The sequence below is a fragment of the Shewanella sp. DW31 genome (genome assembly GCF_015767295.1).
Lineage (GTDB): Bacteria > Pseudomonadota > Gammaproteobacteria > Enterobacterales > Shewanellaceae > Shewanella > Shewanella oncorhynchi.
In genome coordinates, this window is record NZ_JADWMP020000006.1 from 173015 (window position 1) to 218903 (window position 45889).

At 47.1% G+C, this 45889-nt stretch carries 39 protein-coding genes (1 of these 39 only partly in view); 29 read left to right on the forward strand and 10 right to left on the reverse strand.

Going from position 1 to position 45889, the window contains the following annotated elements; genetic code table 11:
- The 5 genes from folE to coaBC all read right to left on the reverse strand — a co-directional run.
- A protein-coding gene (gene folE / locus GWI56_RS07485; protein WP_006079864.1) for a GTP cyclohydrolase I FolE crosses the window boundary here: on the reverse strand, positions 1–123 show its 5' end (the start). Its footprint begins 528 nt before the window's first position; 123 of the gene's 651 nt are visible here — the first part of the coding sequence; its start codon is at positions 121–123; its stop codon lies beyond the left edge, outside the window.
- Between the two features lie 269 nt (positions 124–392).
- Positions 393–2381, reverse strand: coding sequence for a S9 family peptidase (locus tag GWI56_RS07490; RefSeq protein WP_198572569.1), 1989 nt, complete (start codon positions 2379–2381; stop codon positions 393–395).
- Positions 2382–2516: 135 nt separating this feature from the next.
- Positions 2517–3110: a nucleoid occlusion factor SlmA gene (gene slmA, locus GWI56_RS07495; protein WP_113941097.1), complete on the reverse strand. Its 594-nt coding sequence runs from the start codon at positions 3108–3110 to the stop codon at positions 2517–2519.
- Positions 3111–3144: 34 nt separating this feature from the next.
- Positions 3145–3603: a dUTP diphosphatase gene (dut, locus tag GWI56_RS07500; protein ID WP_105251173.1), complete on the reverse strand. Its 459-nt coding sequence runs from the start codon at positions 3601–3603 to the stop codon at positions 3145–3147.
- Positions 3600–4820, reverse strand: a complete 1221-nt coding sequence (gene coaBC, locus GWI56_RS07505) for a bifunctional phosphopantothenoylcysteine decarboxylase/phosphopantothenate--cysteine ligase CoaBC (protein ID WP_198572587.1) — start codon at positions 4818–4820, stop codon at positions 3600–3602. Before coaBC ends, dut begins: the two co-directional genes overlap by 4 nt.
- A 122-nt stretch (positions 4821–4942) precedes the next feature.
- On the opposite strand from coaBC, the gene radC reads away from it, so the two are divergent.
- From radC to GWI56_RS07530, 5 genes are all read left to right on the forward strand, one after another.
- A complete protein-coding gene (gene radC / locus GWI56_RS07510) occupies positions 4943–5620 on the forward strand; it encodes a DNA repair protein RadC (protein WP_113941095.1) in 678 nt (225 codons plus the stop codon).
- A gap of 121 nt (positions 5621–5741) precedes the next feature.
- A complete protein-coding gene (rpmB, locus tag GWI56_RS07515) occupies positions 5742–5978 on the forward strand; it encodes a 50S ribosomal protein L28 (RefSeq protein WP_006079870.1) in 237 nt (78 codons plus the stop codon).
- Positions 5979–5984: 6 nt separating this feature from the next.
- On the forward strand, positions 5985–6158 hold the full coding sequence (rpmG, locus tag GWI56_RS07520) for a 50S ribosomal protein L33 (protein WP_006079871.1): 174 nt from the start codon (positions 5985–5987) through the stop codon (positions 6156–6158).
- Between the two features lie 322 nt (positions 6159–6480).
- On the forward strand, positions 6481–7800 hold the full coding sequence (gene argA, locus GWI56_RS07525; RefSeq protein ID WP_105251176.1) for an amino-acid N-acetyltransferase: 1320 nt from the start codon (positions 6481–6483) through the stop codon (positions 7798–7800).
- Positions 7801–7919: 119 nt separating this feature from the next.
- Positions 7920–8438 (forward strand): PH domain-containing protein, encoded by a 519-nt coding sequence (locus tag GWI56_RS07530; protein WP_198572570.1) that lies wholly within the window; start codon positions 7920–7922, stop codon positions 8436–8438.
- A gap of 49 nt (positions 8439–8487) precedes the next feature.
- Here GWI56_RS07530 and rarD read toward each other — a convergent pair whose 3' ends face one another.
- Together rarD and GWI56_RS07540 are read right to left on the reverse strand one after the other, a co-directional pair.
- The gene (gene rarD, locus GWI56_RS07535; protein WP_198572571.1) at positions 8488–9372 is read right to left on the reverse strand and encodes an EamA family transporter RarD; all 885 of its coding nucleotides are present in this window, start codon (positions 9370–9372) and stop codon (positions 8488–8490) included.
- Between the two features lie 205 nt (positions 9373–9577).
- Positions 9578–10042 (reverse strand): thioesterase family protein, encoded by a 465-nt coding sequence (locus tag GWI56_RS07540; RefSeq protein WP_113941090.1) that lies wholly within the window; start codon positions 10040–10042, stop codon positions 9578–9580.
- A 327-nt stretch (positions 10043–10369) separates the two neighbouring features.
- Here GWI56_RS07540 and recQ point away from each other — a divergent pair, with 327 nt between their 5' ends.
- Positions 10370–12193 carry a DNA helicase RecQ gene (recQ, locus tag GWI56_RS07545; protein WP_198572572.1) on the forward strand — a complete coding sequence of 608 codons (1824 nt, stop codon included), beginning with the start codon at positions 10370–10372 and terminating at the stop codon, positions 12191–12193.
- Here the strand turns inward: recQ and GWI56_RS07550 are convergent.
- Positions 12175–13956 (reverse strand): diguanylate cyclase, encoded by a 1782-nt coding sequence (locus GWI56_RS07550; RefSeq protein ID WP_198572573.1) that lies wholly within the window; start codon positions 13954–13956, stop codon positions 12175–12177. The two genes, recQ and GWI56_RS07550, sit on opposite strands and share 19 nt — an antisense overlap.
- 509 nt (positions 13957–14465) lie before the next feature.
- On the opposite strand from GWI56_RS07550, the gene leuA reads away from it, so the two are divergent.
- The 6 genes from leuA to glpK all read left to right on the forward strand — a co-directional run bounded on the left by leuA (position 14466) and on the right by glpK (position 22811).
- Entirely contained in the window at positions 14466–16034 is a 1569-nt protein-coding gene (gene leuA, locus GWI56_RS07555; protein WP_113941087.1) for a 2-isopropylmalate synthase, read from the forward strand.
- A 70-nt stretch (positions 16035–16104) separates the two neighbouring features.
- Positions 16105–17199, forward strand: a complete 1095-nt coding sequence (leuB, locus tag GWI56_RS07560) for a 3-isopropylmalate dehydrogenase (RefSeq protein WP_198572574.1) — start codon at positions 16105–16107, stop codon at positions 17197–17199.
- 23 nt (positions 17200–17222) lie between these two features.
- The gene (gene leuC, locus GWI56_RS07565) at positions 17223–18623 is read left to right on the forward strand and encodes a 3-isopropylmalate dehydratase large subunit (protein ID WP_198572588.1); all 1401 of its coding nucleotides are present in this window, start codon (positions 17223–17225) and stop codon (positions 18621–18623) included.
- A gap of 27 nt (positions 18624–18650) precedes the next feature.
- Positions 18651–19256: a 3-isopropylmalate dehydratase small subunit gene (gene leuD / locus GWI56_RS07570; RefSeq protein WP_198572575.1), complete on the forward strand. Its 606-nt coding sequence runs from the start codon at positions 18651–18653 to the stop codon at positions 19254–19256.
- A 526-nt stretch (positions 19257–19782) separates the two neighbouring features.
- A complete protein-coding gene (locus GWI56_RS07575; RefSeq protein WP_198572576.1) occupies positions 19783–21132 on the forward strand; it encodes an outer membrane protein transport protein in 1350 nt (449 codons plus the stop codon).
- Between the two features lie 194 nt (positions 21133–21326).
- Positions 21327–22811 (forward strand): glycerol kinase GlpK, encoded by a 1485-nt coding sequence (glpK, locus tag GWI56_RS07580; RefSeq protein WP_198572577.1) that lies wholly within the window; start codon positions 21327–21329, stop codon positions 22809–22811.
- Between the two features lie 171 nt (positions 22812–22982).
- Here the strand turns inward: glpK and GWI56_RS07585 are convergent, their stop codons facing one another.
- Positions 22983–23318: a hypothetical protein gene (locus GWI56_RS07585; RefSeq protein ID WP_105251187.1), complete on the reverse strand. Its 336-nt coding sequence runs from the start codon at positions 23316–23318 to the stop codon at positions 22983–22985.
- A gap of 663 nt (positions 23319–23981) precedes the next feature.
- Here GWI56_RS07585 and mraZ point away from each other — a divergent pair.
- The 15 genes from mraZ (at position 23982) to lpxC (ending at position 41072) form a co-directional block, all read left to right on the forward strand.
- Positions 23982–24440, forward strand: a complete 459-nt coding sequence (mraZ, locus tag GWI56_RS07590) for a division/cell wall cluster transcriptional repressor MraZ (RefSeq protein ID WP_105251188.1) — start codon at positions 23982–23984, stop codon at positions 24438–24440.
- A 31-nt stretch (positions 24441–24471) separates the two neighbouring features.
- Positions 24472–25413 carry a 16S rRNA (cytosine(1402)-N(4))-methyltransferase RsmH gene (gene rsmH / locus GWI56_RS07595; protein WP_105251189.1) on the forward strand — a complete coding sequence of 314 codons (942 nt, stop codon included), beginning with the start codon at positions 24472–24474 and terminating at the stop codon, positions 25411–25413.
- A gap of 10 nt (positions 25414–25423) precedes the next feature.
- Positions 25424–25738: a cell division protein FtsL gene (ftsL, locus tag GWI56_RS07600; protein ID WP_105251190.1), complete on the forward strand. Its 315-nt coding sequence runs from the start codon at positions 25424–25426 to the stop codon at positions 25736–25738.
- 13 nt (positions 25739–25751) lie between these two features.
- The gene (locus tag GWI56_RS07605) at positions 25752–27506 is read left to right on the forward strand and encodes a penicillin-binding transpeptidase domain-containing protein (protein WP_105251191.1); all 1755 of its coding nucleotides are present in this window, start codon (positions 25752–25754) and stop codon (positions 27504–27506) included.
- Positions 27503–29005, forward strand: coding sequence for a UDP-N-acetylmuramoyl-L-alanyl-D-glutamate--2,6-diaminopimelate ligase (murE, locus tag GWI56_RS07610; RefSeq protein WP_198572578.1), 1503 nt, complete (start codon positions 27503–27505; stop codon positions 29003–29005). Before GWI56_RS07605 ends, murE begins: the two co-directional genes overlap by 4 nt.
- Positions 29006–29081: 76 nt before the next feature.
- Entirely contained in the window at positions 29082–30464 is a 1383-nt protein-coding gene (murF, locus tag GWI56_RS07615) for a UDP-N-acetylmuramoyl-tripeptide--D-alanyl-D-alanine ligase (RefSeq protein ID WP_198572579.1), read from the forward strand.
- Positions 30465–31547 carry a phospho-N-acetylmuramoyl-pentapeptide-transferase gene (gene mraY / locus GWI56_RS07620; protein ID WP_006079891.1) on the forward strand — a complete coding sequence of 361 codons (1083 nt, stop codon included), beginning with the start codon at positions 30465–30467 and terminating at the stop codon, positions 31545–31547.
- A 6-nt stretch (positions 31548–31553) separates the two neighbouring features.
- Positions 31554–32873, forward strand: coding sequence for a UDP-N-acetylmuramoyl-L-alanine--D-glutamate ligase (murD, locus tag GWI56_RS07625; protein WP_131525724.1), 1320 nt, complete (start codon positions 31554–31556; stop codon positions 32871–32873).
- Entirely contained in the window at positions 32863–34074 is a 1212-nt protein-coding gene (gene ftsW, locus GWI56_RS07630; protein ID WP_113941076.1) for a cell division protein FtsW, read from the forward strand. Before murD ends, ftsW begins: the two co-directional genes overlap by 11 nt.
- The gene (murG, locus tag GWI56_RS07635; RefSeq protein ID WP_173248714.1) at positions 34074–35162 is read left to right on the forward strand and encodes an undecaprenyldiphospho-muramoylpentapeptide beta-N-acetylglucosaminyltransferase; all 1089 of its coding nucleotides are present in this window, start codon (positions 34074–34076) and stop codon (positions 35160–35162) included. Before ftsW ends, murG begins: the two co-directional genes overlap by 1 nt.
- Before the next feature lie 2 nt (positions 35163–35164).
- Positions 35165–36622, forward strand: coding sequence for a UDP-N-acetylmuramate--L-alanine ligase (murC, locus tag GWI56_RS07640; protein WP_198572580.1), 1458 nt, complete (start codon positions 35165–35167; stop codon positions 36620–36622).
- Positions 36623–36782: 160 nt separating this feature from the next.
- Positions 36783–37532 (forward strand): cell division protein FtsQ/DivIB, encoded by a 750-nt coding sequence (locus GWI56_RS07645; protein WP_168826587.1) that lies wholly within the window; start codon positions 36783–36785, stop codon positions 37530–37532.
- Positions 37513–38748 (forward strand): cell division protein FtsA, encoded by a 1236-nt coding sequence (ftsA, locus tag GWI56_RS07650; RefSeq protein WP_006079897.1) that lies wholly within the window; start codon positions 37513–37515, stop codon positions 38746–38748. The genes GWI56_RS07645 and ftsA overlap by 20 nt, the downstream gene beginning before the upstream one ends.
- 33 nt (positions 38749–38781) lie before the next feature.
- The gene (ftsZ, locus tag GWI56_RS07655; protein WP_198572581.1) at positions 38782–39969 is read left to right on the forward strand and encodes a cell division protein FtsZ; all 1188 of its coding nucleotides are present in this window, start codon (positions 38782–38784) and stop codon (positions 39967–39969) included.
- A gap of 182 nt (positions 39970–40151) precedes the next feature.
- Complete coding sequence (lpxC, locus tag GWI56_RS07660; RefSeq protein WP_198572582.1) at positions 40152–41072, forward strand: UDP-3-O-acyl-N-acetylglucosamine deacetylase; 921 nt, start codon at positions 40152–40154, stop codon at positions 41070–41072.
- A gap of 12 nt (positions 41073–41084) precedes the next feature.
- Here the strand turns inward: lpxC and GWI56_RS07665 are convergent, their stop codons facing one another.
- Positions 41085–41531: a DciA family protein gene (locus GWI56_RS07665; RefSeq protein WP_106648311.1), complete on the reverse strand. Its 447-nt coding sequence runs from the start codon at positions 41529–41531 to the stop codon at positions 41085–41087.
- 27 nt (positions 41532–41558) lie between these two features.
- Between GWI56_RS07665 and GWI56_RS07670 the strand changes: the two genes are divergently transcribed.
- Together GWI56_RS07670 and secA are read left to right on the forward strand one after the other, a co-directional pair.
- A complete protein-coding gene (locus tag GWI56_RS07670) occupies positions 41559–42458 on the forward strand; it encodes a M23 family metallopeptidase (RefSeq protein WP_105251201.1) in 900 nt (299 codons plus the stop codon).
- Positions 42459–42518: 60 nt separating this feature from the next.
- A complete protein-coding gene (gene secA / locus GWI56_RS07675; protein ID WP_113941072.1) occupies positions 42519–45245 on the forward strand; it encodes a preprotein translocase subunit SecA in 2727 nt (908 codons plus the stop codon).
- The last annotated feature ends 644 nt before the right edge of the window (positions 45246–45889 follow it).

The following is a 45889-nucleotide window of genomic DNA, read 5'->3' on the forward strand; positions in this document are numbered from 1 at the left end:
CATATGATGTTCAATCTTGTCTTTACGTTCTTCACTGCTGTAAACGCTTGGGAGCATTGGGGTTTCAAGTCCACGTTCTAATAACGCGGCTTGTACTTTTACTGCTGCTTCACTTAATGCCATCTTATCCTCCACTACGTCGTAGCGGCTATAACAGAAAACCTATGCTGATCATCGTGTAGTACTAGGGCTGTTCAGCATCAGATACAAATTATTGTTATTCTCGCTAGGGCAAGAATAGGGGGAGGAGGATAGCGCGAATTGCAGACAATTCATACCGAAAACGCGCATAGGCCACATGAAAAAGCCGATAGTCCTTATCGGATATCGGCTTTAAATCTGCCACTGCCAATCGAGTTTAGCCTAGCAGTGTCGGCAAGTTTGAGTTAATTCTAAAGTTTCAGATTGGTTTTTAGGAAACTGAGCATTTTTTCATAGTATTTCGCTCTATGCTCATCGTTATAAAAACCGTGGCCTTCATTGTCCATCACCAGTTTTTGGTAAGGATAATGGTGAGCTTTTAGGGCTTTTTCGAGGGATTCGAGTTGCTCAATTGGCGCTCGATCATCTTCACCACCATGCACCAATAGTATGTTTGCTTTGAGTTTATCGACGTTTTCAGAAGGAGACATTGCTTTAAGTACCGCTTTATCTTGGCCAAGCACATCCTTGAGATAGCTAGTACCAGAACGGCTGTTGGCGACATCGCCTTTATTAAACATCAATTCAAGATCATATACGCCAGCTACACCTATGGCGCATTTAAACATATCTGGCGCAAGCACAGCGCTCTGCAAGGCGCTGTAACCACCAAAACTGCCGCCAACGATACAGATGCGCTCCTTATCGGCAAAACCTTGGTCAATGACGTACTGGGTTGCGTCGATAATGTCATGCTGAATATCTGAGCCCCATTTTTGATAGCCAGCGCGTTCAAATTGATCGCCATATCCGCCTGAACCACGGAAGTTGACCTGTAGAACGGCTATGCCTTGGCTTGCTAGATATTGGTTTTGTGGGTCAAAGCCCCACCAGTCACGGATACCGTGTGGACCACCATGTGGATTGACGACTAAGGGTAGGTTTTTAGTTTCTTTACCAAAGGGAAGCGTTAGATATCCATGGAGTTGTTTGCCATCACGGCTGGTGAAACTGATGGGTTTAACATCAGCCATTTGCTCTGGGTTGAGCCATTTTTTAGCGGCGGCTAGATATTCAAGTTTTAGTGTTTTCGTATCAAATATGTAGTAATCGCCAGGGTTTCGATCGTTAAACGCAAGTACGACGAGTTTTGCTGCATCTCGGGTTTCGCTAACAATTCGTACTTGGTGACCGGGGAGAGCACCCAGCAGATCTTTTAGCAATTTAGCGTGCGAATCCTCATTATCGACAAAGGCATAACTTGGGTAACCATTTTCAAACTCGACGGCGTAAAGTTGTTTATTGGTGCCGTTAATCCAAAAGTTGCTAGGGTCAACGTTTTCATCCTGAATGATTTCAGTTTTATCGCCCGTTTCGAGATTAATTTTATAAACCCCTAAGGTTTCACCTTGGGAGCGTCCTGCTGCATAAATTGTATTTTTATCATCGGCAAAGGAGAGTGGTTTAAAATCAGCAAGACCTAGATTTAGTTTATCGGTATTTACCCAGTTACCGTCTTTGCGGTAGAACACTTTAGTAATGTTTTTATTGTCCTCACCGGCAACGAAGCGGACTTCACCTTGATGGTCTGTCATAAAACGGGCTCTGCCGATAGGTGAGCCTGTGATGCGTTTACGTGTGCCATTGAACAAGTCTACGCGATAGACATCTTGTGATAGTTCAAAGTCAAGATTGATCCTATCATTCCATGGAATAGCATTGACTAACATGTAGCGTTCATCATCTGGCAGAGGATCGAGGATAAACGCGCTCGCCCGCATAGGGGTATTTTTCTTGATATTTGAACCTGTTTGTTGCTCGCCACTCTCGAAGCCGAATAAATACGCTTTTCGTGAACCATCGGCATTTACCGCCATCAATTCACCGTAGTAGATAGGTGTGTCTTGCCAGCCTTTTAGGTATTCTTTTGCCAATACCAATCGCTCACTGTTGGCCCATTCATAGTCGCCGACTTGAGCATTATCGGGAAAACGTATCGCATTGAGGAGTTTTTTGGTTTGGGTATCTAAGACTAAGAGAACGTTTTTACCTTCGACACTTGTGATCGCGCTTAAGTATTTACCCGTAGGCGATATTTTTACATCCGAGTACTCATCACCTTTGCTGAATAACTGTGCTTGCGATAACGCATTCGCGTTGGAGCTATTGGCTGCAAAGGTGGATATTGGAAGTATTGGTAAGCAAAGTGTCGCCAATGCGGCTAATCGGAAGAGTTTCATCTGACATCCTTGTAAAATCATTGTGTTTTTTGTTCTTAAAATGTTTTTCGAGGATAAAACAAAAGATGGAGTGAAACAAGGAAGGAATATCGAACATAAAGGACGATAGTTACCGTCCTTTATGTTGAAAAATCATTAGCTTTGTAAAAGTTGGTGCTGGATAAAACGCCACTGTTCATCGAAGTGTGTCGTCGGTTTGAGTTTGAATTCACTTCGTACAAATTGGGCGATGCGGCCTTCGGCAAAGGCTAACAGTAAATTGGCTAATATGGCTTCGTCTAAGTTGAAGCCTTTACCTTCTCGCAGGGTTTTTTCCCGTAAAATTTGCTTTAACTGGGTTTCAATTTTGGCAAATAAGTTACCAATACGGCTTCGCAGGCGTTCATTTTCACCGAGTAGAGCATCACCGTTGAGAACGCGGGAAATTCCTGGGTTACGCTCGGCAAAGATCAGCAGCAGTTGCAGTACCAACTGGCAGCGCTTCATGGTGTCTTTTTCGTCATCCATGATTAAATTGATGCGCGACAATAACGACTCTTCGATAAATTCGATTAAGCCTTCGAACATCCGCGCTTTACTCGGGAAGTGGCGATACAGTGCGGCTTCCGATACACCGACTTCTGAGGCCAGTTTCGCTGTGGTGATCCTTTGTCCTGGGTTGGTTTCTAGCATCTGCGCTAGACATTGCAGAATGTGTTCACGACGATTAATTTTTGGGCTTACAGCCATTGCAGTATCCTTGGCTCAATAACGACTTAGGGGATTATTTAGTGCCTGAATGGCCAAATCCGCCTTCACCACGGTCTGAGCTGTCGAACTCATCAACGAGTTTGAATTGTGCTTGTACCACAGGAACAAACACCAGTTGCGCGAGACGATCGCCCATTTCTAAGGTGAATGGACTGTCACCACGATTCCAACAAGATACCATTAAGGGGCCTTGGTAATCTGAATCTATGAGTCCGACTAGATTCCCCAGTACGATACCGTGTTTATGGCCCAGGCCTGAGCGCGGTAAAATCACCGCTGCAAGTCCTGGGTCGGCCACATGAATGGCAATCCCCGTGGGAATGAGCACTGTTTCACCCGGTGCTATGGTTAAAGCCGTGTCTATCATGGCGCGAAGATCCATGCCTGCACTGCCTGCGGTGGCGTAAGCGGGCAAGGGAAATTCTGAGCCGATACGGGAGTCGAGAATTTTTAATTCAATCGGTGTTTTCATGTATTTGTTTTTTCTTTCACTATCAACGAAAGTAATTGCCGTGCCAACGTGAGTTTGTCAGTAGCAGGCAAATCTTGACTGCCGTGCGGCCAGAAAACACGCAGGGCATTAGCATCGGCATTAAAGCCTAGGCCAGCAATGGAAACGTCGTTTGCGGCGATCATGTTCAAGTTTTTACGTTTGAGCTTATCGCGCGCATAGGCTTCTACATCATGGGTTTCGGCGGCAAATCCCACCACAAAAGGACGGTTAGGTAAGCTCGCAACCGTGGCTAAGATATCAGGATTCCTCACCAGCGCAAGTTGCATTTCTTCGGTCGATTTTTTGATCTTACAGGTAGCAATATCGCTAATGCGGTAGTCTGCAACGGCGGCGCAGCCAATAAAAATATCTTTTTTATCAACGTTATCCATAACAGCATCGAGCATATTTTGCGCCGATTCAACATCAATGCGTACCACGCCTTCAGGAGTATTTAAATTTACGGGGCCTGAGACTAAGGTTACTGCTGCACCCATATCTGCCGCGGCTTTAGCCAGTGCAAAGCCCATTTTTCCAGAACTGTGATTTGAAATGTATCTGACGGGATCAATTGCTTCACGGGTTGGTCCGGCGGTGATCAGCACCGACTGGCCAGCAAGAGGCAGCGCAGAGACTTCTTTTGTTGCAAAAAAATCACTGGCTAGCTCGGCAATTTCTAGCGGTTCGAGCATGCGTCCAGGCCCCACTTCACCACAGGCCTGACTGCCACTGGCGGGTCCCCAAAGTGTAAAATCACGTGATGCTAGGCTAGTTAAATTCGCCTGCGTAGCCAGATTGCGGTACATCTGCTGATTCATTGCTGGACACAGGGCAATTGGCGCCTCAGTGGCAAGACATGTGGTGGTGATTAGCTCATCGGCCATGCCTGCATTAATCCGCGCCAATAGGTTTGCGGTTGCAGGGGCGATGATGACGAGATCTGCCCAACGAGCAAGTTCTATATGACCCATGGCTGCTTCTGCTGCGGGGTCGAGCAAGCTAGATGCCACTGGATGTCCAGACAACGCTTGCAGCGTCAGAGGCGTGATAAATTCCATCGCACTTTGGCTCATCACCACGCGCACATCAAAACCACGCTCTTTCAAGCGACGTACTAAATCAGCACTTTTATAGGCCGCAATACCGCCGCCAATGCCCAGCAGGACGTTTTTATTTGTCAGACTCACAGACATCATCCGAGATAGAAATAATGCTGGCAACAATATCACAAAGTGGTGAATTTTAGTGACTATCCCAGTTCAAAAAATCTCGTCCATACTCAGTAAAGTGAAAATATGTGAGATGACAGGGAGGTCACATGGGGATTAAAGATTGGCCTGAGGGTGAAGGTCCCAGAGATAAACTGTTACAAAAAGGAGCTGCGCATCTCTCGGATGCTGAATTACTGGCAGTATTGCTGCGTAACGGTTTAGCTGGATTAAACGCGGTTGACCTTGCTAGGTCGCTTATTTGCGAGTTTGGCGGCCTCAGAAACCTGCTCTGTGCCCCAAGAAATCAGGTGTGTCGACTTCCGGGCGTAGGACCTGTAAAATACGCCCAGCTTCAAGCTGCGGCCGAATTAGCGCGGCGTGTAGCGCAGGAAAATCTGCAAAGAGGTCAGGTTTTGACAAATCCCGATTTAACTCGGGACTATTTAATGCGACAATTGGCCGATCGCTCCTATGAAGTGTTCGCAGTTTTACTGCTGGATAGCCAGCATAGAGTGATTCAATTTGTCGAATTATTCCGCGGCACAATAGACTCAGCCTCAGTATATCCACGTGAAGTGGTGAGCTTAGTGCTGGAGAAAAAGGCCGCAGCAGTTATAGTTTGTCATAATCATCCGTCTGGTATTGCCGAGCCCAGTCAGGCTGACCGACGAATAACTGAGCGATTAAAAAATGCGTTAGCAACCATAGACGTATCCTTATTGGACCATATGGTTGTAGGTGATCGAGAGATAGTTTCTTTTGCAGAACGAGGCTGGATTAATTAATCTAACACTTGATCTTCACTCTGTGATCGTGTATAAAATGCGCCCTCTTTGTGCCTCGGGCGACGGCCATACGAGGCACATTAATGCTCGAGCGTTAAAATTGTTTTTGGAGAAGATTGACATGTCAAGAGTATGCCAAGTTACTGGCAAGAAGCCGATGGTTGGTAACAACCGTTCGCATGCAAAAAACGCGACCCGTCGTCGTTTTTTACCTAACCTACAAAACCACCGTTTTTGGTTAGAAGAAGAAAAGCGTTTCGTACAGTTACGTGTATCTACTAAAGGTATCCGTCTGATCGACAAAAAAGGTATCGAAGTTGTTGTTGCTGAACTTCGTGCCCGTGGCGAGAAGGTATAATAGATCATGGCTAAAGCTAAAGGTAATCGTGAGAAGATCAAATTAGTTTCTACAGCTAAGACTGGTCACTTCTACACAACTGAAAAAAACAAGCGTAACATGCCTGAAAAAATGGAAATCAAAAAATTTGATCCAGTTATTCGTCAGCACGTTATCTACAAAGAAGCCAAAATCAAGTAATCCTTGGTTAGTGTTTCGAGAAAAGCCCCTTATTTAAGGGGCTTTTTTTGCACTTTTTTTAGTGGCTAGTCATCAAGTTGAGATAATTGCCTCGCAAACTTAAGCAACTGAATCATCCCTTGTGAAGTTAAAAAAGTGTGAACACTTGCTGAAAATATAAAACAGTGCGGTTCTAAGCACTTTAAATCATTAAATCTGCACTTTAGTGAGAATAAATTCTTTATATGTGAATTAAAATGCAATACCATACGCGAAAGTTAGCGATTCATTCCTGGTGTGTCATAGTGACGCTGCCAGCTCAAAAATGAGGTGTAAATAACGCGTGCGTACCACTGAACTGGTTGATGGATTTCGTCATTCTGCCCCCTATGTTAATGCTCACAGAGGTAAAACTTTTGTGGTCATGCTTGGCGGTGAAGCTTTGGCTCAAAATCAATTCCGCGCCATCTTAAATGATGTCGCCCTGCTGCACAGTTTAGGGATCAAAGTGGTGTTGGTATATGGCGCTAGGCCGCAGATTGATGCTGCATTAGCCGCCAACGGTATTGCGCCTGCCTACCACGACGGTGTGCGTATCACGGATGAAGATTCGCTCAAAGTGATTAAGCAAGTTGCGGGTGCACTGCAATTCGATATCACAGCGCGTTTATCCATGAGTTTAAGTAATACGCCGATGCAAGGTGCGCAAATTAACTTAGTGAGCGGCAACTTTGTGATTGCTCAACCACTGGGTGTGGATAATGGTGTGGATTTTTGCCTGAGTGGCAAAGTGCGTCGTATTGATGTGCAAGGCTTAAAACGTCAGTTAGATAATCACTGCATCGTATTGATGGGGCCGATTGCGGCTTCGGTTACTGGTGAAAGCTTTAATCTCACCGCTGAGGAAATCGCGACTCAAGTGGCAATTAAGCTTAAAGCAGACAAGATGATCGGCTTTAGCTCACAGAACGGTATTCTCGATCGTAATGGCGATGTAATTGCCGAGTTGATGCCAAATGATGCGCAAAACATCATGAACAAGCTGGCCGAGCAAGGGTCTGCTTGTGTTGGCACTATGGCGTTTCTCAAAGCCAGTATCGATGCTTGCCGCAATGGTGTGCCACGTTGTCATTTAGTTAGCTACCTTGAAGATGGTGCTTTACTACAAGAGCTGTTTTCCCGCGAAGGGATTGGTACACAAATCGTCACTGAGAGTGCTGAGCGTTTACGCTGTGCGTCGATCGCCGATATTGGCGGTGTGTTGAACCTTATCCGTCCATTGGAGGAACAAGGCATTCTGGTGCGTCGTAGTCGTGAGCAGCTTGAGATTGAAATCGAACAGTTCATGTTGATTGAGCGCGACGGTTTAGTGATTGGTTGCGCTGCGCTCTACCCTTTTGAAGAGGACAATGCGGGTGAGTTTGCTTGTTTGGTGGTGCATCCTGATTATCGCGATGCCGATAGAGGGAGCTTACTGCTGAAGAACATTATCAATCAGGCTAGAAACCGCGGTTATTCACGCTTGTTTGCGCTGACAACTCGGAGCATTCACTGGTTCTTAGAGCATGGTTTTGTGATTGAAGATGTTGAAGCACTGCCACAGAAGAAAAAGCAGTTGTATAACTATCAACGCCGCTCAAAAATTCTCGCGCTCGATCTTTAAGCCGTTCTAAATCAATCCAATCAATGCCAGCCTAGTACTCATATTAGCGCTGGCATTTTTATTGACATAATATGTCTTTATTGGCAGATTAAGACTTCACTGCACGGGAGATACTGCCAATGAGTCCTCAATTTTTTGAACTCGCCCCTTTAACCCAAACCTCTATCTTCAGTTTTATCGTCTTATTGCTCGGTTTAGCGGGTATCTTGCTGATGTTATGGCTAAAAAATATGCCTAAGATAGCGAAGTCGGCGAGTTTAGGTATATTGCTGGTGGTGATGGGCGGATTTTCTTGGGTCTTCTATCAATCGAATAGCGCCGAATTAGTGTTAACCGATACAGAGCTCACAGTGGATGTTCCCTTCTATAAAGTGCAGTTATCTCGCGTGGATTTATTGCCTGCCGAGGCGCGCATAGTCGATTTGCAGCAAGAGGCAGATTTAGCGCCGAGCTTTAAAACGAACGGCATAGGCATGCCAGGGTTTCAATTAGGCTGGTTTAAGTTGCAGGGGAAAGGCAGGGCATTTTTGGCGATAACAGATAAATCGCAGTTAGTGTTAGTGCCAACGACTAAAGGCTACAGTTTATTACTAACAGTACCGCAAGGGAGTGAGTTTTTAGCACAGTTACAGAAGTAATCATCATATGTCATCACTTCTGCCACTGTGTTTATCGGCGTGATAATGCTCACGCCGTTTTGCGTTTATAGGCCATATCTAAGGTAAAGACGAGCAGCGCGCTCCAGATAAAGCCGAAGGTCACGCCTTTTTCGGCATCGAAGGGCTCATTGAACAGACTCACCGCGAGGATGAACATAATACTCGGACCAATATATTGGAAAAAGCCGAGCATAGACAATGGAATACGTACCGCTGCCCCTGCAAAACACAGCAAAGGAATGGTAGTCACTATCCCTGCCGCCATTAACATCAGATTCAATTGCCAATCGTTAGTTAGCATGCTCGCCGTGGCTGTGTCTAAGGTTGCGACGAGATAAATCAGCGCTACCGGTAATAACACTGCGGTTTCGACCAATAAGCCGGCCTTAGCATCCACATTGACCTTTTTTCGCAGCAGCGCATAGAAACCAAAGGTACCCGCGAGTGCCAGTGAGACGATGGGAATTGAGCCAAAAGAGATTAACTGGATCAATACGCCAGCGCTGGCGAGTGAAACCGCAAACCATTGCAGTTTACGCAATCTTTCGCCTAGAAATAACATACCGAGTAAGACGTTGAGTAAAGGATTGATGAAGTAACCTAGGCTGGCATCGAGCATGTGATCGTTATTTACCGCCCAGATAAATAGTAGCCAGTTTCCCGCGATCAATATGGAAGTAATGGTGAGAACCATCAACTGTTTAGGCTGTTTAAACAGTAAGCGTAAGCGAGAAAAACCGCCGATAAACTGCATAATGATCAGCATAAACACGAATGACCAAATCACTCGATGGAGCAAAATTTCGGTGGCGGAAACATGGTTGAGTAATTTGAAATATAAAGGCGCAAAACCCCACATACAGTAAGCACTGACGGCAAGTAGGATCCCTTTGCGGTATTCAAGATTTGGCATGAGACATCTTCGAAGAACAACAAGGTGGCGATTGTAGGTGTGTCTGACCGCTGACTCAAGGGATTCGCCGCGTTCTTTTCGTTACAGAATATCTCCACAAAAAATTGAATGGGCGATTAAAGTCAGTAAACATCCTGTTGATCAAGACGTTTACCTTAGTCAGTTTTGAGCCCTAAGGCAGTAATACACATCTAAATTTAACCGCCTAACCCACCATATAAGTCCCTGTTCCAAAAGCGATATGCGTGCCTTGCTCATTATGTAGCTCCATACGGCATACTGATACTCGATTACCCGCACGAATGACGCTGCCCGTGCCCGTAAAGGTGAGGCCGCGTCCCGGCCGCAGATAATCGACGCGCATATCAATCGTCCCTAAAGTTTGGAGGCGTTGTTGTAATTCTTCAATCGTCCAATCTTCACGGCTTGCGACCAGTCCTGCAAATGCGGTAAGTCCGCCGACCACATCTAGTACTGTAGCTGTGACACCGCCGTGGAGGATCTGTTGATGGATATTGCCAATAAGTTCTGGTTTCATATTGATGACCACTTCGACACCGTCGACATCGTAACGTTTGATATCGAGCCCGAGTAGATTATGGAAAGGGACATGTTGATCAAATACTGCTGCGACTCTTCTCAAAGCTTCGGCTTGGATTGGGCTGGTCATTTTGGGGTCCTTGTCACTGAGTGACGGTATTAGGCGTAATTGGATTTGTTATCAACACTGAGATAAACAAAGTGCGGCTTAGAGCAATTAATCTACAGTGAAGCTTACGGCTAATGCAACTCCGTCGCTAAAATGACGACACCGTTTCGGCAGTTTTTAAAGTATTTTACCCCGCGTTCGTTATTTTTGGCTTAGCCCACTAGGGTTAAAATAGCTGCAATCGTGGTGAATTGCCTCGTCTAAAGCGCTTTAAATTACCGTTGAATCCTGCATTTTGAACTAGTTTGGGTATAGAATAGGCCCCCTCACTTTTGACATAGAAGATCCATGGAAAAGCTCGTACTCGACACGCATGATGATCCGCTCTCGCAACGCCTCGCGCAGGTGTTTGGTTACCGTGACTTTAGGGACGGTCAGCGGGAGGTGATAGAACGTGTCTGCGGCGGGCAAGATTGCTTAGTGATCATGCCAACGGGCGGCGGTAAGAGTCTGTGTTATCAGTTACCCGCCTTGATGATGAATGGCATCACTATTGTCGTCTCCCCATTGATTTCTTTGATGAAAGATCAAGTCGATAGCTTATTGCAAACCGGTGTTGCTGCGGCTTATCTGAATTCTTCTTTGCCGCGCGAGCAGAGTGCCGAAGTATTAAGGCAGCTACGCCACGGTGAGTTGAAGTTACTTTATGTGTCACCTGAGCGCTTATTAACCGCTGATTTTATTGAGCGTATGCAGTCTATCCAGCTGGCGATGTTTGCCATCGATGAGGCGCATTGTATCAGTCAGTGGGGTCATGATTTTCGCCCTGAATATGCGGCGCTCGGCCAGTTAAAGCAACTCTTCCCCTTTGTGCCCATGATGGCGCTGACCGCAACAGCAGATCAGGCGACTCGACAGAGTATTTGTGAGCGGCTCGGTATTGACCCGTTCCGTTTACTTTCAAGTTTCGATCGGCCCAATATTCGCTATACAGTCGCCGAAAAGCTTAATGCAGCTAATCAGTTACGACATTTTTTAACGCAGCAGAATGGTACTAACGGCATTATTTATTGCAGCAGTCGTCGCCGTGTCGATGAAGTGGCTGACCGTTTATGCCTGCAAGGTTTTAATGCCAAGGCCTATCATGCAGGAATGACGCAGGAAGACCGTGGAGCAGTACAGGACAGTTTTCTTAAAGATCAAATTGATATCGTGGTTGCCACTGTGGCTTTCGGTATGGGAATTAACAAGTCGAATGTGCGTTTTGTGGTGCATTACGATATCCCGAAAAGTATCGAAGCCTATTATCAGGAAACGGGCCGAGCAGGCCGTGATGGGCTCGATGCCGAAGCTTTTATGTTGTTCGATCCCGCCGATATTGGTCGGGTCAGACATTTGATTGAACAGTCTGAACCTGGGTCGCAGCAGCAGGTCGAATTCCATAAACTTAATACTATGGCCGCCTTTGCCGAGGCGCAGACCTGTCGCCGCCAAGTGTTGCTGCATTACTTTGATGAGAGCGCACTAGAGCCCTGTGGCAACTGCGACATTTGCCTCGATCCACCTAAGCGTTATAACGGCACCGAAGATGCGCAGAAGGTGCTGTCATGTATTTTCCGTTTAGGCCAGCGTTTTGGTATCAATCACTTAATTGAAGTGTTGCGCGGCTCGAAAGGCGCACCGATAGTCGATCGAGGGCATGACAAACTCACGACTTGGGGGATTGGTAAAGACAAGAGCCATGAGTATTGGCTGAGTGTGATCCGTCAATTGATCCACTTGGGACTGGCGAGTCAAGATGTGACTCGTGGCTCCTCTATTACCTTAAACCCATCGGCACGGCCTGTGCTCAAAGGGGAAGTGGCGCTAATGCTTGCTGAACCGCGTATTCAGTTAACAACCACAAAACGTAAGGCGAGTCAGTCTAAAGCACCGTTGAATTATGACCGTAAATTGTTCGCACGGTTGAAGTTATTGCGTAGAACCATTGCCGAGCAGCAGGATGTGCCGCCGTATTTAGTCTTTAACGACGCTACCCTCGCAGAAATGGCAGCCATGATGCCAACGAGCGCGGGGGAAATGCTCGCCGTTAACGGGGTTGGCGAGCGTAAACTGAGTCGTTTCGGTGATGCTTTTCTCGATGAAATTACGGCTTACTTAGCGGGAGAATAATGGTTTGAAGTATTCTCATTGATTTTAACCTTGCCCAATTGATTGATACTGGCTCTCTTAATTAAAGACTCTAACGTATCAAACTGTTGCATCGCCGCTATACCAATATTGACCTTACTTGAACCCTGCCAAGGCTGAATGCAAGCAACCAACTGACTAACGACTCTTTTAGCACCAGTTGCCGAGGTATGCGGCAGGATAATGGCAATTTCATCCATCGAATATCGGATTAACTTATCTTGCTCCCGTAGTCTGTGTTGTAGCTCATCCTGTAAGAGAGGTAGGTCAACTTGACGGATCTGACTCGCATTAAACAATAATAAAGACAGTGGGTAATTACCTTGTTTGGCACTGTTTAATGTTGATGTGACTTGTTGGAGCAGCGTTTCCGCAGGTTCATTACCTTCAATATGTGGGGCACGATTATTCTGTTTATCAATCAAATACCAAATAGCTCCGCCCAATAATGCCATCGCGATTAAGAACAGTGTGCTATAGGCCCAATCGACATTTAACTCTTGTAAGATTGAATCTTTTTCTGGTGCAGTGCTATTTGGCTCCTGCTGCAGATCTTGTTGATTTAGACGGGCCTTAAACTGCAATATCCGAGCATTATTCATCGCTTGATTGGTGAGCTCGGCCGCTCGATAACGTTTGAGCAAGAAAGAATAGGCTTGTTTAAAATCCCCTTTTTCTAAGTAGTGATCGCTCATGATCCCGTAAAACCCTTTGAGATCTGAGTATTGTTTTAGGTTTTCAGCTTGCTCAATAGCGTGATTCATGAGGATTAAAGCGGCATCTTCTTGATGCTGAGCAAAACGAATTTGGGCGAGTAGGCGAGTTGAACGCATTGTTGCTAATTGTTGATTTTGTTTTTTAAACGTATTAATCGCGATAGAAAGATATTCTTCGGCATTATCGATGCGGCCTTTATCGAGCGCGATTGAGGCCAAAATGGCATAACTGTAGGCGAGTTCAAGTGGCGAACCGAGCTCAGGTAAAAGCGCTTTAGCTTGTTGTTCGAGTTTATCACTGTAATCAAACTCTTGATTATCAAGCGCTATCCGAGCTGCATTGCGTAAAATAAAGTGTAAAACTTTCCCTTTTGCATCGGCACTTTGTATACCTAAGTTGGTGTAATACATGGCTTGGGGGAAATCATGGGTGGCATAAAGTAAATTTCCCATCGCGGCATACACATAGGCCTGTGGTGGCCAAATCCAATTTTGGGTTTGAGCATGAATATCCGGATAAATATCAATCGCGAGGCGTAAATCTTCGATAGCAGAGGAGAAGTTATCAGTGTCAGTATCGAGTTGGCCACGTAAGCGTAAAGCATCGACTAAGGCTTGTGGTTGCTGGTAACGTCGCGCTAGGTTAATGGCTGAATCAAGCAAAGGTAGGGCATTTTGAACATTGTTATAGCTAAGGTTGGCGTCGGCTTGGCAAATCAAAAAGTAAGGTCGTACTTGATCTAGCTTAAGTTGTTTAGCGTTTGCTTCGCCTAATTGAGCGACGTTGATAGCGGCTTCATTTTCCCCTATTTGTAGTAGGTTTTGGCATTTCAATACACTTAATCTGAGTCGATTGATATCTGAGCTTGCACTGGTCGCAAATTGTTTTTCTAACGCTGTTATTTGAGTGAGTGCTTTACTGGGATATTGGTAGACGAGTTCAGTGAGTTCATCTAATTGGTCTATAGCACTGGCCCCAAAGGGAAACAGCCATAACAACAGGCTCAGTACCAAGACGCGAAAATCCATTTTGTGCTCCATATAAAATGCGTAAGTTCTAATATCCCTAATCACTAAGGTGGGATTATAACTTTTCTTAATCGTTTTTTGCATAAAAAACTATTTTTTTCTAAGGGGAATAAGTTAACACATCCCAGTGATTTCTGAATCCAAACAGCCGGTTAATTCTGTGGAATCGATCACTAATTTGGGGATGAAACTCACCGTTATTAGCCTTAAGACAGGTTGAATGAGTGGAACATGAAAAAATTAGGGTTGACACTATCGGCTAGGCAAGTTAAATATTAACCGTCCTCAATAATTCAAACAGAATAAATATACAAATTAAATGAATATTATTAGCCGCAAACTCGACCTCCTCCTTCTCTCTCTCGCGGTTTATACGCGGAGGTCTTAGTGTTGCACGCTCGATAAAAAGGCAAAGCATTCACAAACCCCGCACCGATGTTGCGGGGTTTTTTGTATCTGAATACGGCAAAAATTAACTAACGAACGGTGACGTTCCATGGAGAAGCGAGATGTCTAACAGAGTCATAATATTTGATACTACCTTGCGTGATGGTGAGCAGGCGTTAGCCGCAAGTTTGTCGGTCAAAGAAAAACTACAGATCGCTATGGCGCTGGAACGTCTGGGTGTGGATGTGATGGAAGTGGGTTTTCCGGTTTCTTCACCCGGTGATTTTGAGTCAGTGCAGACCATAGCGCGTACCATCAAAAATAGCCGTGTTTGTGCCTTATCCCGTGCATTGGAAAAGGACATAGATGCAGCGGCGCAGGCCTTGTCTGTCGCAGATCAATTCCGTATCCATACGTTTATCTCGACCTCAACGATTCACGTTGAGAGCAAGTTGAAGCGCTCCTTCGATCAAGTGTTAGAGATGGCGGTGGGCGCAGTGAAATACGCCCGTCGCTTTACCGACGATGTGGAGTTTTCCTGTGAGGATGCGGGGCGTACGCCCATCGATAATCTATGCCGTATGGTAGAAGCCGCCATTCGTGCGGGCGCACGCACCATTAATATTCCCGATACGGTCGGTTACACAGTGCCAAGCGAGTTTGGCAATATCATTCAGACTTTGTTTAATCGGGTGCCGAATATCGACCAAGCAGTGATCTCAGTGCATTGCCACGATGACTTAGGTTTATCTGTGGCAAACTCGATTACTGCTGTACAGCACGGTGCGCGTCAAATTGAATGTACGATCAATGGCATAGGTGAGCGTGCGGGTAACTGTTCACTGGAAGAGATCGCTATGATTTTAGCGACGCGTAAGGGCATGTTAGGGCTAGAAACTGGCATTAATGCCAAAGAAATTCACCGTACTTCTAATTTAGTCAGCCAGTTATGCAATATGCCAGTGCAGGCGAACAAGGCGATTGTCGGTGCGAATGCCTTTACCCATTCGTCGGGCATCCATCAGGATGGCATGTTAAAAGCACAAAATACCTATGAAATCATGACGCCAGAAAGCATAGGTTTGAATCGCAACAACTTGAATATGACCTCGCGCTCGGGTCGCCATGTGATCAAGCATCGCATGGAAGAAATGGGCTATAGCGAGCACGATTACAATATGGATACTCTGTATGAAGAGTTTCTAAAATTGGCAGATAAAAAAGGCCAAGTATTTGATTATGATTTAGAAGCCTTAGCCTTTATGGAAGCGCAGGCCGAAGAAGACAATCACTATCAATTGCAGCAATTAGTGGTGCAGTCTGACTCAACTGAAGGCGTTGCTACGGCGACTGTGCGTATCGAAGTGGGCGGCGAAATTAAAACCGAAGCCGCAACGGGTAATGGTCCTGTTGATGCTGCCTATAACGCGATTGCTCGCGCAACCGATCGTCGAATCGATATCATCAGCTACAAGCTAGGCGCTAAGGGCGTAGGTCAAAATGCCTTAGGCCAAGTGGATATTACTGCGGTTTACCACGAGCAAAACTTTCACGGCGTAGGTTTGGCAACCGATGTGGTTGAAGCCTCGGCACGCGCTTTAGTGCATGTGATGAACTTAACGTGCCGCGCAGACAAGGTTGCCGATTACAAACAAAGCATGCAAAAAAATCGAGAGCTAGGCGGCGTCTAGTCGCTAAAAGCATCCAAAGAATAGCAAGGTCGAGCATAAAGCATTCACATTTAAAGGAGTTAGCTGGCGTATGAGTTATCAAATAGCAGTATTAGCAGGGGATGGGATCGGTCCTGAAGTGATGGCAGAGGCGCGTAAAGTGCTGCGTGAGGTTGAAGCGCGTTTCGATTTGAATATCGAATACACTGAATTCGATGTTGGCGGTATTGCCATCGATAACCACGGTTGTCCCTTACCCGATGCCACGCTAAAGGGCTGTGAAGCGGCCGATGCGATCCTATTTGGCTCGGTAGGCGGTCCTAAGTGGGAAAAGTTACCACCAAATGAACAACCTGAGCGCGGCGCGCTATTGCCTCTGCGTGGTCACTTCGAACTGTTCTGTAATCTGCGCCCAGCAAAATTGCATGATGGCTTAGAACATATGTCGCCGCTGCGTAGCGATATTTCCGCCCGTGGCTTTGATGTTTTATGTGTGCGCGAGTTAACCGGCGGCATTTATTTTGGTAAGCCGAAGGGCCGTCAAGGCGAAGGCGAAAATGAAGAAGCCTTCGATACCATGCGTTATAGCCGTCGCGAAATTAGCCGTATCGCCCGCATCGCCTTCGAAGCCGCCCGTGGTCGCCGTAAAAAAGTGACCTCAGTGGATAAAGCCAATGTGCTCGCCTGTTCAGTGTTATGGCGTCAAGTGGTTGAAGAAGTCGCAGTAGATTTCCCCGATGTCGAGCTTGAACACATCTATATCGATAATGCGACCATGCAGTTGCTACGTCGTCCCGATGAGTTCGATGTGATGCTATGTTCTAACCTGTTCGGCGATATTTTATCCGACGAAATCGCCATGTTAACTGGCTCTATGGGCTTGTTGTCATCGGCGAGCATGAACAGCACTGGCTTTGGTTTATTTGAACCAGCGGGTGGCAGTGCGCCGGATATCGCGGGCAAAGGTATTGCAAACCCTATCGCCCAAATTCTGTCGGCGGCATTAATGCTGCGCCACAGCTTAAAGCAAGAAGAAGCCGCCTGTGCGATTGAGCGTGCCGTCAGCAAAGCATTAAATTCTGGCTACTTAACCGGTGAGCTATTGAGCAGCGACAAGCGTAGCCAAGCTAAATCAACCGCCGAGATGGGTGACTTTATCGCCAATGCTATAAAGGAAGGTGTGTAATGACGACTGTGCCAAAAAACGCGGTGGCAAAAACGCTGTATCAAAAAGTATGGGATGCCCACGTTGTAGCGACTCCAGAAGGTGAAGCGCCGATCATTTATGTCGACAGACATTTAGTCCATGAAGTGACTTCTCCCCAAGCATTTAGTGGCTTAAAAGTGGCGGGCCGCAAACTGCGTGCACCGGAAAAAACCTTTGCTACTATGGATCACAACACTTCGACCCGTAGTGCCAGCTTAGATGCGCTAAGCCCAATGGCGCGCACACAGGTTGAAACCTTAGCGCAAAACTGTAAAGACTTTGGCGTGCGTTTATACGACATTCATCATCCTAATCAAGGGATTGTGCATGTGATGGGGCCAGAGTTGGGTATTACCTTACCCGGCACTGTGATTGTCTGTGGTGATTCCCATACCGCGACCCATGGCGCCTTTGGGGCATTGGCGTTTGGCATTGGTACGTCCGAGGTTGAGCACGTTTTAGCAACCCAAACCTTGCGTCAACTAAAAGCTAAGACCATGAAGATTGAAGTGCGTGGTCATGTCACCGATGGCGTGACCGCCAAAGATATCGTACTCGCCATTATCGGCAAAATCGGCATGGATGGCGGCACAGGTTATGTGGTGGAGTTCTGCGGTGAGGCGATTGAAGCACTGTCGATGGAAGGTCGCATGACAGTGTGCAACATGGCGATTGAGATGGGCGCTAAGGCGGGCATGGTCGCGCCGGATCAAACCACTTTTGACTATTTAGCAGGCCGCGAGTTTGCACCCAAGGGCGAAGATTGGGCAGAGGCTGTCGCTTACTGGCAAGCCATTAAAACCGATGACGGCGCCGTGTTTGATGCTGTCGTTGAGTTAGATGCCGCCGATATTGCGCCACAATTGACTTGGGGTACAAACCCCGGCCAAGTCGTAGCGATCGATGGCAAAGTGCCAAATCCTATGGATGAAGCCAACCCAAGCACCCGTGCCAGCATGGAAAAGGCCTTAGAATACATTGGCCTGAGTGCGGGTACGCCTATGACAGACATCAGTATCAACAAGGTATTTATCGGTTCTTGTACTAACTCGCGGATTGAAGATTTACGCAGTGCCGCAGTACATGCCAAAGGCCGTAAAGTCGCGAGTGGCGTCACCGCGATTGTCGTACCCGGTTCTGGTCAAGTGAAAGCCCAAGCCGAAGCCGAAGGCTTAGATAAAATCTTTATTGAAGCGGGATTTGAGTGGCGTTTACCGGGTTGTTCTATGTGTTTGGCGATGAACGATGACAGATTAGAGGCGGGCGATCGCTGTGCTTCGACCAGTAATCGTAATTTCGAAGGTCGTCAAGGCCGCGGCAGTCGTACCCATTTAGTGAGCCCTGCAATGGCCGCCGCCGCTGCGGTGGCTGGGCATTTTGTCGATATTCGTAAACCTTACTAATTACCGTAAACCCAAGAGGAGAAGTTAATGCAACCTTTTACGACCCATACCGGGCTTGCGGTCATGATCGACAGCACCAATATCGATACGGATCAGATCATTCCGAAACAGTTTTTGTCTAAGGTGACGCGCGATGGTTTTGGCGTGCACTTATTTCATGACTGGCGTTATTTAGATGATGCGGGCTATGTGCCTAATCCTGAGTTTTCATTGAACCAGCCTCGTTATAAAGGCGCTTCAATTCTTTTGTCGCAGGAAAACTTTGGTTGTGGTTCAAGCCGCGAACATGCGCCTTGGGCGCTGGCGGATTTTGGTTTGCGCGCCATTATTGCACCGAGTTTTGCCGACATTTTTTACGGCAACTCAATCAATAACGGCCTATTGCCTGTGGCGTTAACCCACGTGCAGGTGCGTCAGTTGATGGATGAAGTGGCGGCAGAAGAAGGCGCGCAAATCACGGTTGATCTCACAAGCTGTAAAGTGATTTCACCGTCAGGTGCTGAGTTTAGTTTTACGCTGGCAGAGTCGGCGAGACATAAGCTACTCAATGGGTTAGATGCTATTGGGCTGACCTTGTCCCATGCTGCGCAAATCAGTCAGTACGAAACTCAAATCCAAGGTTGGCGCCGCTAAACTTTCAGCGCACATTTGTACTCGTGTTGAGTCTATATTTAAGCGCCTAGGTTAATACCTAGGCGTTTTTGTTTTAAATCTCAATACACTCTTAATTTAATTAATTGTATTTTAAAGCATAAATTTTTATTGTCGTTTTAATACTAGAAAATTTTATTCTCCTCAGTGATTTATGCTGAATTTGTCGAGTTTAAATGATTTACAGGTGTTCCAAAGTTTTTATTTTTTATCTTATTGTTTAATATTAGTATTTATTGAATTCTTAATTTAAATCTCACGACTGTTGTGAATGATTTTTGAATGTTTAAAGGTTGGCTTTTGTTTTAATGGTGATGTATGTCACTAAATCTGTTTTAAAGTCGCATTTCTTTAGAGTTTCTGTCTGTTTTATCTCCTTTGGTTGCAAACATCTTCTGCATAAGTAAACTGCTGCGCATTCAATCTGGAGTGTTTGCTCTATTTTGCCTGAACGCCTCAGTACTCATCTAAGTAGTACAGATAACAATAATATGATTAGAGAATAATAATGCAAAAACGTCTTCTGACTTTGGCTGTCACTGCAGCTTTGTTAAGTTCAACGACTCAACTCCATGCCGCGGGTTTTCAACTTGCGGAATACTCTGCTACAGGTTTAGGTCGCGCCTTTGCGGGTGAAGCCGCTATGGCGGATAACGCTTCGGCTCAAGGTCGAAATCCTGCCATGCTCACTTATTTAGAAGGGCGCCAGTTGTCCGCGGGTGGCATTTACGTTATGCCAAACGTCGATGTGACTGGTGATGTGAGCCTTAGCTCACCGTTAATTGGTCCAAATCCTGTTGTTATGAAAGGTAGCGACGCACTGGATGTGGCCGATGACGCACTCGTGCCAAATTTTTATTATTCAAATCAGCTAAATGATCAATGGACTTGGGGCCTAGCGGTAAACTCTAATTATGGTCTAGCCACTGAATTACCCGCTACTCACGCAGCGGCTATTTTTGGTAATAAGACTTCGGTTACGACCGTTGAATTTAATCCAAACATCGCTTATCGCATCAATGATGCTGTCAGCGTTGGTGCTGGTGTACGTATCGTTTATGGTGAAGGTGAAATTGGTGCCTCATTACCAGGTTGGGTCGATGGTATCAAACCTGCTCTGCCGGCTCCGGTGCAGGCAGTGTTACCTCCTGGTGGCACTGAGCTGAAAAGCATGAAGGGTGATGATGTGGGTTATGGCTGGCAGTTAGGTGCAAGTTGGCAGATCAATCCTGCTCACCGTTTGGGCTTTGCTTATCACAGCGGCGTGCAACTGGACTTGGATGGTCATGCTTCTGGCGTCTTGTACACTGGCGGCCAAGATGTGTCCATTGAAGGTTATTTACCGCTTGAATTGCCCGCTTTTGCAGAGATAGCTTCCCATCACCAATTGACCGATAACTGGGCTATGCATGCGAGCGTGAACTGGACCGATTGGAGCGTATTCGATCAACTAGTGGCTTATTTCCCTGGTGAAGTTAAGCCCAAGGGCGGCTTAGAGTCTGATTTAGTTAAAGAAGAGCACTTCGAAGATAACTGGCGCTTCGCGCTAGGGACGACTTATCAAGTGAATAACGACTGGTTAGTGCGTGCCGGTGTTGCTTTAGATAAAACTGCGGCAAATGACGAGTGGCGCACAACCACAATTCCAGACTCTGATCGTCTGTGGTTCTCTGTGGGCGCAGGTTATCAGGCAACTAAGAACCTGAACGTTGATTTTGCTGTGACTTATATTAAAGCGACTGGCGATGCGCCAATCAATGAACAGCAAAACCTATTGAACCTCGCGACTGTTAACTTTAACGGCGAAGCAAGCGGCGATGTATGGCTTGCGGGTATCCAGATGAGCTATAAGATGTAAGTTCTACGTAGTTTAATTACGCCCTGAATCTTCAGGGCTTTTTTATGGCTATAGCATGGTGGCGTTATCTTGTTTTACGGCTTGCTTGCTGGTCACGGCGGTAAATTCCGAATATATTCACTGCATAAGTCGGTGGATCACGTTAATTCTCGCCAGCATAAAAAGGCGGCGGAGAGTTCAGATAGGATAGTAGCGTGCAGAAAAAATACGTGGTGGCCTTAGATCAAGGCACGACCAGCTCAAGAGCGATAGTTTTCGATCACGACGCAAACATTGTCAGCGTGTCCCAGCGGGAATTTACCCAGTTGTACCCTAATCCGGGTTGGGTCGAGCATGATCCCATGGAGATTTGGGCAAGCCAAAGTTCAGTGTTAATTGAAGTATTGGCGCGTGCGGGTATTCACAGCGATGAAGTGGCCGCTATTGGCATTACCAATCAGCGGGAAACCACTGTTATATGGGAGAAGGCCACAGGTAAACCTATTTATAACGCGATAGTGTGGCAGTGCCGTCGCAGCGCTGAGATTTGTGAGCAACTCAAAGCTCAAGGGTTAGAAGAATATGTGCGTGAGAATACTGGTTTATTACTAGACCCTTATTTTTCAGGCACTAAGATCAAGTGGATTCTAGATAATGTGCCCAATGCCCGTGAGCAAGCCGATCGTGGTGAGTTGTTGTTCGGCACTATCGATACTTGGCTCGTGTGGAAGTTAACCGAGGGCAAGGTGCATGTCACCGATCCCACCAATGCTGCCCGCACTTTGCTATTCAATATCCATAGCCTGACTTGGGATAATAAGTTACTCGAAGCCTTAGATATTCCCTTGTCTATGTTGCCTGACGTTAAACCTTCCTGCAGCGTGTATGGTACGACACGGATAGCGGGGGAAGGCAGTGAAATCCAAGTCGCAGGAATGGCGGGCGATCAACAGGCTGCGCTTTTTGGTCAGTTATGTGTCGAGCCCGGCATGGCGAAGAATACCTACGGTACTGGTTGTTTTTTGTTGATGAATACAGGGACCAAAGCGGTGCGCTCAAACCATGGCTTATTGACTACAGTTGCCGTGGGGCCTAAGGGTGAAGTGAACTATGCCCTCGAAGGTTCAGTCTTTATGGGCGGCGCGACCATTCAATGGCTGCGAGATGAACTGGGGCTTATTCGTGATGCCAGTGATACTGAGTACTTTGCCTCTAAGGTCGCCGATACTAATGGCGTGTATCTGGTGCCCGCTTTTGTGGGACTCGGTGCGCCCTATTGGGATCCCAATGCCCGTGGTGCGCTATTTGGTCTGACACGCGGGGCGAATCGTAATCATATTATTCGGGCGGCGTTAGAATCCATCGCTTACCAGAGTAAAGATTTACTCGATGCCATGATCAAAGACAGTGGCGTCAGCCTTAAGCGTTTAAAGGTGGATGGCGGCGCGGTCGCTAATGATTTTTTGATGCAATTTCAAGCCGACATTACCGATGTCGAAGTGTTAAGGCCAAGCGTTTGTGAGACAACCGCTTTGGGTGCGGCATTTTTAGCTGGGTTGGCAGTGGGCTTTTGGGAGAGTGTGATAGAGCTTGAGCACAAAGCCTGTATCGATAAGCATTTTATCCCTAATATCGATGCCCAGACTCGAGTACAGCTATACGCAGGTTGGCAGGACGCGGTGGCCAGAACTCGAACTTAAACAATACGCCTTGAGGCGGCATTGGTTTGAGATAAAACTTAATTTGAGGTATCGCATGATTCGAAATCTGGCCTGATTTCAGACATGCTCGATAGTGCTGCTAAAAAGAGGCTAATAAAAAGGCGCTAATCCAATGGGATTGCGCCTTTTCCGTTTTATATCAGTACGGATTTATACTTCTACATCAATGATATGTTGGCTCGGTAGCTTCTTGATTTCTGCGGAATCATCGGTCACTTCAAGTACGACACCTTCTTTTAGTTTTAGCGTTTCGGTTTCATCCGATGCACGGCGTTTCTTATTTTTATTGTTATCTGATTCTTTGCGTCTTTCCCTGACTTTAGTATTGCGGCTTTCTAACGCTGGAGGTAACTGCGACTGCGGTGTTTCATGGCTATCGGGGGCATTTGCGCTTGCGCTGCTGACTTGGTCAACAACCCGTTTAGGGTGAAACACGGCTTTTACTGGCTGTGCCAGCATGGCATAAATGCTATCCAATCCACTCATAACGCCTCCTTGTTATTACACCTCTTAATATGATATCGGCTGAAGTAGGTCAATATTTAGACTATACGCCGTTTAACTTGTTAAGGCGAATAAGGCGAGTCATTAGGTAGCTAGTGCGGGTATAAGGTGAATGTGTAGGGATAAAGTGGTTCTTTTGGTGGATTTTACGTGGGATTTTTGATCTTTCTCGCAATCGCGACAGTAATATTCAGCCATTAGTAAAAAGATGAACGTCTTTATTTGGAATAAAAATTTAGATTTTTATGCTGATTTCAACTCTTTTTTGACTGTCGAACAAGAATGGACGTAAGTTTGTTTTGTTGCGTTTTTGAGTTTGACGTTATTTCTCGACCCGTAAAATCCCACAAATACAGAAATAATTCCCCATTTTTTTCATCGCAAGCACCTGAAAGCAAAAGGTTGCTGAATATATCGGCGCTATTTATTCCTGTTGTTTCCTCTGTTTAGTCAATCTCTAATGGTTTTTCTTGTCAAAAGTTTGTCGCGAGGTTAAGTGCTCAACATGCAGCTAACCCGCTTGCCGACTGGATTTATAAAAGGATCCCATCCCTTGACAATGCTTGTCGACTGTCCCTAAACTTAGCAGTTGTGGGAAATAGTGGATATTTGTGGATCAAAAATCAAAGGATAGGATGAATTAGCGTGTTTCGTGGAGCCAGTGCTATCAACTTAGATACAAAGGGACGGATCGCTATTCCAGTGCGATACCGCGAACCTTTGCAGCTTGAGCACCAAGGCCGCATCGTGATTACCGTCGATATCCAATCCGCCTGCTTACTCTTGTATCCCATTCACGAATGGGAATTGATCGAAGCTAAGTTGTTGAAGCTTTCAGATACCGATAAAACCCAGAGATCTTTAAAGCGCCTGTTACTCGGATACGCCCACGAAGTGGAGCTCGATAGTAATGGGCGCATATTACTGCCGCCACCGTTAAGGCAATATGCCAATTTAGATAAGCGCATCATGCTAGTGGGGCAATTGAATAAATTTGAGCTGTGGGATGAGCAATCTTGGCTGCAGCAAATTGATGAATGTCAGGAAACGATTCGAAGTGAGGATCTCGTTAATAATGAGCGTCTCGCGGATTTTTCACTTTAACGAGTCGTGATAACTAAATAAGAAGAGAGTAATGAGTCAAGAATTTGCCCATTTATCCGTACTGCTAGCAGAAACGGTTGGCGGTTTAAACATCAAAGACGATGGCATCTATATCGATGGCACGTTCGGCCGCGGTGGTCATTCAAGACAAGTATTACAACAACTCGGTGAACATGGTCGATTGATCGCCATCGATCGTGATCCTCAAGCGATTGAAGCGGCCAAACAATTTGCTGACGATCCACGCTTTCAAATTGTGCATGGTGGCTTTGGTCAATTAGCCGATTATGTCGAAGAGCTTGGGCTTGTGGGCAAAATTGATGGCGTATTACTCGATTTAGGTGTGTCTTCACCCCAGCTAGACGATGCTGAACGCGGTTTTAGTTTTTTGCGCGATGGTCCACTCGATATGCGTATGGATAACAGCCAAGGCCAAACGGCTGCGCAATGGTTGGCTCGTGCCGAAATTGAAGATATGGCTTGGGTATTTAAAACCTACGGTGAAGAGAAAAATGCTCGCCATATTGCCCGTTGTATTGCTGCCGATCGTGAGAAAACGCCGTTTTTACGTACCAAAGATTTAGCCGATTTAATTGCGCGTATCACTAAAAATAAAGAACGCAATAAGCACCCTGCGACTCGGGTGTTTCAAGCAATCCGCATTTATATCAATAGTGAATTAGATCAAATTGATCAGGCACTTGAAGGAGCCGTCAATGTGCTCGCACCCCAAGGACGGTTGTCGGTCATCAGTTTCCATTCTTTAGAAGATCGTATCGTGAAGCGTTTTATTCGTCGTCATAGCCAAGGCGAAAGTGTACCGCACGGTTTTCCGGTTACTGAAGATCAAATTAACAAGTCGCGTAAGTTACGTGCCGTGGGCAAGGCGATTATGCCATCCGACGAAGAAATCGAACGCAATGCCAGAGCTCGCAGCTCAGTGTTACGCATTGCCGAGCGTTTAGATTACTAAGGGGCGCACTGTGAGTAAGCCCTCGATTAATCTGCCACGGATCGTTTTACATGATTTATGGCTGCACAAATGGATCTTGTTATTAGCCTTGCTTGTGCTGAGTAATGCGGTTGCCGTGGTTTATGGCAGTCATGTTAGCCGTCAACTGACAACCCAGTGGGACCAGTTACTGCAGGAGCGAGATAGATTAGATATTGAGTGGCGCAATTTATTATTAGAAGAGCAATCGCAGACTGAGCACAGTCGTATTACGCGTATTGCCTCTAAGGAACTCAACATGAGTCGTCCGTTACCCAGCGAAGAAGTTGTGGTAAAGGTGCCGTGAGTATAGGGAAGATATGACTAGGCAAGCGAAAATCAAACGGGTAAGCAAACCGCAAAAACCTCAATTGATCCACTGGCGTTTATACGTAGTGGTCGGGTTTGTGTGTGCGTTGTTTTGCAGCCTAGTGGGACGCGCAGCTTACATTCAAATTATCGAGCCCGACAAATTACGTCACGAAAGTGACATGCGAACATTGCGGACCACAAGTCGTGAAGTGCAGCGTGGCTTGATCACCGACCGTAATGGCGACATGCTGGCCGTGAGCGTACCTGTACGAGCCGTCTGGGCCGATCCAAAACAAGTCAATGATAGTAATGGTTTTGCCGATATGCGCCGCTGGCAAGCCTTAGCCGATGTGTTGCATGAGCCCCTCGAAGATTTGTTAGAGCGAGTGCGCAGTAACCCCACCAAACGCTTCACCTACTTGAAACGCCAAATTACCCCTGCGGTTGCGGACTATATTACTCAGCTTAAATTACCCGGTGTATTTCTAAAGTCTGAATCTCGCCGTTATTATCCTGGCGGTGAAATCACAGCTCAGTTAATCGGCATCACTAACATAGATGATGTTGGGATTGAAGGTGTTGAAAATGCTTATAATAGTTGGTTAACAGGTACGCCTTCCAAACAAAAAGTGCGTAAGTCACGCGATGGTCATGTCGTCGAGCGTCTCGATATAGTGCAGGAAGGTGAGAGCCCTAACGATCTCGTGCTGAGTATCGATCATAGGATCCAACAATTAGCCTATCGCGAACTAAAACGCACCACTGAGATGAACCAAGCGACTTCGGGTTCGATTGTCGTCCTCGACATTCATACGGGTGAAGTCTTGGCTATGGTGAATACGCCTTCGTATAACCCCAATGCGCGCGACAATCTGCAAACCTTCAGAATGCGTAACCGTGCTATGACAGATACCTTTGAGCCGGGTTCGACCATTAAGCCATTTGTGGTAGCCGCAGCGCTTGAAGCTGGCACAGTTAAATCGACCGATATTATTGCCACTTCACCGGGTTGGATGCGTTTAGGTGGTCGCCAAGTACGTGACCCCGCGAACTATGGCGATATGAGTTTGGCGCGTATTTTGGCTAAATCCAGTAACGTCGGCATCAGTAAATTGGCTTTGTCTATTCCGGTGCAGCAACTGCTCGGCACTTATCAATCCATGGGACTTGGTAGTTTTTCGGGAATTAACCTCACGGGTGAAAGCGCTGGCTTGATTCAAGATCGCCACCGTTGGTCAGACTTTGAACGTGCCACCTTATCGTTTGGTTACGGCTTAACGGCAACAACACTTCAACTTGCGCGTATGTACGCCACCTTAGGCAATGGCGGCACTTTGTTCCCGGTCTCGATAATGAAACTGAAAAAGCCACCTGTCGGTGAGCGAGTCATTTCTGAAAATGTGGCCCACGATGTGATGCAAATGCTAGTCGGTGTAACGGAAAAAGGTGGCACTGGCACCTTAGCACACATCGACGGTTATCCAGTTGCAGGTAAGTCTGGCACAAGTCGTAAGGCAGTTGCTGGTGGTTATGGTGATGATTATGTTGCTTTATTTGCGGGTGTTGCTCCTGCGAATAATCCTAGATTAGCGATAGTGGTGGTAGTGAATGAGCCTAAGGGCGATCTCTATTATGGTGGTTCAGTGGCGGGGCCTGCATTTGCCAAAGTCATGTCTGGCGCACTGCAAATGTTAAACGTTGAACCCATTACCGATAAAGAACAAGTGCAATTGGCGGGAATAGCCGCTGGGAGAGCAGAATGATGTTATTACGGGATTTGCTAGCGCCTTGGCTACATTATGCTGGCGCGCAGTCCTTCAATGATCTGACCTTAGATAGCCGCGCAATACGTCGCGGCGATGTGTTTTTGGCGCTGCCAGGACATAAGGTCGATGGCAGACAGTTTATTGAAAAAGCCTTAGATTTAGGTGCCGCAGCCGTATTAGTTCACACGGATGATGCTGACCAACATGGCAAAGTGTTGCTGGGCGATAATGCCGAGCACTGTGTGCAGATTTATTTCTTTCAGTTAAGTCGTCAGGTATCGGCAATTGCCGCCCAGCGTTATCCCTTAGCGCACAAGTCTGCCGTTATGCCATCCCTTGGGGTTATCGGTATTACCGGAACTAACGGTAAAACCTCTACGAGTCAACTCATTGCACAACTGGTGACTTCATTGGGGCGCAAAGCCGCCGTCATGGGCACCCTTGGCAATGGTCTCTGGGGCGAGCTTGTTGATAGTGGTAACACCACAGCCGATGCGATTACCTTAATGCGTCAGTTGCATGAGTTTGAAGCCCAAGGCGCGAGTGTCTGCGCCATGGAAGTGTCGAGTCACGGCTTAGTGCAAGGCCGCGTCGACGCATTGCCATTTGATGTTGCCGTGTTCACTAATCTGACGCGCGATCACCTCGATTACCACGGCGATATGGAAAGCTATGCCGCCGCTAAACAAAGCCTATTTCGTTTCAGCACTTTAGGTCACGGTTTATTGAATCTCGACGATGCAGTTGGCGCCTCTTGGTTGACTGAGCTTAAGCCTGTGCCTGCGCAGATTTGGGGTTTTAGCATTGAAGGTCATCAAGGTGCGGCTTTTTATACCAAAAATGCCAAGTTTGACGATCAAGGTGTCAGTGCAACCTTAGTGTGGCCCGAGGGCGAGACTCAAATCCACTCGCCACTTCTTGGTGCCTTTAATCTCTCTAATTTACTCGCGGCGTTATCGGCCTTGTATCTGCAAGGTTTTGATATGAAAGCGTTAGCCGAGCAGGTGCAATATTTAACGCCCGTTGCAGGTCGTATGGAGCGTTTCACTACTGCGGATAACATCACCTTAGTGGTCGATTATGCCCATACACCCGATGCGATCGAACAAGCGTTAAACGCGCTACGTCGCCATTGTGCTGGTGATTTATGGTGCGTGTTTGGTTGTGGCGGCGACCGTGATAAGGGCAAGCGTCCTTTGATGGGCCAAGCTGCTGAACAGTTTGCCGACCGCATTATGGTGACCAGCGACAATGCGCGCAGTGAAGACCCCGCGCAAATTATTACCGATATTATCCAAGGGCTTGCAACACCAGAGCAGGCATTGACTCAGGTTGACCGTATCGCAGCAATTAAAGAGGTTGTGGCATTGGCTAAACCTGGCGATGTGATCTTGCTGGCGGGCAAAGGCCACGAAACTTACCAAGAGGTGGCAGGTGTGCGTCATGACTATGATGAACGCGCCCTGGCACGCCAGTTATCGGAGCAATCAAGATGATCCCTCTTTCTCTCGAGGCCCTAAGTCAACACTATGATGGATGTGTATTGGCACACCGGTCATTGGAGCAATCAAGATGATCCCTCTTTCTCTCGAGACTCTAAGTCAACACTTAGGCGTGTATCGAGTCGGTGACGACGTCACCATCCAAGATTTAAGCAGTGATAGCCGTAAAATCGGCGCTGCAACCCTGTTTGTTGCCTTAAAGGGTGAGCGCTTTGACGGCCATGATTTTGCCGCAACAGCTATTGCGAACGGCGCCGCGGCGTTGATGGTTGAGCGTGAATTAGCTTTTGATGTCCCGCAGCTCATTGTGGCTGATTGTCAAAAGGCCATGGGTGCGATTGGTGCTTATGCTCGTGACCAGATCAATCCGATTTGTGTTGCTTTGACTGGCTCAAACGGCAAAACCAGCGTGAAGGAAATGATCGCGACCATTCTGTCGGCAAAGCATCAAATCCTCTATACCGCTGGCAACTTTAATAATGAGATTGGTGTGCCGCTCACTTTGCTGCGTTTAACGCCAGAGGATGAGTTTGGGATATTCGAGCTCGGCGCTAACCATAAAGGTGAAATCGATTACACCTCGGGACTCGTGCGTCCAAACGTCGCGCTGGTGAATAACGTCGGCAGCGCCCATTTAGAAGGATTTGGATCGCAAGCGGGTGTCGCACAGGCGAAGTCAGAAATTTTTAATCATCTGCAGGCCGATGGCACTGCCATCATCAATGCCGATGATGCCTTCGCTGATTTTATGAGCGTTAAGGCAAGACCTTATAAGCAACTGAGCTTCTCCCAGCAAGATGGTGCCGCTAAACGTCATATCGACGTGATAGCGACAGGCCATAAGACTAATGCGGATGGTTGCTATCGTTTTATGCTCAATTATTTAGGTGAATCTTGCCAAGTGGTATTGCCGTTGGCGGGTCGTCATCAGGTGAGTAATGCACTCGCCGCTGCAAGTGTTTGTATTGCTTTGGGATTGAGTTTGACTGAAATATCTGAAGGCTTGAGCCAATTAACGCCAGTGAAAGGACGTATGCAGCCGAGTCAATTGGGGCGCGTGCGTCTAATCGACGATAGCTATAACGCAAATCCTGTCTCCGTTGGCGCGGCGATCGCTTGGTTAAAGGAAATTTCTGAAAATCGCTGTCTGGTACTGGGAGATTTAGGAGAATTAGGCGACAATGCGCCCCTTTTACACGCTGAACTAGGGCAACTGGCCAAGCAACAGGGGATTGATGCCTTGTTTTGTACCGGAACTTTAAGTCAGCACACGAGCCAAGCTTTCGGTGCGGAGCACTATGACAGTGTGGCGACGTTAGTAGAAAAACTTATAAAGCATATAAACCAGTTGCCGGGACAGGTAACGGTTCTCGTTAAAGGTTCACGTAGCGCCGCCATGGAGCGGGTCGTGGATGGCCTAACAGTAGCCTTCGGGCGTGGGGAGTTAGTGTAAATGCTGGTATATCTGGCCGAGTATTTAACCCGTTTTCATACCGGGTTTAACGTGTTTTCCTATGTGACATTTCGAGCCATTTTAGGCTTATTGACCGCATTGGTTTTTAGCTTATGGTTTGGCCCTAAACTGATTGAACGTTTGCAATTACTGCAAATTGGTCAGGTTGTGCGTAACGATGGTCCAGAATCACATTTTAGTAAGCGTGGCACGCCGACTATGGGTGGCTTGCTGATATTGGCTGCTATTTTCATCAGCGTGTTGCTGTGGGGCGATCTGGGTAGCCGCTATGTGTGGGTCATGCTGTTTGTGCTCGGCAGTTTCGGTTTGATCGGCTTTATCGACGATTACCGCAAAGTGGTACGTAAAGACACTAAAGGCTTGATCGCGCGCTGGAAGTACATTCTGCAATCTTTGGCTGCGCTGCTTATTGCTTTTTTCCTGTATGCCACAGCGGCAAATCCAGGTGAAACACAGTTAGTGGTGCCTTTCTTTAAAGACGTGATGCCGCAACTCGGCGCCGTATTTATCGTATTGGCATACTTCACGATAGTGGGTTCGAGTAATGCGGTGAACTTAACCGATGGTCTCGATGGTTTGGCGATTATGCCGACGGTAATGGTTGCGGCGGCGTTTGCCTTGATTGCTTATTTGTCGGGTCACGCTCAGTTTGCAAACTACTTACATATTCCGCATTTACCCGGTTCGGGTGAGTTAGTGATCGTCTGTACCGCCATTGTCGGTGCGGGTCTGGGCTTTTTATGGTTCAACACTTATCCCGCGCAAGTCTTCATGGGCGATGTGGGTTCACTGTCATTAGGTGCTGCATTGGGCACGATCGCAGTGCTTGTTCGCCAAGAAATTTTGTTAGTGATTATGGGCGGCGTGTTCGTGATGGAAACCCTGTCAGTCATTCTGCAGGTGGGTTCGTACAAGTTACGCGGCCAGCGTATTTTCCGCATGGCGCCGATCCACCATCACTATGAGTTAAAAGGCTGGCCTGAACCTCGAGTGATAGTGCGTTTTTGGATTATCTCGATATTCCTCGTCTTACTTGGCTTAGCCACGTTGAAGTTAAGGTAATTGGTTATGCAAAATCAGTATTCACACATAGTGTTAGGTTTAGGGGCCACGGGTTTGTCCGTGGTGCGCTATTTGTGTGGAAAGGGCATTACGCCATTGGTGATGGACAGTCGTCGGCAGCCTCCGGGCGCCGAAACGTTAGCGACGTCTTTTCCTGATGTGAAGCTGATTTCTGGCGGATTCGATTGCCGTTATCTTGTGCAAGCGACGCAGATCATTATCAGTCCAGGCATTGCCACTTATACCCCAGAGGTACGTGCCGCGGTGGATATGGGCATTGAGGTGATTGGCGATGTGGAGCTATTTGCCCGTGAGATTGCTGACCGTAAACCTTGTGTGATTGGCATTACTGGCTCTAACGGAAAATCGACAGTCACTACGCTGGTGGGCGAGATGGCAAGGGAAGCGGGTATTGCTGTTGCCGTCGGAGGTAATATCGGTGTGCCTGCGCTGGATTTACTGCATGAAAATGCGGACTTATTTGTGCTTGAGTTGTCGAGCTTTCAATTGGAAACCACCCACAGTCTTAAGTGTGTGGTGGCGACCTGTTTGAATATCAGCGAAGACCACATGGACAGATACAGTGACATTGATGCCTACCGCGAGGCTAAATTACGCTTATACAAACAAACCCGTGCCGTACTCTTTAATCGTGACGATAAACTGACCGTACCGCCAGAACCAATGAACCAAAACAGTTTTGGTTTAGCGGCGCCAGAAGCGGACGAATGGGGCATCAGCGACAGCAAGATTTATCACGGCAGCAGCGAAATAATGCCGATCACTGAAGTGTCGCTGATTGGCAGCCATAACCATGCCAACCTACTTGCGGCGATGGCGCTTGTGGATGTCGTCGGTGTCGATAAGCACGTTATGGCAAAAGTGGCGCGTACTTTTACTGGCTTATCCCATCGCTGTGAAGTGGTTGGTGTTAAGAATGGCGTGACCTATGTCAATGACTCTAAAGCGACAAATGTCGGTGCCACAGTCGCCGCGCTCGATGGCTTGAGTGACCACTTAGGCGATATTATTTTGATTGCTGGCGGTGACGGTAAAGGGGCTGATTTTAAGCCTTTAGCTGTGGCTTTAGCTAAAGTCACACACCTCATCACCTTAGGCCGCGATGGTAAAAAGATTGCTGCATTGAAAGACGGCTCGATAAGAGTCGACACTATGGCTGCTGCGGTAGCGAAAGCCGCTGAATTGGCAACCTCTGGTGATATCGTTTTATTATCGCCAGCCTGCGCCAGTTTAGATATGTACAGTAACTTCATGGCTCGAGGTGATGATTTTAGAAACCTCGTGGGACAACTTAATGGCGAGTGATGCAAGACAACTTAGCCTATTTGGGCGTTTGCGTTTAGCAATACCCAATTGGCAACGTGATACCGAAGTGCCGGGCGTGCAATTGTACGACCGTGCTTTGCTCGCGGCTGTGTTGTCTTTGATTAGCTTCGGCTTTGTAATGGTGATGTCAGCCTCTATGCCTGAAGCGCAAACGCTCACGGGGAACCCATTTTATTTTATGACTCGCCATGTGGGTTATTTAGTGGGTTGCTTATTCATTGCGGCATTTGTGCTAAGAGTAGAGATGCAGACTTGGCAGCGCTGGAGCCCCATGTTGTTGTTGATTGTGGGTTTGATGTTGTTAGCTGTATTGGTAGTTGGTACTACGGTAAACGGTGCGACGCGTTGGTTATCCATAGGCCCTATTCGCATCCAGGTGGCGGAAGTCGCTAAATTTGCCTTTGCCATCTATATGGCGGGTTACTTAGTGAGGCGTCATCAGGAAGTGCGCGAGAATGCTAAAGGCTTCTATAAGCCGATTGCAGTATTTGCGATTTACGCTGTGCTGATTTTGATGCAGCCCGACTTAGGTACTGTGGTGGTGCTATTTGTGGGAACGGTTGGTCTATTGTTTTTAGCCGGTGCGCGTTTACTCGATTTCTTTGCCTTGATTTTTGCGGGCGTATTGGCGTTTGTGGCCCTAGTGCTATTGGAACCGTATCGTATCCGCCGAGTGACCTCCTTTATGGATCCTTGGCAAGATCCCTTCGGTAGCGGTTACCAGTTGACTCAATCTTTGATGGCCTATGGTCGAGGTGATTGGTTTGGCCAAGGGCTCGGAAATAGTATTCAAAAATTAGAATATTTACCCGAAGCGCACACAGACTTTATCTTTGCCGTGATCGGGGAAGAATTGGGCTTTATCGGCATTATTGCCGTGTTATCTGTACTGCTATTTGTGGCGCTGAGATCGATTCGTTTAGGTAATTTGTGTTTAGCCATGGATAAGCCATTTGAAGGTTATTTAGGTTATGCCATCGGTATTTGGATTTGTTTCCAGACTGTGGTGAATGTCGGCGCGAGTATCGGCATGTTGCCAACCAAAGGGCTGACATTACCTTTTATCAGTTACGGTGGTAGTAGTTTATGGGTCATGACTGCGGCAGCGATGATGTTGCTGCGCATTGATTACGAGCGGCGCATGACATTAGTTCAGGCCGTGCAAGGGAGATTGAAGTGATGACTCCAACAGGAAAACGTATTTTAGTCATGGCGGGTGGTACGGGAGGACATGTGTTCCCGGCACTGGCGGTGGCTAAGTATTTAGCTCAACAGGGTTGGCAAGTGCGTTGGTTAGGCACGGCCGATCGTATGGAGGCGCGTTTAGTGCCCCAGTATGGATTTGATATTGATTTCATCGATATCAAAGGTGTGCGCGGTAATGGTTTGATCCGAAAACTTGCGGCGCCATTTAAAGTGGTGCGTTCAATATTGCAGGCTAAGGCCGTGATTGCTGAGTTTAAACCCGATGTGGTCCTTGGCATGGGCGGATTCGCCAGTGGTCCAGGTGGTGTTGCGGCAAGATTAGCTGGAATTCCACTGGTGCTGCATGAACAAAATGCCATCCCAGGGATGACAAACAAGTTGTTGTCGCGGATTGCGACGCAAGTGTTATGCGCCTTTAAAAATACCTTTACCACGGTGAAGGCAAAGGTCGTTGGTAATCCGATTCGTCAAGAACTGATTGCCTTAGGTGCAGAACCTCAGCCTGAGGCTGATGAAGCCTTAAAAGTGCTCGTGGTCGGTGGCAGCCTTGGCGCCAAAGTATTTAACGATCTTATGCCTGAAGCGGTTGCGATATTGAGTCAGCAGCAGTCAGTGACGGTTTGGCATCAAGTGGGTAAAGATAATCTTACGGGCGTGAAGGCGGCATATCAGCAACAAGGACAAGATGGTGGCGTGAATATCGCTGAGTTCATCGACGACATGGAAGCCGCCTATCGCTGGGCTGATGTGGTATTGTGCCGAGCTGGCGCCTTGACTGTGTCTGAGTTAGCGGCGGTGGGGCTACCGAGTATTCTGGTACCTTATCCCCATGCAGTGGATGATCATCAAACCCGTAACGCTCAAGTATTGGTTGAGGCTGGCGCAGCTTTCCTATTGCCACAGGCCATCTTGGACGTGAATAAACTGGCGAACAAATTACAGTTGCTCGCCAATGACAGAACAGAATTAGCCCGTATGGGCCAAAGAGCGAGAGACGTTGCGGTACTGGATGCGACTGAACAAGTTGCCGCAGTGTGCATCAGCCTTGCTGAGAAAGGATAAGCATGACTAAGACAGAAAGATACGCACAACTGAGAAGCATGATCCCAGAAATGCGCCGTATTAAGCGTATTCACTTCGTCGGCATTGGCGGCGCGGGCATGGGCGGGATCGCCGAAGTGTTAGTGAACGAAGGCTATCAGGTGAGTGGTTCGGATATTGCGCAAAATGCCGTGACCGACAGATTGTGTTTACTCGGTGCCAAGATCCAAATTGGTCATGCCGCTGAAAACGTGCAGCAAGTGGATGTGGTCGTCGTATCAACCGCGATTAATCTGGAAAATCCAGAAATCCTTGCCGCTAAAGAATTACGTATTCCTATTGTGCGTCGTGCTGAGATGTTAGCCGAGTTGATGCGTTATCGACATGGTGTGGCGATTGCGGGCACCCATGGTAAAACCACGACAACGAGCCTTATCGCCAGCGTTTATGGTCAAGCTGGGCGGGACCCAACCTTTGTGATTGGTGGCTTGCTCAACAGTGCCGGTACCAATGCCAGATTAGGCACCAGCCGTTATTTGATTGCCGAAGCTGATGAGAGTGATGCGAGCTTTTTGCATTTGCAGCCTATGGTCAGTGTGGTGACCAACATCGAAGCCGATCATATGGATACTTATGGCGGTGATTTTGAAAAACTGAAATCGACTTTTGTGGATTTTCTACACAACTTGCCGTTCTACGGTGTGGCGGTGGTGTGTATCGATGATGCCGTCGTGCGTGAGATTCTGCCGCGTATTGGCCGTAAACACGTGACCTATGGTTTCAGTGACGATGCGGACGTGCAAGCACTTAATTTTAGTCAGCAAGGTCATCAGTGCCGTTTTACTGTCAGACGTAAAGCTAAAGAAGATCTCGATCTGGTGTTGAATTTACCGGGCCAACATAATGTGCTCAATGCGTTAGCTGCCATTGCGGTGGCGACTGAAGATGAAATCGACGATAACGCTATTACTCAGGCTTTAGTGGAGTTCCAAGGTATAGGGCGTCGTTTCCAGCATTTAGGCAAATTTGCTACGCCGAAGGGCGAAGTCATGTTAGTGGATGATTATGGTCATCATCCCAGCGAAGTTGCGGCGACCATTAAAGCTGCGCGTGCAGGATGGCCTGATAGACGTTTGGTCATGGCGTATCAGCCGCACAGATACACTCGTACCCGTGATTTGTATGAGGATTTTGTGGAAGTGTTATCGCAAGTGGATTGCTTATTGTTACTCGATATTTATAGTGCGGGTGAAGCGCCGATCACAGGTGCGGATGGTCGCGCATTATGTCGTTCAATTCGCTTGCGTGGTCAGCTAGATCCGATCTTTATCGCAAGCCCAGATCTGCTTGCAGAAGTGTTGCCCGATGTATTGCAGGACGGGGATTTATTACTCACCCAAGGTGCGGGTAATATTGGCGCCCTGTCACGACAGTTAGCGTCGTCTGGATTAGGGTTTGCTGTGGTGGAATTACCTGCGTAAGCAAGCTGATCTTTAGCGCTTGATCTGCGAGAAAAAGGAAATTTTGACCAAAGGATTTTGGTCTATATAATGGCCGGTTTTCTGTGGTTTTTAATGGGTGTCGTTAAAGGTGGGATGAAGCGTGTCTTGGAGTGATAAGAGGCGGCACTGGCGGGCAAGAATGTCACGGTTTAATTGGTATCAATGGAGCGGGGCTGGCTTTTTATTCTTCATCGTAGCCAGTTTTGTATTTGGTGGCTATCAGTTACATAAATTTTTGAATGATGCCAGCAACTTGCCGATTGAGGCCGTTGCCATCAAAGGTGAGCGGGTTTACACCACAGATAAAGATATACAAGTAGCACTACAGCATTTAATGCAGCGCAGTTTTTTTAGTGCTGACATTACCTTAGTGCAGCAGGCGTTAGAAGCTTTACCTTGGGTATATCGCGCATCGGTAAGGCGTGAGTGGCCAGCGAAACTCAGGGTGTATTTGCAAGAGCAACAACCCGCAGCCCATTGGAATGGTGACTTGTGGTTGAACGTGCATGGAGAAGTATTCGAAGCGCCATCGCACCCAGAACTTGAGCATTTACCGCAATTATCTGGACCAAATGATATGGGCCTTGAGGTGTTGACTGTCTATGCACAGATCAACTCTCTACTAAAGATTAATGGCTTTACCTTAGCCAGTTTGAATTTAACGCCACGACATGCGTGGCACGCGACCCTTGGAAACGGTATCGTTTTAGATTTGGGTCGAGAAGATAAAATTGCACGGATACAACGATTTATTACTGTTTATCCGGTTTTGGCGAAACAAGAGAAATCCGTTGCCAGAGTAGATTTGCGCTACGACACAGGGTTGGCCGTAGGCTGGGGCGATGCACAAACAAGAGAGCCGATAATTAATGATCAAAAACCAAGATAGAAACCTTATCGTCGGATTGGACATAGGAACCTCTAAGGTCGCAGTGATCATAGGCGAAGTTCTGCCCGATGGCGAAATTAGCATAGTCGGCCTTGGTAACCATCCCTCAAGGGGAATGGATAAAGGTGGCGTGAACGATTTAGATTCGATAGTTCGCAGTGTGCAACGTGCGCTCGATCAAGCGGAATTAATGGCGGATTGCCAAGTGTCATCGGTTTACTTGAGTATTTCGGGTAAACACATCGCCTGCCAAAATGAAAACGGCATGGTATCGATCAACGATGAAGAAGTGACACAGGAAGATGTTGATAACGTGATCCATACGGCTCGCTCGGTGAAGATCCCGACCGAACGTCGCATTTTACACGTGCTGCCGCAGGAATATGCAATCGACGTTCAAGACGGCATTCGCAGCCCAATCGGTATGTCCGGTATGCGTATGGAGGCCAAGGTACACATAGTGACCTGCGCCAATGATATGGCGAAGAATATTACTAAGAGCGTTGAGCGTTGTGGCCTTAAGGTCGACGACTTAGTGTTCTCTGGGATTGCTTCAGCCGATGCTGTGTTGACCTTCGATGAGAAAGATTTAGGTGTATGTATCGTCGATATCGGCGGTGGCACTACAGATATTGCGGTATATACCAATGGCGCCTTGCGTCATTGTGCGGTTGTGCCCGTTGCTGGTAACCAAGTGACGAACGACATTGCGAAGATTTTCCGCACGCCATCGTCACATGCTGAACAAATTAAAGTGCAGTTCGCCTGTGCTCGCAGTTCTATGGTGAGCCGCGAAGACAGTATTGAAGTGCCATCGGTAGGTGGTCGTCCATCGCGGAGCATGTCACGTCACACGCTCGCCGAAGTGGTTGAACCAAGATACCAAGAGCTGTTTGAGCTTGTGCTTAAAGAGTTGAAAGACAGTGGGTTAGAAGATCAAATCGCCGCAGGTATTGTGCTCACAGGTGGCACAGCGTCGATTCAAGGTGTGGTCGATATTGCGGAAGCGACTTTTGGCATGCCAGTTCGCGTAGCGTCACCGCTACCGATCAAAGGTTTATATGAATACGTGGACCAGTCTATTTACTCCACTGGAGTCGGACTGCTTCATTACGGCGCACGACGGGTGATCGAACGTCAGTTCGAACGTCCTGAGCGCCAAGGGGTAACTAGCGCTTGGAATCGGGTCCAAAGCTGGTTTAAGGGCGAATTTTAATTTTCATAACGCAGGCAACACGGAGATCAGACAATGTTTGAGATCATGGATACTCACTCAGACGACGCGGTGATTAAAGTCATCGGCGTTGGCGGCGGCGGCGGTAACGCTGTCGAACATATGGTCAAACACAACATTGAAGGTGTTGAGTTTATCGTTACCAATACAGACGCTCAGGCCCTGAGAAAATCAGGCGCTGGCTCAACAATTCAATTAGGACGCGATGTCACTAAAGGTCTTGGAGCAGGGGCAAACCCAGATGTGGGTCGTGCTGCAGCTGAAGAAGACCGCGAAAACATTCGCGCGGCAATCAAAGGTTCTGACATGATCTTTATCGCTGCCGGTATGGGCGGTGGTACAGGTACAGGTGCTGCACCTGTTGTGGCTCAAATCGCACGTGAAGAAGGTATTCTGACCGTTGCGGTTGTGACTAAGCCTTTCCCATTCGAAGGGAAAAAACGTATGGCTTACGCTGAGCAAGGCATTGCCGAGCTGGCTAAGCACGTGGATTCGTTAATCACGATCCCGAACGAAAAATTATTAAAAGTATTGGGCCGTGGTACTTCTTTACTCGATGCGTTCGCCGCAGCGAATAACGTGTTACTTGGTGCGGTACAAGGTATTGCCGAGCTTATCACTCGTCCTGGTCTGATTAACGTCGACTTTGCCGACGTGAAGACTGTGATGTCTGAAATGGGTAATGCCATGATGGGTACTGGCGTCGCTCGCGGTGAAGACCGCGCTGAAGAAGCGGCCGAAGCTGCTGTTGCCAGCCCATTATTAGAAGACATCGACTTAGCCGGTGCGCGTGGTGTGTTAGTGAACATCACTGCGGGTATGGATATGAGTATCGAAGAATTCGAAACTGTCGGTAATCATGTTAAGGCTTATGCCTCTGACAACGCGACTGTGGTTGTTGGTGCTGTCATCGACCCTGAAATGAGTGATGAGTTGCGTGTAACGGTTGTTGCGACTGGTATTGGTGCTGAAAAGCGTCCAGATATCCAATTGGTTTCTAAACCTGCACCTCGTCCAGAGCCTGTAGTGGTTGAACCAAAAGTCGAAGCCTATGTCGAAGAAGCTGCACATGTAAACTATGCAGCGCCAAAAGGCAACGTGTTGCCAGCGGCTCAGCAGCCAGCTCCTACGCCTGCACCATCGACAAAGCATGAATTGGATTATCTTGATATTCCAGCATTTTTGCGTAAGCAAGCCGACTAGCGAGAGCGTTTGAGTCCAGCGTAATATGTGAGGTGTTGTTCGTTTTGGGCAATACCACAACATAGCTGCATTTGTGTGACATAATAAAGTTATGTTATTATGTTGGACCAGTGCGGCTCGATTTGCCGACGCTGAGTGTACAAATATTAGGCTTTATAATTGGCATATAAACGGGTAACTGAATGATATTTCAACGAACTGTTCAGAAAATGGTGAAAACAACTGGTGTCGGATTGCATTCTGGCAACAAGGTCACTTTGAGCATTATGCCCGCGCCCGTTAATTCAGGGATCGTACTCGTGCGCACCGATTTGAGTCCTGCCGTCGCCATTCCAGCGAAGGCGGAGCAAGTTCGTGAAACCACTATGTGTACGGCACTTGTCAATGACGAAGGTATTCGTATCTCGACCATTGAGCATTTATTTGCAGCTCTTGCGGGTTTAGGCATAGATAACGCTGTAATCGAAGTGGACGCGCCTGAAATTCCTATTATGGATGGCAGTGCAAGCCCATTCGTCTTCTTGTTGCAGTCTGCGGGTATTAAAGAGCAGGCCGCGCCTAAGAAGTATTTAAAGATTAAGCGCACTGTGCGCGTTGAAGATGGCGATAAATGGGCCGAGTTAAAACCGTTTAAAGGTTTTAGAGTCAATTTTAAAATTGATTTTGCGCACCCAGAAATCGCTCGTAGCCAACAGCATGTGGTGATGGACTTTTCAACTTCTGCTTTCGTGAAAGATATCAGCCGTGCCCGTACTTTTGGGTTTATGCGTGATATCGAATATTTGCGAGCCAACAACCTAGCGTTGGGCGGCAGCATGGAAAACGCTGTTGTACTTGATGAATATCGCGTCCTTAATCCCGACGGCCTGCGTTATGAGGACGAATTTGTTAAGCACAAAATTCTAGATGCGTTTGGTGATTTATATGTGGCTGGGCACGCTATTTTAGGTGAGTTCACTGCGTATAAAACCGGTCATGCGTTGAACAACCAATTGGTGCGTGCTTTACTGGCGCAACAGGATGCGTGGGAGTTGGTCAGCTTCGAAAAAGAAGCCGATGTTCCCGTCAGCTTTACCGTACCAGGTGGCGCTGTATTTGCTTAAAAAGCAGTAAGATTATTTATTACGGCTGGCCAATGAGGCCAGCCGTTTTAGTTTTTCGCCCAGTGAACCGCCAATATTTTCCGCTAATGCTGCAATGTGCTCTGCTGCTGCTGGGCTTAATTCTTTATGTCCCTGTTTAGGCTTTGCGTCATACATTGCTAATCTCGGGTTGACTTTAACTTCAATTGCGGTAAGGATTGGGAGCGTTTCTGCTTGAAGCTGGGTTAATAGCTTCGGCTTTTGGAAATTAATTCGCGCAGCCCAGGCTGCCGAAGTGGTTTCAACCACAAGAACACCCTGGCGGAAATTAGCGACTTTTAGTTGCTCCGCAACAGGACCTGCAATAATCTGCTTCACATGCTGATCCAGATACATAAGTAGTTCCGCTTTCTCAGCAAGGTCGGGTAATTTTCCCGATTGATGCAGTAATTGGCTGAGATCTTGAGGGGGCTTTTTCATATGATAATAAGATGGCTGAATTAGGCTATGAGTGTAACAGTATTTATTCAAGGTCGGAATGGCGTCACACGCTGGCAGCCCAGTAAACGCTGGTTGCTACTTCCAATACTATTGTTGGCCACTGGGTCCGGTATTTATCAACACAACTCCGCTCGATTTCAAGATCAGCAAGCCAGTGTCGATAACGATCGTCTCGTGCGCGAACAGCAAAAGAAACAAGTCTTAGAGCTTAAAAGTGCTACTGAGTCTCAACTGGCTATGCTTGTGACTCATGTTGCACGTATGCAAGCCAAGATCACCCGTCTCGAAGCTTTAGGTCAACAGGTCGCTCAGCAGAATAAGTTGGATGAAGATTTTGATTTTTCATCCGAGGTTGGTGTGGGTGGTTTGAGCGAACTAGGCACTAACATCGAGCTCGGACAGCTTATCGACGATATGGATAAGTTGGCATCACGAATTGACAATAATAATGTTCAGCTTTCACTACTTGAAACAGTGTCATCTAACCACCATATAGATGATGAACGTTATATATCAGGTATCCCGCTCGATAAAGGTTGGTTATCGTCGCCCTACGGATTACGTAATGACCCTTTCAACGGTCGCAGGTCTGTGCATAAGGGGATTGATTTTACCGGTCGAGAAGGAGCTAAAGTTGTTGCGACTGCTGCAGGCGTGGTGACTTTTGCTGGAAATATGTTCGGTTATGGCGAATTGGTTGAAATCGACCATGGTAACGGTTTGCATACGCGTTATGGCCATAATAAAGCTTTGTCAGTGACTGTAGGTGATGTGGTCGCAAAAGGCGATGCTATCGCCAGTATGGGAAGCACTGGGCGCTCAACTGGGGCTCATGTGCATTATGAAGTGTTGCGCGGCGGACAGCAGATAGATCCACAAAAGTTTGTCTACCGCAAAGCAAGTTAATTGAAACATTGGCTTCTAGTTTCCATCATGGACTTGGCCTACAGAGAATAAGTGATTCAGATGTTTGGTAAATTACTGACAAAAGTATTTGGTAGTCGCAACGACCGTACCCTTAAAGGGCTTCAAAAGATCGTTATTAGCATTAACGCATTAGAAGCTGATTATGAAAAATTAACCGATGAAGCATTAAAGGCGAAAACCGCAGAGTTCCGTGAGCGTTTAGCTGCTGGAGCTTCATTAGATAGCATCATGGCTGAAGCCTTTGCGACAGTACGCGAAGCGTCTAAGCGTGTATTTGATATGCGTCATTTCGACGTACAGTTACTCGGCGGTATGGTACTCGACAGCAACCGTATTGCTGAAATGCGTACGGGTGAAGGTAAAACCTTAACGGCAACCTTACCCGCCTACTTAAACGCATTGACAGGCAAAGGCGTCCACGTGATTACAGTGAACGATTACTTGGCACGTCGTGATGCCGAGAATAACCGCCCACTGTTTGAGTTTCTTGGTTTAACCGTAGGAATCAACGTCGCAGGTATTGGCCAACATGAGAAGAAATCTGCCTATAACGCCGATATCACTTACGGGACCAACAACGAGTTTGGTTTCGATTATCTGCGCGATAACATGGCGTTTTCACCGCAAGAACGGGTCCAACGTCCGTTGCACTACGCCCTAATCGATGAAGTGGATTCAATCTTAATCGACGAAGCGCGTACGCCGCTGATCATTTCTGGCGCTGCCGAAGATAGCTCTGAGCTATACATCAAGATCAACACCTTGATCCCCAATCTTATCCGTCAAGATAAAGAAGATACGGAAGAGTATGTGGGTGAGGGCGACTACAGCATCGATGAAAAAGCCAAACAAGTGCATTTCACCGAACGTGGTCAAGAAAAAGTAGAAAACCTGCTGATCGAGCGCGGCATGTTAGCCGAAGGCGACTCACTCTATTCTGCTGCAAATATTTCCCTATTACACCACGTCAACGCGGCGCTTCGTGCGCACACCTTGTTTGAGCGTGATGTGGATTACATAGTACAAGACAACGAAGTAATCATAGTCGATGAACACACGGGTCGTACTATGCCAGGTCGTCGTTGGTCAGAAGGCTTACATCAAGCAGTTGAAGCCAAAGAAGGCGTGCATATTCAAAACGAAAACCAAACATTGGCTTCAATTACCTTCCAGAACTACTTCCGTCAATATGAGAAGCTGGCAGGTATGACAGGTACAGCCGACACTGAAGCGTTTGAATTCCAACACATCTATGGATTAGACACAGTCGTTGTGCCTACTAACCGTCCAATGGTGCGTAAGGATATGGCGGATTTAGTTTATTTGACCGCCGATGAAAAATATCAAGCGATCATTAAAGACATTAAAGATTGCCGTGAACGTGGTCAGCCAGTATTGGTGGGTACAGTATCAATCGAACAGTCTGAACTGTTAGCGCGCTTAATGGTGCAGGAAAAGATCCCGCACGAAGTTTTAAATGCTAAATTCCACGAACGAGAAGCAGAAATCGTCGCGCAAGCTGGCCGTACTGGCTCTGTGACTATTGCGACGAACATGGCAGGTCGTGGTACCGATATCGTGCTTGGCGGCAACTGGAACATGGAAATCGATGAACTCGATAATCCAACAGCAGAGCAAAAAGCTAAGATCAAAGCCGATTGGCAAATTCGTCACGATGAAGTCGTTGCTGCGGGTGGTTTACATATCCTAGGCACAGAACGTCACGAATCACGCCGTATCGATAACCAGTTACGTGGTCGTGCGGGTCGTCAAGGTGACGCGGGTTCATCACGCTTCTACCTGTCGATGGAAGATAGCTTAATGCGTATCTTCGCCTCGGATCGTGTTTCTGGCATGATGAAAAAGCTGGGTATGGAAGAAGGCGAAGCGATCGAGCATCCATGGGTATCACGCGCAATCGAAAACGCTCAACGTAAAGTTGAAGCCCGTAACTTCGATATCCGTAAGCAATTACTCGAATTTGATGACGTCGCTAACGATCAACGCCAAGTAGTTTACGCCCAGCGCAATGAGTTGATGGATGCGGAAAGTATTGAAGATACTATCCAAAACATCCAAGACGATGTGATTGGCGCAGTAATTGATCAGTATATTCCACCGCAATCAGTAGAAGAGCTGTGGGATATCCCAGGTTTAGAGCAACGTCTACACCAAGAATTTATGCTCAAATTACCTATCCAGGAATGGTTAGATAAAGAAGACGATCTGCATGAAGAGAGTCTACGTGAGCGTATTATTACTGCTTGGGGCGATGCGTATAAGGCAAAAGAAGAAATGGTTGGCGCACAAGTGCTACGCCAGTTTGAAAAAGCCGTTATGCTACAAACGCTCGATGGCCTGTGGAAAGAACACTTAGCGGCGATGGACCATCTGCGTCAAGGTATCCACTTACGTGGTTACGCGCAGAAGAATCCAAAGCAAGAATATAAGCGTGAGTCGTTTGAGTTATTCCAACAACTATTGAACACCTTGAAACACGACGTCATCAGTGTGCTGTCGAAAGTACAAGTGCAAGCTCAGTCAGATGTGGAAGAAATGGAAGCGCGTCGTCGTGAAGAAGATGCCAAGATCCAGCGCGACTATCAACACGCAGCGGCAGAGTCGCTTGTTGGCGGTGGTGATGAGCATGAAGCTGTCACTGCGCAAGCACCGATGATCCGTGATGGTGACAAAGTGGGTCGCAACGATCCTTGTCCTTGTGGCTCTGGTCGTAAGTACAAACAATGTCACGGCAAGTTAAGTTAATCTGCTGACAGATTAAGCCTACTGAATAAGTAGAATAAAACGTACACTAAAGGCAACTTATCTAAGTTGCCTTTTTATTTCTTCATTAATTTAGAATTAAGCCTCACGTTTACTCCCATGTCATCCGGATTACATTCTTACTCTTCTTTATATAGCTAATCGTCGTTATTCCCCATTGAACATCATTTCATTCTTATCGATAGCCTCTAAAGTTAACCCGCCGCTGTAGCAAATTTAACCGTTAAAACCCATTTTGTGGATAAGTCTGAGGATAAAGTGGGGGTATTGTGTGACTAACTGAAAGTATTAAAAAAAGATCCATTTTTCTCAAAAAAGCCCTTGCGGACTTTCTCAATCTCCCTATAATGCGCATCCACTGACACGGCAGACAGCGAAACGCAAGTTAAGCAAAGAAAGCCAAGCAGTTCATCGGTTAGCAAGCTAAACGATGAGTGTTGAGAAAGTTTAAAAAACTACTTGACGCACTAACGGGAATGCGTAGAATACGCAGCCCTGACCCGCTGAAAACTCAGTGTGTGGTCAACGCTCTTTAACAATTTATCAAGCAAATCTGTGTGGACACTCACAGGTGTTGAGTTAATCGAAACTGCTTAGCCTTCGGGTTGGCAGTCAAAAATTTAAAT

Bases quoted from the DNA above. Each gene is read 5' to 3' on its own strand.
- GWI56_RS07550 (WP_198572573.1), bottom strand. From the start codon at position 13,956: ATGGATTTTCGCGTCTTGGTACTGAGCCTGTTGTTATGGCTGTTTCCC.
- leuD (WP_198572575.1), top strand. From the start codon at position 18,651: ATGCAACCTTTTACGACCCATACCGGGCTTGCGGTCATGATCGACAGC.
- GWI56_RS07585 (WP_105251187.1), bottom strand. From the start codon at position 23,318: ATGAGTGGATTGGATAGCATTTATGCCATGCTGGCACAGCCAGTAAAA.
- rpmB (WP_006079870.1), top strand. From the start codon at position 5,742: ATGTCAAGAGTATGCCAAGTTACTGGCAAGAAGCCGATGGTTGGTAAC.
- dut (WP_105251173.1), bottom strand. From the start codon at position 3,603: ATGAAAACACCGATTGAATTAAAAATTCTCGACTCCCGTATCGGCTCA.
- ftsA (WP_006079897.1), top strand. From the start codon at position 37,513: ATGATCAAAAACCAAGATAGAAACCTTATCGTCGGATTGGACATAGGA.
- ftsZ (WP_198572581.1), top strand. From the start codon at position 38,782: ATGTTTGAGATCATGGATACTCACTCAGACGACGCGGTGATTAAAGTC.
- rsmH (WP_105251189.1), top strand. From the start codon at position 24,472: ATGAGTCAAGAATTTGCCCATTTATCCGTACTGCTAGCAGAAACGGTT.
- rarD (WP_198572571.1), bottom strand. From the start codon at position 9,372: ATGCCAAATCTTGAATACCGCAAAGGGATCCTACTTGCCGTCAGTGCT.
- ftsW (WP_113941076.1), top strand. From the start codon at position 32,863: ATGGCGAGTGATGCAAGACAACTTAGCCTATTTGGGCGTTTGCGTTTA.
- GWI56_RS07645 (WP_168826587.1), top strand. From the start codon at position 36,783: ATGTCACGGTTTAATTGGTATCAATGGAGCGGGGCTGGCTTTTTATTC.
- radC (WP_113941095.1), top strand. From the start codon at position 4,943: ATGGGGATTAAAGATTGGCCTGAGGGTGAAGGTCCCAGAGATAAACTG.
- GWI56_RS07540 (WP_113941090.1), bottom strand. From the start codon at position 10,042: ATGACCAGCCCAATCCAAGCCGAAGCTTTGAGAAGAGTCGCAGCAGTA.
- murG (WP_173248714.1), top strand. From the start codon at position 34,074: ATGACTCCAACAGGAAAACGTATTTTAGTCATGGCGGGTGGTACGGGA.
- rpmG (WP_006079871.1), top strand. From the start codon at position 5,985: ATGGCTAAAGCTAAAGGTAATCGTGAGAAGATCAAATTAGTTTCTACA.
- murC (WP_198572580.1), top strand. From the start codon at position 35,165: ATGACTAAGACAGAAAGATACGCACAACTGAGAAGCATGATCCCAGAA.
- murF (WP_198572579.1), top strand. From the start codon at position 29,082: ATGATCCCTCTTTCTCTCGAGACTCTAAGTCAACACTTAGGCGTGTAT.
- murD (WP_131525724.1), top strand. From the start codon at position 31,554: ATGCAAAATCAGTATTCACACATAGTGTTAGGTTTAGGGGCCACGGGT.
- leuA (WP_113941087.1), top strand. From the start codon at position 14,466: ATGTCTAACAGAGTCATAATATTTGATACTACCTTGCGTGATGGTGAG.
- lpxC (WP_198572582.1), top strand. From the start codon at position 40,152: ATGATATTTCAACGAACTGTTCAGAAAATGGTGAAAACAACTGGTGTC.
- coaBC (WP_198572587.1), bottom strand. From the start codon at position 4,820: ATGATGTCTGTGAGTCTGACAAATAAAAACGTCCTGCTGGGCATTGGC.
- slmA (WP_113941097.1), bottom strand. From the start codon at position 3,110: ATGGCTGTAAGCCCAAAAATTAATCGTCGTGAACACATTCTGCAATGT.
- secA (WP_113941072.1), top strand. From the start codon at position 42,519: ATGTTTGGTAAATTACTGACAAAAGTATTTGGTAGTCGCAACGACCGT.
- mraY (WP_006079891.1), top strand. From the start codon at position 30,465: ATGCTGGTATATCTGGCCGAGTATTTAACCCGTTTTCATACCGGGTTT.
- GWI56_RS07575 (WP_198572576.1), top strand. From the start codon at position 19,783: ATGCAAAAACGTCTTCTGACTTTGGCTGTCACTGCAGCTTTGTTAAGT.
- GWI56_RS07670 (WP_105251201.1), top strand. From the start codon at position 41,559: ATGAGTGTAACAGTATTTATTCAAGGTCGGAATGGCGTCACACGCTGG.
- murE (WP_198572578.1), top strand. From the start codon at position 27,503: ATGATGTTATTACGGGATTTGCTAGCGCCTTGGCTACATTATGCTGGC.
- GWI56_RS07665 (WP_106648311.1), bottom strand. From the start codon at position 41,531: ATGAAAAAGCCCCCTCAAGATCTCAGCCAATTACTGCATCAATCGGGA.
- GWI56_RS07530 (WP_198572570.1), top strand. From the start codon at position 7,920: ATGAGTCCTCAATTTTTTGAACTCGCCCCTTTAACCCAAACCTCTATC.
- GWI56_RS07605 (WP_105251191.1), top strand. From the start codon at position 25,752: ATGACTAGGCAAGCGAAAATCAAACGGGTAAGCAAACCGCAAAAACCT.
- leuB (WP_198572574.1), top strand. From the start codon at position 16,105: ATGAGTTATCAAATAGCAGTATTAGCAGGGGATGGGATCGGTCCTGAA.
- GWI56_RS07490 (WP_198572569.1), bottom strand. From the start codon at position 2,381: ATGAAACTCTTCCGATTAGCCGCATTGGCGACACTTTGCTTACCAATA.
- recQ (WP_198572572.1), top strand. From the start codon at position 10,370: ATGGAAAAGCTCGTACTCGACACGCATGATGATCCGCTCTCGCAACGC.